We start from the raw sequence: 57,326 nt of genomic DNA, 5'->3' as shown, positions 1-57,326 counted from the left end.
AAAGTCCTAAAGCGCGGTTAACTGCGGCGGGCCAGTCTTGCCCCTGCCTTCGGGCATGGGTGGGAACGGGTGATGCTGGAATTCGTCAGGGTCGGGGTGGCCACGGGCGCGCGTTTCGCGCAGCCCGTCGCGCAGGCGCAACTGGTGGTGGAGGCGGGGGGCGGGCTGCGGCTGTTCAACCCCGCGCTGGACGAGGTGGTGCGTCTGGCGCTGGGGCCTGCGGGCGCGACCGTCACGTCCTTTGCCGTGCAGGGGGCGGCGGCGCGGGTGGCGGTGACGGTGGGGGGCGTCGCGGGCAGTCTACAACGCGAACTGGTGGCGGCGGCGCAGGTTGCGGGGGCGGGGTCGCTGACCGGCTTTCTGGCGACGGGGGTGGCCGGTCAGGCGCAGGCGGTGGAGATGGTGGCGCTGGGCCTTGGCGGGGTCAATTATCTGGCCTGCGCGCGCCCTGCGGGCAGCGGGGTGGAGCTGTTCCGGATCGGGGCGGATCAGGCGCTGGTGCGGGTGGCGGGGGTGGCGGATACGGCGGCGCTGCCGCTTGCCGCGGTGTCGGCGCTGGCCGTGGTCGAGACGGGCGGGCAGGTGTTCCTTTATGCCGGATCGGCGCGGGAGCACGGGATCACCATCCTGTCGGTGGGCGCAGGGGGCAGCCTGACGCCGGTGGGCAGCATCGGGGCGGCGCAGGGGCTGGGTCTGGCGGGGGTCTCGGCGCTGGAGGTCGTGGGGGCGCATGGGGCGACGTGGCTGGTCGCGGCGGCCTCGGGGACATCGGCGCTGACCGTGCTGCGGGTGGACGCGGGGGGCGCGCTGGTGCCGGTCGATCAGGTGATAGACGAGTTGGGGACGCGGTTTCAGGGGGTCACCGCGCTGGACGTGGTGGTGCACGAGGGCTGGGTCTTCGTTCTGGCGGCGGGCGCGGATGAGGGGATCACGCTATTCGCGCTGCTGCCCGGCGGGCGGCTGGTGCATCTGGCGACGGTGGCGGACAGGGTCGATCTGGGGATCGCCAATGTGTCGGAGCTGCGCGGGGTGGTGGTGGACGGGGCCTTGCAGGTGGTCGCGCTGTCGGGGGCCGAGGCGGGGGTGACGGTCCTGTCGGTGGCGCTGGCGGGGCTGGGGCCCGCGCCGGTGGCGGGCGGTCTGGCCGGAGGGGCGGGGCGGGACGTGCTGATGGATGGCGCGGGGGCCGAGACGCTGGTCGGGGGCGGGGGGGCGGACATCTTTGTCATGGCGGCAGACGGGCGGCGGGATGTGATCGCCGATCTGGACCCCGTGCTGGACCGGATCGACCTGACGGGCTGGTCGATGTTCCGCAATGCGGGGCAGTTGGCGGTGACGCTGACCGCGACGGGGGCGGTGCTGCGGTTCGGGGCCGAGGAGCTGGAACTGCGGACGGCGGCGGGGCGCGCGCTGACGTTGGCCGAGGTGGTGCGGCTGGTGACGCCGCTGCACGGGCGGCTGCCGGTGGCGGGCATCGTGCCGTCGACAGGCGGGGGGGAGGGCACGGGGGGGACTGGCGGGGGTGACACCGGGACTGGCGGGGGGCCTGACGGCACGGCGGGGGCGGATGTGCTGGTCGGGCTGGACAGTGCGGATACGCTGCGCGGCGCGGGGGGCAATGACACGCTGGACGGGCGGGGCGGGAATGACCTGCTGGACGGGGGCGAGGGGAATGACAGTCTGTGGGGGGGCGCGGGGGACGACCGTCTGGACGGGGGGGCGGGCAATGACCGGCTGGAGGGCGGGGACGTGGGTGATCTGCTGACCGATGCGGGGGGCAATGACGTGTTTCTGGGCGGGTCGGGGAACGACACGGTGCAGGCGGGGGGGGGCGAGGATTCCGTGCTGGGCGAGGCAGGGGCGGATGTGCTGGGCGGCGGGTCTGGCAATGACACCCTGTCGGGCGGGGCGGGCGAGGATGCGCTGTCGGGCGAGGAGGGGGCCGATCTGCTGGACGGGGGCGAGGGGAATGACAGCCTGTGGGGGGGGGCGGGGGACGATCTGCTGGACGGGGGCGCGGGGGAGGACCGGCTGGAGGGCGGGGACGGCAACGACCGCCTGTCGGGGGGGGCAGGCAATGACACGCTGGCGGGCGGGGCGGGTGGCGACCTTCTGGAGGGTTGGGCGGGGCATGACCGCCTGTCGGGGGGCGACGGTGCCGACACGCTGGACGGCGGGGCGGGGGATGACTGGCTGGAAGGCGGCGAGGGCACGGATGTCCTGCGCGACGGCGAGGGCAATGACACGATCCTTGCGGGCGGGGGGGACGAGGTCATCATGGCGGGGGCGGGGAATGACTCGATCCTTGGCGAGGGGGGCAATGACCGCCTGTCGGGCGGGGACGGGGCCGATCTGATCTTTGGCGGCGACGGGAATGACTGGCTGTCGGGCGATGCGGGGCAGGACCTGCTGGACGGGGGCGAGGGGGCGGACCGTTTGCAGGGGGGTACGGGGAACGACACGCTGGCAGGCGGGGCGGGGGAGGATGTGCTGTCCGGAGAGGAGGGGAACGACCGGCTGGCCGGAGGGGAGGGGCGTGACCTGCTGGAGGGCGGGACGGGCGATGACGTTCTGGACGGGGGCGAGGGGGATGACACGCTGGCGGGCGGAGATGGCAATGACAGGCTGGCAGGGGGCGGGGGCGCCGATGTGATGGATGGCGGCGCGGGGGACGATCTGCTGGAGGCGGGCGACGGGGCAGACCGGATCGCCGATATCTGGGGCGGCAATGACACGATCCTTGCCGGAGCGGGCAATGACATCGCCGATGCCGGGATCGGGGCGGATTCGCTGCTGGGCGAGGAGGGCAACGATACGCTGTCGGGCGGCGAGGGGAATGACAGCCTTTATGGCGGCAGCGGCGATGATGTCCTGTGGGGCGGGACGGGGAATGATCTGGTGCTTGGCGGGGTCGGGGCGGATCGGCTGGACGGGCTGACGGGGGATGACCGGCTGTCGGGCGAGGAGGGGGACGACACGCTGACGGGCGGGGCGGGGGCGGATCTGCTGTCGGGCGGGGCGGGGGGAGATTCGCTGTCCGGCGAGGCGGGAAATGACGTGGTCGAGGGTGGCGAGGATGACGACCGCATCTTCGGCGGGGACGGGGCGGATGTGCTGCGCGGGGATGGCGGAAACGACTGGATCTGGGGCGGCACCGGTGCGGACCGTCTGACCGGCGGGGGCGGTGACGACGTGCTGAACGGGGACGGCGGCAATGATCTGCTGGAAGGGTCGGAGGGGGCCGATGCGCTGTGGGGCGGGGCGGGAAATGACACGCTGCGCGGGGCCGAGGGCGATGACCGCGCCGGTGGCGGTGAGGGGCGCGATCTGCTGGACGGCGGGGCGGGGAATGACACGCTGGAGGGCGGGACGGACGAGGACACGCTCTATGGCGGCAGCGGGGCGGATCTGCTGCGCGGGCGGGCGGGGGCGGATGTCCTTTACGGGGGAGAGGGGGACGACATCCTGTGGGGGGATGCGGGGCGGGACGTGCTGTGGGGCGGGCTGGGGGCGGACCGGTTCGTGTTCGGCAGTTTCGTGCAGGGCGATGTGGATGTGGTGCGCGATTTCCAGAACGGGATCGACCGGATCGAGTTGCAGGGTGTGGGGGGGATGGGTGCCCTGTCGGTCCGCGCCTATGCGGGCGGGGCCGAGATCGTGGTGCGGGGTCAGGTGATCCGGCTGGAAGGGATCGGCCCCGCGCTGCTGGACGCGGGGGATTTCCTGTTCACCGCGGGGTGAGGCGGGCTGTCACCGCCCGACGCCGACATAGGTTTCGAAGCCTGCGGCAAGGGCATCGTCGCGGTTGTAGATGTTGCGAAGGTCCGCAAGGCGGGGGGTGGCCATCTTGCGCGCGAGTTTCGCAAGGTCGAGCGCGCGGAATTCGTTCCATTCGGTCAGGATCACCAGCACATCGGCGCCCTGCGCGGCGTGGTAGGCGTTTTCGACCCAGCGGACATGGGGCAGCAGCGCCTCGCCCTCGCGCCGCCCTTCGGGGTCCATCACGCGGACCTTGGCCCCGCCGCCCACCAGCGCGGGCACGATGGTGAGCGAGGGCGCGTCGCGCATGTCGTCGGTGTTGGGTTTGAAGGTGACGCCGAGGATGCCCACCGTCTTGCCGTTCATGGTGCCGTCGAGGAGGTCGACGATCTTGTCCAGCATCCGCTGTTTCACCTGATCGTTCACCTTGATGACGGTTTCCACGATCTGCATGGGCACGGCATGTTCCTGCCCGATGCGGGCGAGCGCCTTGGTGTCCTTGGGAAAGCACGACCCGCCATAGCCCGGGCCTGCGTGCAGGAACTTGTTGCCGATGCGGCCGTCCAGACCGATGCCCTTGGCCACGGATTTGATGTCGGCGCCGACGCGTTCGCACAGCGCCGCGATTTCGTTGATGAAGGTGATCTTCGTGGCGAGGAAGGCGTTGGCGGCGTATTTGATCATCTCGGCCGATTCGAGCCCCGTGAAGACGATGGGGAAATCGCGCAGGAAGAGCGGGCGGTAGATGTCGGAGAGGACCTTTCTGGCGCGGTCCGTCTCGATCCCCACGACGACGCGGTCGGGGCGCATGAAATCGTCGATGGCGGCCCCTTCGCGCAGGAATTCGGGGTTCGAGGCGATGTCGAATTCGGCTGCGGGGTTGGCGGCGCGCACCGCCTCGGCCACCTTGCGGTTGGTGCCGACGGGGACGGTGGATTTGGTGACGACGACGGCATAGCCGGTCAGGGCGCGGCCGATCTCCTCGGCGGCGGACATGACATAGCGCAGGTCGGCATGGCCGTCGCCGCGGCGGGTGGGGGTGCCCACGGCGATGAAGACGGCATCGGCGCCGTTGACGGCGGCGGCAAGGTCGAGCGAGAAGGTGAGGCGGCCGGCGGCGACGTTCTTGGCCATGAGGTCCTGAAGGCCGGGTTCGAAGATCGGGATTTCGCCGGCGCGGAGGCGGTCGATCTTGGCGGGGTCCTTGTCGACGCAGACGACGTCATGGCCGAAATCCGAGAAACACACCCCCGAGACGAGACCCACATAGCCCGTCCCGATCATCGCAATCTTCATCTCTGGTCACCCGTGCTGCACATCAATGCCCCTTGTGTAGCAGGGCGTCGGGTGGGGTCAAAGGGCGCTGCGCCCCGAAAGGCGGGGCACAGCGCGCAGGCGGGCGGGGCGGATCAGGACATCCGCAGCCACAGCGCGGGGGCGTTGGCGGCGTTGACCTCGGCCTGGGCGAAGTTCCAGATGGCGGGCGGGGCCGATGTCCAGGGGATCGTGCGGCGCACAACCTTGCGTAGCGTGATCGAGGGGGCGAAGCCGCCGTTGATGTCGGGGGTGGCCGTGGTGGGCCATGTCGAGATGCTGGCGCTGGAGGAATGCCGGAAGCCCACCCAGTAGATGCGCCCCTGCCGCAAGGCGGCACCGATTGCCGCGGTCTTCATGCCTGCGATGGACAGGTCGAGATCGCCACTTTCCGCGATAAGGGTGGCGGGGCGGCCCATGGCATCGGCGGCGTAGATGAGACCACGTCCGACGGCCAGGGAGACACCGGCGGTGCAATTGGCCGAGATGCGGTCGACGACCATGTCGGTGCGGGCAAGGAAGGGGTAGAGGTCGGTGCGGCCCGCCGCGCCCTGAAGCGTGCCCGTGGGGCCGCCGCCTGCGCCGCAGGTGGTGGGAAAGACCTCGCCGGGGTTGGGGATGATCCAGGCGATGCTGGCCTGCCCGTCAAGCCGGACGGTCTGGCCGCCCAGACGGGTGGAGAATTGTCCGGTGGTGCCGTTGTACCAGACCGTACCGTCCGCGGGGCTGTCGGGATCGGCGGGCTGGCCTTGCAGGACGAGGGGCTGGGCAAATGTGGTGCGGGCGGTGGCGGGATCGACCGAGAGCGCCGTCGCGAAGGTGGCGCCGTCGGGGCTGAGTTTCAGGGCAAGGGTGTCGCCCGCTTCCAGACCCAGTTGCGCGCGGGTGGAGTGGGCGGTCTTGAAGGCGATGCGTGCGGACTCGGCGGCGGCTGACTTGTTGAGCGCGGCTTCGATCCCCGCGCCGGCGTGGTTGAACAGCACCGCGGGGGTGTTGACGGCAAGGCGGTTCGTCGCGTCGCCCGTCGCCCCGCCGATGCCCATCGCCACGGCGCGGGCCGAGGCGCTGCCCATGTCGAAATCGGTCACGGTGGGGCCGAGGGTCACGGTGGTACCGTGCAGCAGCGTGGCACCCGTCGCGCCGGGCTGGGCGGGACCGAGGTTGAGCGTGGTGGTCGAGCCCGCCACGCCGCCCGTGGCGATGTTGACCGTCTTGCTGTTCCCGCCCGAGGTGGCGCCCGCGCCCAGACCGTAGGTGGCATTGCCGGTGGAGGTGCCCAGCGATGCCTCGGGCGCGGTGGCGGTGAGGGGGGCGGCAAAGGTTTTCGGACCGGTGAAGGTCTGGCTGCCGCCCAGTACGGCGAATTCCGACGAGATGTCGGGAAGGGTATAGCTGCGGGCCGTGCCGGCGGGCAGCGCGCCGAGGTCAAGGCTGGCGCTGCGGGCGGGATCGGCGGGGTCGCAGAGGGTGACGGGTGCGGCGATGCCTTGCGGGACGGAGAGCAGGCCGCTGGCCGGATCGGCGGCAAGGGCCGTGGCAAAGGCGGTGCCGTCCGCGCTGATGCGGAGGGCGAAGCTGTCCGATCCGGTCAGGCCAAGCTCGGCCCGGCCGGACCATGCGGTCTGGAAGAGGAGGCTGGCGGTATCGGCGGGGGCGTTCTTGTTCACCTTGATCTGGTGGCCCGCGCCGTCATGGGAAAACAGGCTGGCCGGAGCGGCGAGCGAAAGGCGGTTCACCGCATCGGGCGTGGCGGCGATGCCGAGACGCGGGACGGTTTCGGGATAATCGGCCGAGGCGGTCCATGTGCCGTCGGAATGGACGAGGGTGATGCTTTGCGACAGGAGCCGCGCGGTCCAGCCGTTGCGGGGCTGCACATAGGCCCATGCCCCGCCCCAGAAGGCCGCGATCTGGCCACCGCGCCCTGCCCAGTCGCCGGTGGCGGCGGGCGGGATGATGTGGCGGTCGCCTTCGGCCGGAAGGGCGGGGGGCGTGGTGCGGTCGTCGTCCAGCACGGCAAGATGCACCACGATGTCCAACAGGCGGAGCGCCTCGTTATGGGTGACGTGCTTCTGGGCCTGCGAGGGCTGGATCAGCGGCAGGTTCAGGAGGGGCGTTTCTTCGGACATCGCGGGTTCCTGCGTTGGGGAAGGGTTCGGCGCGGGAGTCTCCGGCGGCATGGTGAACGGTGCGTGAAGGGGGCGCGCGGGCCTTACAATGGGCGGCGGGCTTGGCTAGTGTCGGGGAAGGCTGCGGCGGGACGTGGAGGACGGGGTGGCGGAACATGTGCTGGTCGCGGGGGGCGCGGGCTATGTTGGCGCGCATGCCTGCAAGGCGCTGGCGCGGGCGGGCTATGTGCCGGTGACCTTTGACAATCTGGCGACGGGCTGGGAGGCGGCGGTGAAGTTCGGCCCCTTCGTGCGGGGCGATCTGATGGACCGCGCGGCGGTGGATGCGGCGATGGCCGCGTGGCGGCCCGTGGCGGTGATGCATTTCGCGGCGCGGTCGCTGGTGGGCGAATCCATGCGCGATCCGGGCGCCTATTGGCGCGAGAATGTGGGGGGCGCGCTGAACCTGATCGAGGCGAGCGTCGCGGCGGGGGTGGGGGAGTTCGTCTTTTCCTCCACCTGCGCGACCTATGGCGATCAGGACGGGGTGCTGCTGGACGAGGATACGCCGCAGCGGCCGATCAATGCCTATGGCGCGTCGAAGCTGGCGATCGAGCAGATGCTGGGCAATTTCGGGGAGAGCCACGGCCTGCGGTCGGTGATCTTCCGCTATTTCAACGTGGCGGGGGCGGATCCCGATGGGGAGGTGGGGGAGAAGCACGAGCCCGAGACGCATCTGATCCCGCTGATGCTGGAGGCGGTGGAGGGCAAGCGCGGGGCGCTGACGGTGTTCGGGTCGGATTACGGGACGGCGGATGGCACCTGTGTGCGCGATTACGTGCATGTCGCCGATCTGGCGGAGGCGCATGTGCGGGGGCTGCGCTGGCTGCGGGACGGGCGGGGGAGCCGTGTGTTCTGCCTGGGGACGGGGACAGGCTATTCGGTGCGCGAGGTGATCGAGCATGCGCGGGTGGTGACGAACCGCGCGGTGCCGGTGGTCGAGGGTGCGCGGCGCGCAGGCGATGCGGCGGCGCTGGTCTGCGGGTCGGCGCGGGCGCGCGACGAGCTGGGCTGGGAGCCGCAGCGGGGGCTGGGCGAGATGATCCGCGACGCGTGGCGCTGGTCGCAGTCGGGCGGGTATTGAGCGGGGGGCGCATGGGCCTTTGAGCCTGACCCTCTGCGAGAGGGGGGCGGCGCGGTCGGGTGGCGTTGCTTTTGTGGCTCCCCGCCGGGGCGCTGCCCCGGACCCCGGAGTATTTGGGCCGAGATGAAGGGGCGGGTCAGGCTGCTGCCTCGAGCGCGGCGCGCAGGTCTTGCGCGGTCAGTTGCACGGGGTTGCCCTTCATGGAGGAGGAGGCGAGGGCGGCTTGGGCCGTTTCGTCGTGGAGCGAGGCGGGGAGGCCTTGGGCGGTCAGGCCGGGCAGGCCCGCGTTGCGCGCCCATGTGGCGAGGGTTTCGGGGGCGTCTTCGGGGCGGCCGCCGAGGGTTTGCGCGATGTGGTGGAAAACGGTGTCGAGGCGGCGGGCGGTTTCGCCTGTGGCATGGGCGCGGTTCAGGCGCAGGACGGGGGCGAGGAGCGCGCCGCAGATCGCGCCGTGGGGGGCGGGGGTGAGGCCGCCGATGACGCCTGCAAGGCCATGGACCGCGCCGAGGCCCGCATTGGCCAGCGCGATGCCCCCCGTCAGGGAGACATGGGCGAGGGCATCGCGGGCGTCGGGGTCTTCGTTTTCCATCAGGCGGTGGAGGGCTTGCAGGCCTTGCGGGATGGCGGGGGCGGTGAGGGCGTCGGTGAAGGGGGTGGCCTTTGAGGAGACGTAGGGTTCGATCACCTGCGTGATGGCGTCGAGGCCGGAGGCGAGGGTGGTGGCGCGGGGGGTGTGGTCGGTCAGGGCGGGGTCGACGATGGCGAGGCGGGCGAGCATGCGGTCGTCGCGGAGGCTGACCTTGCGGCCGTGATCGGGCAGGCCGATGACGGCGTTCTTGGTGGCCTCGGCCCCCGTGCCTGCGGTGGTGGGCAGGGCGATGAAGGGCAGGGGCGGCGCGGCGAGGGGAAGGCCCTTGCCCACCACCTCCAGATGGTCGAGCGGGTGGGTGGGGGCGGGGATGAGGGCGGCCAGCGCCTTGCCCAGATCGAGCGCCGCGCCACCGCCGAGGCCTGCGACCCAGAGGGGCGCGAAGGGGCGGGCGGCGGTGAGGGCCGCTTCGAGCATTGGCAGGGTGGGTTCGGAGGCGCAGGCGAGGGCGAGGGTTTCGATGCCCGCGGCGTGGAGGGCGTCGCGGAGCCATTGGGCGCGGGCGGGGTTGGCGCCGTGGACGATCAGGCCGCGGGGGCCGAAGGGGGCGAGGAGGGCGGGGGCCTTCTTCGCCTCGCCGCGGCCGAAAAGGATGCGTTGGGGCATGGCGATGGCGAAGGGGGGCATGGGGCGGGCCTTTGGGGTTCGTGGCGGTGCGGGTTGCCCCCCGTCCCTCTCTGCGGGGGGACGGGGTGGCGGCGGTCTGTCGGTGTGACGGGGCGGGAGTGGTCAGACGGTCATGGTGGCGGCGACGGCGCGGCCCCAGCGGGCATATTTGGCGGCGCGGGTGCGGTCGTCCATCGCGGGGGTGAAGCGGCGTTCCAGCGCCCATGTCTTCTGGAAGTCGTCGGGCGGGGGGCAGATGCCTGCCTGCAGCCCCGCGAGATAGGCCGCCCCCAGCGCGGTGGTTTCGGTCACCACGGGGCGGTCGACCGGCGCGCCGAGGATGTCGGAGAGGAATTGCATCGCCCAGTCCGACGCAGTCATGCCACCATCGACGCGCAGGATGCCGTCGGCGGCGGCGCCCCAGTCGGAGCGCATCGCCTCGAGCAGGTCGCGGGTCTGGTAGCCGACGCTTTCGAGGGCGGCTTTCGCCAGTTCGGCGGGGCCGGAATTGCGGGTCAGGCCGTAGACCGCGCCGCGGCAGTCAGGCCGCCAGTAGGGCGCGCCGAGGCCGGTGAAGGCGGGGACGAGGACCACGTCCTGCGAGGGATCGGCGGCATCGGCCAGCGGTTGGGTCTCTTTCGCCTCGCGGATGATCTTGAGGCCGTCGCGGAGCCATTGGACGACGGCGCCCGCGATGAAGATGGAGCCTTCGAGCGCGTAGGTGGTCTGGCCGTTCAGGCGGTAGGCGATGGTGGTCAGGAGGCGGTTCTTGGAGGGCACCATGTCCGCGCCGGTGTTCAGCAGCGCGAAGCAGCCCGTGCCGTAGGTGGATTTCATCATGCCCGGCGCAAAGCAGGCCTGACCCACGGTCGCGGCCTGCTGGTCGCCCGCGACGCCGAGGATCGGGATGGCGCGACCGAAGAGGTCGGGGCGGGTGGTGCCGTAATCGGCGGCGCAGTCCTTCACTTCCGGTAGCAAGGACATGGGGATGTCGAGGAGGGCGCAGATTTCGGCGTCCCATTCGCCGCGCGCGATGTTGTAGATCAGCGTGCGGGCGGCGTTGGTGGCGTCGGTGGCGTGGACCTTTCCGCCGGTGAGTTTCCAGATGAGGAAGGTGTCGACGGTGCCGAAGGCAAGCTCGCCCCTTGCCGCGCGGGCGCGGGCGCCGGGGACGTGGTCAAGGAGCCATTTGATCTTGGTGCCCGAGAAATAGGGGTCGAGCAGGAGGCCCGTGCGGGCGGTGATCATGGGTTCGTGGCCTGCCGATTTCAGCGCGGCGCAGGTGTCGGCGGTGCGGCGGTCCTGCCAGACGATGGCGCGGTGGATCGGTTCGCCGGTAGTGCGGTCCCAGATCAGGGTGGTTTCACGCTGGTTGGTGATGCCGATGGCGGCGATGCTGTCGGCGCCGATGCCTGCCTTTTCGATGGCGGCGCGGGCGGTGCCTGCCACGGTGGACCACAGGTCCGACGGATCATGTTCCACCCAGCCGGAGGCGGGGTAGTGCTGGGGGAATTCCTCTTGCGCCACCGCGCGGACCTTCAGCGCGGCGTCGAAGATGATCGCGCGGGAGGAGGTGGTGCCCTGATCGATGGCGAGGATGTGGGTCATGTCTGCCCCTCTGGTCCCTGTCGTTTCTTCTTGCTGGTAGAGACACTCGCCCAGGCGCAGGGAGCGGCGCAAGCGGGGAATAGGCCCGCGGGTGAGTGGCTCGACAAGAAAGAAGGGGCGGGCGCCCCGTGGGACGCCCGCCCTTGTGGATTAGCCCTGCTGCCAGGACTTGATCAGCTCGTCATAGGAGATGGTTTCCCCCTGCGGCTTTTCGTTTTCCAGCTTGCCGACCGGCGCGCCGGGTTCGTCGATCCAGACCTGCGGGTCCTGCGGTTCGTTCATCTTCGGACCGATGTCGCCCTGAACGCCAGCGCGTTCCAGACGCTCCAGCACCTTTTCCTGCTCTTCGCAGAGGGCATCGAGCGCTTCCTGCGGGGTCTTGGCACCCGACATGGCGTCGCCGATGTTCTGCCACCACAGCTGCGCCAGCTTCGGATAGTCCGGAACGTTGGTGCCGGTGGGCGACCACTGGACGCGGGCGGGCGAGCGGTAGAATTCCACCAGACCGCCGAGTTGCGGCGCGCGGTCGGTGAAGGACTGGTGCTGGATGGTCGATTCACGCGCGAAGGTCAGGCCGACATGCGACTTCTTCACGTCGACCGTCTTGGAGGTGACGAACTGGGCATAGAGCCATGCAGCCTGTGCGCGGTCCGTCGGGGTGGACTTCATCAGCGTCCAGGAACCCACGTCCTGATAGCCGACCTTCATGCCGTCGACCCAGTAGGCGCCGTGCGGCGAGGGGGCCATGCGCCACTTGGGCGTGCCGTCCTCGTTCATCACGGGCAGACCTTCCTTGACCATGTCGGCGGTGAAGGCGGTGTACCAGAACATCTGCTGGGCGATGGCGCCCTGTGCGGGCACGGGGCCGGCTTCGCCGAAGGTCATGCCCTGCGCTTCCGGCGGGGTGAACTTCTGCAGCCATTCGATCGCCTTGGTCACGGCGTAGACGGCGGCCGCGTCGTTGGTCGCACCACCGCGCGCCACGCAGGAGCCGACGGGCTGCGAGTTCTCGTTCACGCGGATGCCCCATTCGTCGACCGGCAGGCCGTTGGGTTCACCCACGTCGCCCATGCCGGCCATGGACATCCACGCATCGGTGTAGCGCCAGCCGAGGGACGGGTCCTTCTTGCCGTAGTCCATGTTGCCATAGACGCCGGTGGCGGGGCCGCCCGCATAGGACATGTCGCGGCCGGTGAAGAATTCCGCGATGTCCTCATAAGCGGACCAGTTCAGCGGAACGCCGAGGTCGTAGCCATATTTGGCCTTGAAGTCGTCCTTGGTCTTCTGGTCGTTGAACCAGTCGTAGCGGAACCAGTAGAGGTTCGCGAACTGCTGGTCGGGAAGCTGGTAGAGCTTGCCGTCCGGCGCCGTGGTGAACTTCGTGCCGATGAAATCGGCCAGATCGAGGTTCGGGTTGGTGACGGAGGCGCCTTCGCCTGCCATCCAGTCGGTCAGGTTGCGGGCCTGCTGGTAGCGCCAGTGGGTGCCGATCAGGTCGCTGTCGTTGATGTAGGCGTCATAGATGTTCTCGCCCGACTGCATCTGCGTCTGCAGCTTTTCCACCACGTCGCCTTCGCCGATCAGGTCATGGGTGACCTTGATGCCGGTGATGGCGGTGAAGGCGGGTGCCAGCACCTTGGCTTCGTATTCGTGGGTGGTGATGGTTTCCGACACCACCTTGATTTCCATGCCTGCAAAGGGGGCGGCGGCATCGATGAACCACTGCATCTCTGCCTCTTGGTCGGCGCGGGAAAGGGTGGACTGATCACCGATTTCCGCGTCGAGGAAGGCCTTTGCGGCCTCCATGTCGGCCCAGGCCGGGGCCGAGCCGAAGGCGATGAGCGCAAGGGTCATCGCGGTTGCCGTCTGTCTGAGTCTCATTATGTTCCTCCCAGAATGTGAGACGTGACGTCTTCGTTCTGCCGCGGGGGCGGGGTCGCATCCTGCCCCCGCGGCGCTTTCATGCCTTGGATCACACCCAGCGGAAGACCGCGGCGGCATAGATCAGGCAACAGATCAGCGCGCCCCAGAGAGGTGCGCCGAAAAAGAAGAGCCAGCCCACGCAGATGAAGGCAGAGCCCAAGAGCGAGATGAAGAGCCGGTCGCCGCGCGTCGTCTCGATCCGCAGGACGCCGCGGCGCGGGGTTTCGGGGAAGCGGATCGCGAGCAGCGTGAACAGGATCAGCAGGCAGGCGATCACGTAGAAGAACAGCGCGACGGGGAAGGTCCAGGCCATCCAGCCGCCGGGGATCAGGGGGGCGAACCAGTCGATGCCGTCCTCGGTGCGCGGGACTGCGGCGACGAGGGCCGCGAGGATGGCGGCGAGGGCGCCTGCCGTGACAAGGTAAATGGTGGTCCAGCGGGAGGCGGTCATCACACCCTTCCCAGGGCGAAGCCCTTGGCGATGTAGTTGCGGACGAAGTAGATCACGAGCGCGCCGGGGATGATGGTCAGCACACCCGCGGCGGCGAGCACGCCCCAGTCCATGCCCGACGCGGATACCGTGCGGGTCATGGTGGCGGCGATGGGTTTGGCGTTCACGGATGTCAGCGTGCGCGAGAGCAGCAGTTCCACCCACGAGAACATGAAGCAGAAGAAGGCCGCGACGCCGATGCCCGATGCGATCAGGGGCATGAAGATGCGGATGAAGAAGCGCCCGAAGGAGTAGCCGTCGATATAGGCGGTCTCGTCGATCTCTTTCGGCACGCCGCGCATGAACCCTTCGAGGATCCAGACCGCGAGGGGCACGTTGAAGAGGCAGTGTGCCAGCGCCACGGCGATGTGGGTGTCGAAGAGGCCGACCGAGGAGTAGAGCTGGAAGAAGGGCAGCGCGAAGACGGCCGGAGGGGCCATGCGGTTGGTCAGGAGCCAGAAGAACAGGTGCTTGTCGCCCATGAAGTTGTAGCGCGAGAAGGCATAGGCCGCGGGCAGGGCGACGGTGATCGAGATCACCGTGTTCATCACCACGTAGATGATCGAGTTCACATAGCCCATGTACCATGACGGATCGGTCAGGATCACCGCGTAGTTGCGGAAGGTCAGGTCGTTGGGGAAGAGCGTGAAGGTCGAGGTGATCTCGGTATTGGTCTTCAGGCTCATGTTCACGAGCCAGTAGATCGGGATCAGCAGGAACAGCAGATAGAGGGTCATCACGACCGCAGAACCGCGCAGGCGCATGTTATTTGCCCTCCTCTTTGTCGAGATTTGTCATGACGGTGTAGAAGACCCATGACACCAGCAGGATCACGAGGAAGTACATGATCGAGAAGGCGGCGGCGGGGCCGAGGTCGAACTGGCCGACCGCCATCTTCACGAGGTCGATGGACAGGAAGGTGGTGGAGTTGCCCGGTCCGCCGCCCGTCACCACGAAGGGTTCGGTGTAGATCATGAAGCTGTCCATGAAGCGCAGGAGTACGGCGATCAGCAGCACGCCCGCCATCTTGGGCAGTTCGATGAAGCGGAAGACCGACCAGCGGCTGGCCTGATCGACGCGGGCGGCCTGATAATAGGCTTCGGGGATGGATTGCAGGCCCGCATAGCACAGGAGTGCGACGAGCGAGGTCCAGTGCCAGACATCCATGACGATGACGGTGACCCAGGCGTCGAGCGGGTCGTTGGTGTAGTTGTAGTCGATGCCCAGTTCGGCGAGGTAATGGCCCAGAAGCCCGATGTCGACGCGCCCGAAGATCTGCCAGATGGTGCCCACGACGTTGAAGGGAATGAGCAGCGGCAGCGCCATGAGGACGAGGCAGACCGAGGCCCAGACGCCCTTTTTCGGCATGTTGAGCGCGATGTAGATGCCCAGAGGCACTTCGATGGCAAGGATGATGGCGGAGAAGAGGATCTGGCGGCCCAAGGCTTCGTGCAGGCGGTCGGAGGTGACCATCTCTTCGAACCATTCCAGCCCCGCCCAGAAGAACTGGTTGTCGCCGAAGGTGTCGTTGACCGAGTAGTTCACGACCGTCATCAGCGGCAGGATGGCCGAGAAGGCCACGATCACGAGAACGGGCAGGACAAGGAACCAAGCCTTGTTGTTCTGGGTCTTTTCCATCAGGCGGCCCCCCCGAGCGGTGCGACGCGCCAGTCGTCGGCATAGACGTTGATGCGGTCGGGCGTGAAGCGGACATGGGTCAGCGACGCGCCCACGGGCATGCCTTCGGGCGCGATGACGTTGACGGTGGCCCCTGCGACATCGCCGCGGATGATGCGGTGGCGGCCCACATCCTCCACCCGGCGGATCTTGATGGGCAGGCCGTCGCCTTCGGTGAGGACGGCGTATTCGGGGCGGATTCCGATCTGGGTGCGACCCGTCATTGGCCCATAGGCCGCACCCAGCGGGATGGAGGCGCCTTGCAGGTGCGCGGTGCCACCCCGGATTTCGGCGTCGAGCAGGTTCATGCCCGGCGAGCCGATGAAATAGCCCACGAAGGTATGGGCGGGCGTTTCGAACAGGTCTTCGGGCGTGCCCATCTGGACGACGCGGCCGTCATACATGACGACGACCTTGTCGGCGAAGGTCAGAGCCTCGGTCTGGTCATGGGTGACGTAGATCATCGTGTGGCCGAATTCGCGGTGCAGCTGTTTGAGCTGCGTGCGAAGCTCCCACTTCATGTGGGGGTCGATCACGGTGAGCGGTTCGTCGAAGAGGATGGCGTTCACATCCTCGCGCACCATCCCGCGGCCGAGGGAGATCTTCTGCTTGGCATCCGCCGTCAGGCCGCGCGCCTTGCGGTCGAGCATCGACTCCATCCCGATCATGGCGGCGATCTGGTTGACGCGGGACTTGATGTAGCCTGCGTCCATGCCGCGGTTGCGGAGCGGGAAGGACAGGTTGTCGCGCACGGTCATCGTGTCGTAGACGACGGGAAACTGGAAGACCTGCGCGATGTTCCTTTCGGCCGTTTCGGCGTCGGTCACGTCGCGGTCGCCGAAGAGGACGCGGCCCTGCGAGGGTTTCAGGAGGCCCGAGATGATGTTCAGGAGCGTGGTCTTGCCACAGCCCGAGGAGCCCAGCAGCGCATAGGCGCCGCCGTCCTGCCAGACGTGGTCCATCTGTTTCAGGGCAAAGTCATGCTCGCCACGCGGGTTGGCGTAGTAGCTGTGGGCGAGGTTCTGGAGGGTGATCTGGGCCATGGTCAGGCTGCCGCCGCATAGGACGCAGGCGCGGCAAGGCGGCCTTCGGCGTCGAAAATGTAGACATGGGCCGGGTCGAGCCAGACGCTGACCTCGTTGCCCGCTTGCAGGTCGTGGACACCGTGGACGAGGCCGACCCAGCGGTCGGTGCCATGGGTGAGGTGGAGGAAGGTTTCCGAACCCGTGATCTCGGTCACGCCTAGGGTGCAGCGGAATTCGACGGCCTGCCCGGAATGGGTGTTCAGATGCAGGTGGTTGGCGCGGAAGCCTGCGGTGTAGCGCCCGTCGGGAAGGCCGGCGAAGGTGCCGTCTGCGGGGCCGTTGGCGTTGCCGCCGAAGTTGATGCGGTGGCCTTCCTTGAAGCAGGAGACGAAATTCATCGGTGGGTCGCTGAACACGCGCGCGGTGATGGCGTCGGCGGGCTGGCGGTAGACCTGCGGGGTGGGGCCGAACTGGGTGACGCGGCCTTCCCAGAGGGTGGCCGTGTTGCCGCCGAGGAGGAGCGCCTCTTCGGGTTCGGTGGTGGCGTAGACGAAGATGGCGCCGGATTCCTCGAAGATGCGGGGGATTTCGGCGCGGAGTTCCTCGCGCAGCTTGTAGTCGAGGTTGGCGAGGGGTTCGTCCAGCAGCACCAGACCCGCCCCCTTGACCAGCGCGCGGGCAAGGGCGCAGCGCTGCTGCTGGCCGCCGGACAGTTCGAGCGGCTTGCGCGTCAGCATCGGGGTGAGCTTCAGCATCTCGGCCGTGGATTTGACGGCGCGGTCGATCTCGGCCGCGGATTTGCCCATCAGGCGCAGGGGCGAGGCGATGTTTTCGTAGACGGTCAGCGCGGGGTAGTTGATGAATTGCTGGTAGACCATGGCGACCTTGCGGTCCTGCACGCGCACGCCGGTCACATCGGTGCCGTGCCACAGGATGCGGCCCGTCGAGGGCGCATCAAGCCCCGCCATCAGGCGCATGAGCGAGGTCTTGCCCGAGAGCGTGGGGCCAAGGAGCACGTTCATCGTGCCCTTCTCCAGCGTCAGGGTCGTGGGGGCGATATGGGTCTGCCCTTTCACGATCCGGCTCACTGATTGCAGTTCGAGCGCCATCCGTCCCCCTTCATTCTGCCGCGGGGCTGACCGCCCCGTGGCCTGCGGCGCCGGACATGTAAGCGTCAAGCGCAGCGATCTGTTCCCCGGTCATGCGAAGACCGAGCTTTGTGCGACGCCAGACCACATCGGCGGCGGCGCGGGCGAATTCATGGGCCATGAGCCAGCGGACCTCGGCCTCGGTGAGCGTCGCGCCGAAGTCGCGGCCAAGGTCGGCGGCGCTGCGGGCGGTGCCGAGGATGGTTTCCGCCTCGGTCCCGTAGGCGCGGATGAGGCGGGCGGCCCAGTAATCGGTGAGGAAGGGGAAGCGCGATTTCAGCGCGGCGGTCAGCGCGGGGACCGCGTCATGGGCGAAATCGCCGCCGGGCAGGGGGACGCGGGCGGTCCAGGGGCCGGTGGCCTGCGGGAAGAAGGGCTGGAGCTTTTCCAGCGCGGATTCGGCAAGGCGGCGGTAGGTGGTGATCTTGCCGCCGAAGACATTGAGGAGCGGCGCGCCGTTGCCGTCGAGCGAGAGGACATAGTCGCGCGTTGCCGCGGTCGCGGATTTCGCACCGTCATTGTAGAGCGGGCGGACGCCGGAATAGGTCCAGACCACATCCTTCACCGTGACGGGCTTGGCGAAGTATTGCGAGGCGAATTTCAGCAGGTAGTCGCGTTCCTCGTCCGTGCAGGCGGCGTCCTTGGGAGCGCCGGTGTGGTCCTTGTCTGTGGTGCCGATCAGGGTGAAGTCCTGCTCGTAGGGGATGGCGAAGATGATCCGCCCGTCGGTGCCCTGGAAGAAATAGCAGCGGTCGTGGTCGTAGAGTTTCTTCGTCACGATATGGCTGCCGCGCACGAGGCGGACGCCTTCGGAGGAATTGATGCGGGCGACGTTGCGGATCACATCCTCGACCCAAGGGCCGCCTGCGTTGACAAGGCCGCGGGCGCGGTGGGTGCGGCGCCCGTCGGGGCCGTCGGTGACGATTTCCCACAGATCGCCCTGACGCGTGGCCGAGGTGACGCGGGTGCGGGTCAGCACCAATGCGCCGTGTTCGGCGGCGTCGCGGGCGTTGAGGGAGACGAGTTTGGAATCTTCCACCCAGCAGTCGGAATATTCGTAGGCGTGGCGGAAGCGGGATTGCAGCGGCTTGCCCGCCGGATCGCGGGTCAGGTCCAGCGTGCGGGTGGCGGGCAGGATGCGGCGGCCGCCCAGCGTGTCATAGAGGAAGAGGCCCAGCCGGATCAGCCATGCGGGGCGGCGCCCCTTCATCCACGGCATCAGGCGGGCGAGCAGGCGGCCCGTGGGCGTGTCGCCCTCGAAGCGCATGTCGGGGTGGTAGGGCAGCACGAAACGCATGGGCCACGAGATGTGAGGCATGGCGACGAGGAGGGTTTCGCGTTCCTCCAGCGCCTCGCGCACGAGGCGGAATTCGAAATATTCAAGATACCGCAGCCCGCCGTGGAACAGCTTGGTCGAGGCCGACGAGGTGGCGGAGGCCAGGTCGTTCTGTTCGGCCAGCACGACAGACAGACCGCGACCAGTGGCGTCGCGGGCGATGCCGCAGCCATTGATGCCGCCCCCGATGATGAAGAGGTCGGCCACATCGGGCCTGTTCTTCGTGGTCACGCCGGTCTCCTCCCTAGCGGGCTGCAGGTTGAAACGAATCGCGCCTTTTGGTCAATCCGTTTTTTTCGTTTATGCGCGATTAATGAAAAAACGAACATTGGCGCGCAAGTGGCGTCGGGTAACCCGCTGATAATTCAGCGGTTCGGCTGCAAGCGCGCATTTTCGCGCTGCGCCGCGGCATGATGCGGGCCGCGGTTGCGGCGGATTTTCCGGCTTGATCGTCCGTATCGGTTTGCCGAAACTGCGCGATCAGGGGCGAAGTAAAAGGAACGTCCGGTGGCGCTGAGTTTCCGTCAGAGCGAGATACTGGAGATCGCCCGCGCCGAGGGGCGGGTGATGGTCGAAGACCTTGCCCAGCGGTTTGACGTGACCTTGCAGACGATCCGCCGTGACCTGACGGAACTGGCCGATCTGGGGCATCTGGACCGCGTGCATGGCGGGGCCGTGCCCAAGACGGGCGTGGCGAACCTTGGCTATGAACAGCGGCGGCGGATGAACGAGGGGGCGAAGGCCGCCATCGCGCGGGCCTGCGCGGCAGCGATTCCGGAGAATTGCTCGCTCATCATGAACCTAGGCACGACCACCGAGGCGGTGGCGCAGGAGTTGCTGGGGCATCGCAACATCACGGTGGTGACGAACAACATGAACGTCGCCAATACGCTGGCCGCCAATCCGGGCTGCGAGATCATGGTGGCGGGGGGGGCGTTGCGCCGGTCGGATGGTGGGCTGGTGGGGGAGCTGACGACGCAGTTCTTCGAGCAGTTTAAGGTGGATTACGCGGTGATCGGGGCGTCGGCGCTGGATCGGGACGGGGACCTGCTGGATTTCGATCTGGCCGAGGTGCGGGTGTCCAAGGCGATCATCCGGCAGGCGCGCAAGGTGTTTCTGGTCTGCGACCATTCCAAGCTGGACCGGAGTGCGCCTGCGCGGCTGGCGTCGCTGTCGGAGATCACGGTGGTCTTTACCGACCAGCCGCTGCCGCAGGAGCTGGCGCGGAAATGCGCGGAATGGGGGACCGAGGTGGTGGTGGCGACGGAGACCCCGCCCCGGACCTGATCCGGGGCCCGGTGGGGCGGAGGGAGGCCCCGGGTCAGGCCCGGGGCGCGGGGTTTGCCTCAGGCGACAGGCGTCACCCATGCGGCGAGGAGGTGGCGCGCGCGGGCCATGCCTTCGGGGCCGGGGGCGTGGCCGACGCGGTCTTCGAGGATCAGGTCGGGATGGGCGCCTGCGGCGGTGAGGCGCTGGTGGGCGGATTGCGCCTCGGTCGCTGGGATGACCGTGTCCTGTTGCCCGTGGGCGATGAGGATCGGCGCGGGGGAGGGGGTGAGGGGCGGCTGCGTGGCGAGGCGGCCGGAGAAGGCCACGAGCGCGCCGACGGGCCAGCGGCCGGACGCCACGGCGTCCAGCGCCATGATCGCGCCTTGGGAGAAGCCGATGAGGGCAACGCGGGCGGGCTGGCCGGAGAGGCCATGCGCCGCGATGGTGTCGGACAGGACGGCGTCGAAGGGCGCGCGGGCCGCCGTCACGCGGGCGGCGCGGTTGTCGGAGGTGACGCCTGTCACGCTGAACCATTGGCGGGCGGGGCCGCCGGGGGCCTGATCAAAGGCGAAGGGCGCGTCGGGGGCGGCGAAGGCAAGGCCCGGCAGGGCGAGGTGGTCGGCCATCCATGCGATGGAAGACCCATGCGCGCCGACGCCGTGGAGGAGGATGGCAAGGTGCGTCATGGAACCAGCCAGTCCAGTTTCGGACCAAGCGGCACGATCCCGTTCGGATTGAGCGCCTTGATCGAGTAGTAGCCGCGCTTGATGTGGTCGATGCTGACGGTTTCGGCGATCCCCGGCAGGCGGTAGACGCGGGCGCTGTAGGCGGTCAGAAGCGGGTAGTCCGACAGACGGCGCAGGTTGCACTTGAAGAGGCCGTGATAGGCCGCGTCGAAGCGGGCGAGCGTGACGAAGGCGCGGATGTCGGTTTCGGTGAAGCGGTCGCCGTGCAGCCATTGCCGCCCGTCCGACAGGCGGGTTTCCAGCGCGTCGAGGGTGGCGAAGACGTCGCGGAAGGCTTCCTCATAGGCGAGCTGGGTGGTGGCGAAGCCGGCGCGGTAGACGCCGTTGTTGAGCGCGGGGTAGATCGCGTCGTTCAGCGCGTCGATTTCGGCGGCGAGGTCGGCGGGGTAGAGGTCGGGGCCTTTCGCCAGCGCGCCGAAGCCTGTGTTGAGGATGCGGAGGATCTCGGCGCTTTCGTTGTTGACGATGGTGCCGGTCGCCTTGTCCCAGAGGACGGGGACGGTGGCGCGGCCGCTGACCTGCGGGTCGGCCTTGGTGTAGAGATCGTGCATGTAGGTGGCGCCGTTCACCGGATCGGCACCGGCGGCGAAGCGCCAGCCCTGATCGGTCAGTTCCGGTTCGACGATGGAGATGGTGATCGCGTCCTCCAGCCCCTTGAGCTTGCGGGCCATCAGGGTGCGGCAGGCCCATGGGCAGATGAGGGCGACATAGAGGTGGTAGCGCCCCGCTTCGGCCTTGAAGCCGCCGGTTCCGGTGGGGCCGGCGCTGCCGTCAGGGGTGACCCAGTTGCGGAAGGTGGATGTCTGGCGGACGAAGCCGCCCTTTTCATCCTTGGCCTGCACGGGGTCCCATTTGGCGACCCATTTGCCGTTGACGAGCATCAGGCTTTCTCCGTCACGATGATGCGGGTGCCCCACGGGTCCGTCAGGTCGGTGGTGCGGCCCGCCTTGGCGCGGATCGCGGCGGTGGAGGCAGCGTCGGCAAGGATTTCCACGGCGGTGAGGCCGGTGGAGGGTGTGCGGGGGCCTGCGCCGCGGCTGTTCCAGATGTTGGTGGCGAGGTGGTGGTGATAGCCGCCCGCGCCGTAGAAGGCCGCGCCGGGGTAATGGGCGGTGACGGGGAAACCGAGGGTGCCGTTGTAGAAGGCTTCGGCCTGTTTGACATCGCCCACCTGCAGATGGACGTGGCCCACGGTCGTGCCTGCGGGCGCGCCTTGCCACGGGGTGCGGGCGGCGGCGGCGAGGTCTTCGATATCCAGCGGGTCGGTGGTCATGTGGATCGTGCCGTCGGGTTTCGTCCACTGGTCGCGCGGGCGGTCGACGTAGATTTCGATGCCGTTGCCTTCGGGATCGGCGAAATAGATCGCCTCGCTGACCTTGTGGTCCGAGGCGCCCTGCACGGGAAGGCGGGTGTTGCTGGCATGGTGGACCCATGCGCCCAGCGAGGCGCGGTCGGGCATCAGGATCGCGGTGTGGAAGAGGCCCGCCTCGCGCGGGGAGCGTTCGCGCGCGGCGGGGTCGGCGATGAGCCGCACCAGCGCCCGGTTGCCCGCGCCCATCACCGCCTCGGCCTTGTCGGAGCGGAGTTTCTCCAGTCCGAGGGCGCGGGCGTAGAAGTCGGCGGTGCGGGAAAGGTCGTGCACGGTCAGGGTGACGGTGCCGATTTCCATGGGGGCTGATGCGGTGCTCATCGCGTTTCTCCGGCCAGGGTGTCAGCGCTTGCCGACAGCGTAGGCGCCGTCGCCCAGCAGGGCCAGAGCCCAGAGCGTCAGCGTCCAGAAGGCGGGGAATTCCCAGCCGCCGTTCGGGTTCGAGAAGAAGAAGCCCGCGGCGAAGTGGGGGGTGTAGATCGAGCCGATGAGGATGACGGAGAGCGCGAGCGAGACGATGCGCGTCTTGAAGCCCGCGATGAGGGCGAGGCCGCCCAGGAGTTCGGCCGCGATCACGACATAGGCGAGGATGGCGGGCAGGCCGATCGATTCGAAGAAGCCTGCGGTCCCGGCGGGAGTGAAGATGAAGATCTTGAGCCCTGCATGGAGCAGGAACCACACGCCCGAGGTGACGCGGAGCAGCGTGGCGGCGAGGTCGGCATTGCTGGCCGAGGCAGAGGAGGAGGTGATGGCGGTCATGGTCAGGTTCCCTTTGTGGTGGCCGTCCTTGGGGGCGGCGGTGAGGGGAAGATGGACCAATTCCGAAGGGATGATAATTCCGCTGTTTGGAACTTAATTCCTTCTGAAATGGAAGTTATTGCCCCTGTGGCACGGCCCAGTCCACCCCGCCGCGGAAGCGGGCGGCGAGGAAGTCGACAAGCACGCGCACCTTGGCGGCAAGGTGGCGGCCCGGGGGATACATGGCGTAGATGCCGCCCGGCGCCTCGCGGTAGCGGTCGAGGAGGGTGCGGGTGCGGCCTGCGGCAAGGCTGGGGGCGGCGACGAAATCGGGCACATGGGCGATGCCGAGGCCGGTTTCGGCGGCCTGAAGGCAGGCTTCGGCGTTGGAATAGCGCAGACGTCCCGTGAGGGGCACGGTCAGCGCCGCATCGCCGTCGCGGAAGCGCCACAGGAGCGGGTCGCGGAAGTTGGTGTCGATGATGCATCGGTGGCGCGGCAGGTCGGTGGGGTGGGCGGGCGCGCCATGGGTGAAGAGATAGGCGTCGGAGGCCACGACGACGGTGTGCATGTCGCAGAGTTTGCGGGCGATCAGGCTGGTATCGGTGACGCGGCCCGCGCGGATGGCGGCGTCGAAGCCTTCGTCTACGAGGCTGACCATGCGGTCGGTGAAGGAGACGTCGAGTTCGATTTCCGGATAGAGGCGCGCGAAGTCGTTGAGCGCGGGGACAAGGCGGAGAGTGCCGAAGGTGAGCGGCGCGGTGAGCCTGAGCCGCCCGCGCGGGGTGGCGGCGCGGTCCTTGACCTGTGCGTCCAGCGCGTCGAGGTCGTCGATGATGGCGCGGATGCGGTCGTGATAGGCCTGCCCCACTTCGGTCGGGGACAGGGCGCGGGTGGTTCGGTTGAGGAGCCGCACGCCGAGTTCGGATTCGAGCCGCGAGATCAGCTTGGACGCCTGACCTGAGGAGAGGCCCATGCGGCGGGCGGCGGCGGCAAAGCTGCCGGTTTCCATCACGGCAAGAAACAGGCGGTCGCAGTCGAGACGATCCATTCGGCACCATAGGGAAGGGGTGATGCGGATAAGGCGCCGTTTACTGCCGGATTGGAAGGAGAAATTGCGCCCGCCTGTGCGGGGCGGGCGCAGCGGTCAGGCGCGTATGCGCAGGCCGGCCGGGTCATGCAGCGGTTCGACCGCCAGCGTCGCGGGCAGGGTTTCGCCAGCCACGACAAGGGCATAGCGCCCGTCTGCCAGCCAACCGTCCGTCACGCCCGCCGCGTTGCGGACATAGCCGAAGCCGATGCTTTTTCCGATGGTATAGCCATAGCCGCCCGAGGTGAGATAGCCCACGGGTTCGCCGTCGCGCAGGATCGTTTCGCGCCCGACAAGGACGGCGTCGGGGTCGGAGAGGGTGAAGCCCGCGAAGCGTTTGGAGAGCGGTTTGCCCTGTGCGGCCAGCAGGGCGTCGCGGCCCATGAAGGGGATGGCAGATTTCAGTTTGACGGCCCAGCCCAGACCGGCCTCGAAGGGGGTGTCGTTGGGGGTGATGTCCGAGGACCATGCGCGGTAGCCCTTTTCCAGCCGCAGGGATTCCAGCGCGCGATAGCCGACGGGGCGGATGGCGGTGCCGCCTGCGGCCATAAGGGCGTCGAAGACCGCGCCGGTATGGGCGAGGGGGGTGTGGAGTTCCCAGCCAAGCTCGCCCACATAGGTCACGCGCAGGGCGCGGACGGTGGCGCCGGCGATGGTGATTTCGCGCGCGTGGCCGAAGGGGAAGGCGGTGTTGGACACGTCGGCGGTGGTGACTTTCGCCAGCACGTCGCGGGCGAGGGGGCCCATGAGCGAGAGGGTGCCCCAGTCTTCGGTGACGTCGGTCAGGGTGCAGCCCTGCGCGGGCAGGTGGTCGGCGATCCATGCGAGGTCGTGCGTGCGGAAGCCGGTGCCGGTGACGATGTAGAAGCGGTCATCCGACAGGCGGGCGACGGTGAGGTCGGCCTCGATCCCGCCGCGGGTGTTGAGGAGTTGGGTATAGGTCAGGCGGCCCGTGTCGCGGGCGACGCGGTTGGCGCAGATCCATTCCAGCGCCTCGGCAGCTTTCGGGCCGGTCAGTTCGTATTTGGCGAAGGAGGACTGGTCGAAGATGCCCACCTTTTCGCGGACATGGGCGTGTTCCTGTCCGACGGGGGCGAACCAGTTCTGACGGCCCATGGAATAGACGTCGCGCGGTTCCATTCCGGCAGGCGCGAACCAGTTGGGGCGTTCCCAGCCGAGTTTGGAGCCGAAGACGGCGCGGTGGTCCTTGAGCCGTTGGTAAATGGGCGAGGTGATGCGGGGGCGGCCGCTTTCGTATTCCTCGTGCGGGAATCCGATGGTGTAGTGTTTGCCGTAAGCCTCCATCGTGCGGTCGAAGACCCAACCGCGGTCGCGGTGCAGGCCGGAGAAGCGGCGGATGTCCACGACCCAGAGGTCGAGGGGCGCTTCGTCCCGCATGACCCATTCGGCCAGAACCCAGCCCGCGCCGCCCCCCGATGCGATGCCGAAGGCGTTGAAGCCTGCGCCGACATACATGTTGGCGCATTCCGGCGCGGGGCCGAGGATGAAGTTGCCGTCGGGGGTGAAGCTTTCGGCGCCGTTGATCATCTGTTTCACGCCGGTCTTTTCAAGCGCGGGGACGCGGGCGATGGCCTGTTCGAGGTGTTGGGCGAAATGGTCGTAATCATCGTCGAAGAGGCGGAATTCCCAGTTCTTGGGGATATCGCCCTGCACCCAGCCCTGCGGGTTGGGTTCATAGCCGCCCATGACCAGCCCGCCCACCTCTTCCTTGAAATAGGTCCGGCGGTCGGGGTCGCGCAGGGTGGGGGCGTCGGGGGAGAGGCCGTCGATCTTCTCGGTGACGATGTACTGGTGTTTCACGGGTTGCAGGGGGACGTTGATGCCTGCCATCGCGCCGATCTCGCGCGCCCACATGCCGCCGCAGTTGACGACCTTTTCGCAATGGATCGTGCCTTGGTCGGTATGGACGGCGGTGATGCGGAGGCCGTCCATGGCAAAGCCGGTGACGGTGACGCCTTCGTGCAGGCGCGCGCCATGCATCCGCGCGCCCTTGGCGAGCGACTGGGTGATGTCGGAGGGGCTGGCCTGACCGTCGGTCGGCAGCCAGCTTGCGCCCACGAGGTCGGAGGTGTCCATCAGCGGCCACATGCGCTTGACCTCGTCCGGCGGGATCAGGTGCATTTCCATCCCGAAGGAGCGGGCGGTGGTGGCGAGGCGGCGGTATTCGGTCCAGCGGTCGGGATTGGTGGCAAGGCGCAGGCAGCCGGTCATCTTCCAGCCGGTATCAAGGCCGGTCTCTGCCGCGAGGCCCTTGTAGAGGTCGACCGAGTATTTGAGGACGCGGGTGATCGAGGCCGAGGCGCGGAGTTGGCCCACCAGCCCTGCGGCATGCCATGTGCTGCCCGAGGTGATCTTGCCCTGTTCCAGCAGCACCACGTCGGCCTTGTGGTCGCGCGCCAGATGGTAGGCGGTGGAGCAGCCGATGATGCCGCCGCCGATGACGACGATCTGCGCGTGGGTGGGAAGGGTCATGTCTGCTTTCCGTGCTGGGAGCGGTAGAGGTCGAGCGCGGCGGCAAGCCGGTCGAGGTTTTCGCGGGCATAGGCGGTGTAATCCGCGCCGGGGGCCGAGAGGTGGAGGGCCGAGACCATGGCCCACATCGCCTCGCGCAGGAGGCTTGTGCAGTGCATGGCGTCGAAGGCGCGGCGGAGGGGTGCGGCGGGCGCTTCGCCGAAATAGGCGCGAAGGAGGGCTTCGGTTTCGTCGGGGGCCATGCCTGCGTTGGAGGCGGCGCCCGCAAGGTCGAAAAGCGCGGTGCCGAAGCCTGCATATTCGTAGTCGATCAGCCAGAGGCGCTGGCCATCGTCGAGGACATTGGCGGGCAGGAGGTCGTGGTGGCCGAAGATCAGGGGCAGCGGCACCTGCGCGGATTCCAGTTCCTCCGAGAGTGACAGGAGCGCGGGGAGGTCGGGCAGGAAGGGGCTGTCGCCCGCGCGCAGGGTGCGGGCATAGTCGCGGATCACGTGGAAGGGCCAGAAGAGGAAGGCCGCGCCCGAGACATGGGCGGGCATTTCGGCGTGGAAGCGGCGGAGGAGGTCGCCCACGCGGTCGGGATTGGCGCGCAGGTCGCCCTGGCCCCATGTGCGGGCGTTCAGGAATTCCACGACCGACAGACCGGGTTCGGCATGGCGCAGGGCGGGGCCGAATCCCGCGGCATGGGCGGCGCGGGCCACCATCACCTCGCGCCCGCGGTCGACATGATGGAAGGGGAAGTCGCGGCCGAGGCGGACGACATGGGTTCCCGCATCGTCGGTGACCTTCCAGCTTTCGTTGGAGAGGCCGCCCAGCAGGGGTTCGGCGGTGATCTGTCCCTGCCACGGCAGGGCGCGGATGACGTCGGGGATCATGGGCGCTTCCATGGGGCGGGCAGGGCCAAGGTTCGGCGGGCAAGGCAGGGACTGTCAACGGCCTTTGCAGGCTGTATCGACGTCGGCCGACCGGATCGGCGCGGGATGATGCCGCGACAGCCGGAATGCAGGGGGGTGGAGGGTGCGGCGGGACCGGCCGAGGCTGTGGTTGCCCCGCGTACCAGTCGTGCGCGGGCAGCGCCCTAGCTGGCCAAGGCGAGCGGGGCGGCAAGCTGGTAGCCCCAGCCGCGCACGGCGCCAAGCGGGTTGCCGTCCGCGCCTGCCGTGGCCAGTTTGCGCCGCAGCCGGGTGAGGCGCACCTCGATCGCGCCGCGCGTTCCCGCACTGCCACTGATCCGTTCGATCTCGGCCGAGGAAAGCCGACCTTCGGGGGCGGACAGGAACGCGCGCAGGAGGTCCACCTCGCTGGAGGAGAGGGGAACGGTGGCGGCGGGACCGGCAAGGACCATGCGCTGCGGGTCGAACCTGAGGACGGGGTCGGCGGCGGCGGGCAGCCTGCGTTCCAGCGCGCGGATGGCGGCCACCAGCTCGCCCGGGGAGTAGGGTTTGGGAAGGTAGATGTCGGCCCCGCTTTCATACCCGTGCTGGCGTTCGGCCGGATCGATCCGCGCGGTGAGCATGATGATGCCGACGGCCCCGTAATCGCGGCGCAGGCGGCGGGCGAAGGAGATGCCGTCCTCGCCCGGCAGGTTGAGGTCGAGGATGAAGACCCCCGCGACCGCCTGGGCCGAGGGTGTGCCGAGGGCTTCGACATTGGCATAGGCCGTCACGGCGAAACCTTCGTCCGAAAGCACTTCGGCGAGCGTTTCGCGCAGGTGGAGATTGTCCTCGACGATGGTGACGGTCAGCATGGCAATGTCAGATGGAAGCGGATTGTCGTCCCCTCGGGCGTATAGCGGACCGATCCGCCGAGCAAGCGCGCCAGCGTATGGACAAGATAGAGGCCCAGACCAGAGCCGATGCGGGAATGGGCGAGGGTGCTGCGGTAGTATTTGCGGAACACCTTGTCGGGGTCGGGCAGGCCTGCGGGGCCTGCCTCGTTCTCGACCGTCAGGGTGAGGACGTCGCGCAGCCGGATGTAGCGGATGCGGATGTCGGTGTCGGGGGCGGAATACTTGACCGCGTTGTCCACCAGATTGCCCAGCGCGACCTTGAGCAATACGGGATCGGTGGTGATCTGTGCGTTCTCCGGCACGTCATGGTGGATGCGCGCCGTGCCGTAGGGGCGCAGCACCTCGGCCAGCAGGTCAGCCAGCGACAGGGGCGCGGCGACGACCTTCTTGTCCCCGATTTCCAGTCGGGCCACGTCGATGCTGCGGTCGATGATCCCGTTCAACCCGTCGATCGTCTCTTCGACCCTGAGGCGTTTGTGGTCGGGAAGCGCCTTGCCGCCGAGCGACATGCGGATCACCGCCATCGCGTTGCGGGTTTCGTGGCCGAGCATGTCGATGAAACCCAGAAGGAAACGGCTGTGTTCCCGTTCGGCGGCGCGGCGGGCCTCGGCCGAGAGCAGGGCGGTTTCTGCGTCGCGCAGCGCGGTGACGAGGGTTTGTCCATGGCGATGGAGGATAAGGAACATCAGGATGCCGGTGACGGTGCCGTGGAGCATCGTGTTGAACTGGCTGGGCAGGCGGCTTTTTGCGAAGCCGAGAAAGGAGAAGACCCACAGGAAGATCGAGAATGCCAGCGCGACATAGACCACCCGCAGGGTGGTGCGTCCGGGCGAGGCGTCCTGTTTGCCAAGAAAGATATTCGCCAGAACGACGAAGGGCAGGCCAAGGATGCACAGCGCATTCACGGTGAGTGCCATGGCAATGAACCCCGCGGCAAAGAGGGTCAGCGCCACGAGGGAGAGGGCCTGCAGCACGTCGAACAGGCGCATGGTCAGCGGTGGCGGCGCGAGGCGGCCAATGACCTGCCGGTGAAAGGCGATGGAAACGACGACCACGATGATGACGAGCAGACGGTAGGTCGTGCCCGATGTTCCGGCCGCCAGTCCCGGCAGAAGGACCGGGCCATAGCCGAAGCCCAGCAGGTTCTGCGCCGACCAGACGGTTTGCAGCAAGGCGAAGTTGCGGAAGAGCGGCTCGCCGGTCGACCGCGCCATGAGGGCGGACCAGACCAGCAGCGCCAGCATGAGCGTCAGGTAGAATGTCTGGAGAAGATTGAGGCGGAGGTTGGACTCGACCGAATCGTTGATCGGTAGCGCCCATACATGTGGCGAGACCGAGCCGACCGAGCGGATACGCAGGTAGATGGTCAGGGGCGTGTCCATGGCAGGCAGGACATAGCCGCTCAGCCCATAGGCGGGGCGGGCGTGCATGTCGACCGTGACCCAGTCCCCCGACTTGTCAGGCGCGGGGGTGAAAAGGGTGATCTGGTCGAGGACCGGCGGAAAGACCCGCAGGCGGACGGGCGATCCATCAGGGGCCGGGGCGATGTCGACCTTCAGCCAGAAGGCCGCCGAGGAATAGCCTTGGCTGGTCGGCAGGGGGACGGGTTCGAAATCGCGCTGCCGGACCGCGTCAAAGTCGAGGCTGGCGGAGGGGTCGGTATAGAGAGCCGCGCCGATGACAAGATCGTCGGCCCGCGCCGGTGCGGAAAGGCCGATGAGGGTCACGAGGCAGAAGAGCAGGAATGCGACCAGTGCGCAGCCGCCGTCACAAGGGCGGCGGGACATCGCGGGGAAGGGACCTGTTGCTAACATGCGGCGCGCCATGGCCGTTTGTGCCATGAGTGTCCAGTCGACACACGTTGACTTTCGGATGGGTGTGTATGGGTTAAAATTTACCTATGGTTGAAAATTACATACCTAGGGTAGACCCAATTTACTTACAAAAGCTTACAATATACGCAGCAGAAGCGAGGTCGAGGGAGGGTTGCTCATGACTGGTGAAGATGTCGCCGATTACTTCATCGGGCTGGCGGCGCAGCTGCATGACGAATGCATCGTCGAGGACGAGGATGATCTGGCGCGGCTTGCGCTTTTGCTGCCGTCGTTGTGCGACGCTCTTCGCCAGGCCGATCCGGTGAGCGCAGTTGCCGCATCCGCGCTGGCGCGGGCCGAGCAGGTGATGGCCGAGATCGCGGCGGTTTGAACCATCCCGGGGTGATTGTGCCGCCCGGACGGACCGGGCGGCGGTCGGGTCACAGACCGTATTGTTCGCGTGCGTAACCGCCCAGCCCCACCGCATCGAGCCGTGCGAGCGGGGCGAGGAAGGTGACCTGGATCACGCCGGGGGCGCGGCCGATCTCGATCGCGCCGTTGACGGTGGCGCGGTTTCGCACCTCTGCGACGGTCATGCCCAAGAGCTTTGCCGCCCGCGCCAGCCCGTTCTCGATGGCGGCGTTCAGGTTGGCGGCGGTGCCGATCACAGAAACCGGCGCGACCGGTTCGATCTGGGTGACGCCCCATTGACGGGCGAGGCGTTCGGCCTTGGCGCGTTCGGCAGCCGAGAAGGGACGCGCCATCGGGGGGAGGTCCTCCTCGAGCGGGAAGAGGACCGGCCCGTCGATCGGGTAGTTCTTGACCACCTCGACCTGCAGGGTCACGCTGCCGGCCACATCCATGGTGTGGCCCGCGATTTCGCCGTCGCCCTGTCCTGCGTGCATGTCGCCGAGATAGACGCCCGCCCCCGGAACCTTGACCGGCGCGACGAGGATGGCCCCTGCCCGCACGGCGTCGATGTCCATGTGGCCGTCGGTCTTGTGCTGGGCGAGTTGTTCGGCGGTGATGCCATAGTCATGCGGCGCGCCGACGAGGAAGGCGCCGAAGTCGCCCGCGTTGTGGCTGTCGGGCATGGCCATGGACGGGCAGGTGCCAAGCTGGCCGAGGAAGGGCCGCATCCGCACGATGGTGCCCGGCATGTCGGAGGGCGCGAAGACGAGGATGGAATGCTGGCGGCTGCCATCGGGCAGGGCGGCGTAATGTTCGGCATTCCTTGCGATCGTGTCGACGGCGGGTTGCGGCAGGGTCAGGCCCACGGCGCGGGTTTCGTCGAAGGTGACGGTATAGCCGTGCACAATCTCGAACGGTTTGACGGCATTGCCGCAGGCGTTGCAGCGGACCGAGTCCTGACCGATGCCTTCGACATGGGTTTCCGGCCAGACGGTATCGCAAACAGGGCAGCGGGCGGCGACATAGGGATCGCCAAGGCAGAAGCCTTCGGGCGAGCTGTCATGGCCCGAGGCGGTGGCGATGGAGGTTACGGTGATGTCGCGGATGCGGATTGCCACGGCATCCCCCGGTTCGGCCCCTTTGACATGGACGGGGCGCGTCACCTCGTGCCCGCCGCGCAGGCTGGGGGTGATCATGGGGCCCCAACATCCCGGCGCGGTATTGGCGATGATGGTGCCGCCGTTTTCGACCGGTCCCAGCATGGGTGCGGCCGGATCGAGCACGCTGTTGGTGAATTCCGAGACGACGACGCTGCGCCGTGCCGCGGACAGGTCCTGATTGCCGTCTGCCATTGCGATCCTCCCGTTTGTTCTGTGGCGGGCCTGTCGGCCCTGCGCCAGAGGTAGGCACAAGACGCAGCGCGACAAGGCGCGGCCTGCGGATCAGTCGCGGAGCGAGGACAGGGTGGCGATGAAGCGCGAGAAGAGTTCGCCCTGCGAACCGATGCCGAGTTTGGTGTAGATGTTGCGCTTGTGGATCCGGACCGTGCCGGGCGAGATGCCCAGCGCCTGACCTGTAGCCTCGGCCGAGTGACCCCTGAGGGTGTATTCCACCACCTCGGTCTCGCGCGCGGTGAGGAGGTTGCGCCCGACGCTGCGGAAGGCGCGGTCGATCAGCGAGGTGAGGGCAGGCGCGTTGCCGCCCGACGGGCCGTCACCGAAGCGGCGGGCCAGATCGGACCAGTTGTGCCGGATCGCGGCCGCCACGAAGGGCAGCACCGCGGCAAGGTCGCGGAATTCGCGGGCCGAGAAGGCGCGGCTGCTTCGCATTGCGGAGAGGACGACGCTGACGCCCTGACCGGCATCGACCATGAAACCGATCTCTTCGGCCAGTTCGGTGCGGATGTAGTAGTTCCGGAAATATTCGCCCTGATAGAAGCGGTCGGGAGCAAGATCGCGCAGGCGGACGAGGCGGGGCAGCGGGCCGGTGGTGGCGTTCAGATAGAACGGATCGAGCAGGTAGGGTCCGGCCTGATAGTCTGCCACCATCACCTTGCGTTTCCATTCGGGAAATTCGTCATGCAGCGCGAGCGGGCGCTGGTCGCCGCGATAGGCGAAGGTGACGCTGTGTTCGAAGGGTGCGACGGTGCGGAGTGCGCTGACCAGTGCGGGGGCGAAGTCCGCCCCGTGCAGCGCGTCGATCACGCGCGCGGATGCCTCGTGCCAGTCCATCTGCCTTGGTCCGCCCTTTCCGGTCCCGACTATGCCTTTTGGGATATATACAGGCTTTGACGCCGTTCATACGCTTGTCACCGGAAAAACGGATAGGCGCGACGCGCCGGATCAACGGGAAAGCGGCAGGAGATGACCGTTCCGGAGGAAGGCCAGCAGAGCGACGGGCGGCCGGTGATCGCCGAATTCGTCGGAACCACCAAGCGGTTCGGCGAGGTGCTGGCGGCGGACAGGCTGGATCTTCGGATCCGGCGGGGCGAGTTCCTGTCTTTTCTGGGCCCTTCGGGATGCGGCAAGACGACGGCGCTGCGGATGCTGGCAGGGCTGGAGGCGCCCAGCGAGGGGCGCATCCTGATCGACGGGCAGGACATGGGCGGGGCGCCTGCCCATGCGCGGCCCGTGAACATGGTGTTCCAGCAATATGCGCTGTTTCCGCATATGACCGTGGCCGAGAATGTGGGCTATGGCCTGCGCCAGCGTCGCCCGCGGATGGAGCGGGCCGAGATCGCGCGTCGGGTGGAGCGTGCGCTGGAGACGGTGCGGCTGTCGGGTTTCGGGCCGCGGCGCATCTGGCAGATGTCGGGCGGCCAGCAGCAGCGCGTCGCGCTGGCGCGGGCCATCGTGAACGAGCCGAAGATGCTGTTGCTGGACGAGCCGATGGCGGCGCTGGATGCCAAGCTGCGCGGCGAGATGCAGATGGAGTTGCTGTCGCTGCAGCGGTCGCTGGGGATCACCTTCGTTCTGGTCACCCATGACCAGCAGGAGGCGCTGTCGATGTCGGACCGCATCGTCATCATGGGGCAGGGGCGGATCGTGCAGACCGGTACGCCGCGCGATCTGTATGACCGGCCCGCCAACCGCTATGTCGCGGGGTTCGTGGGGCAGGCCAATATCCATGAGGGGCGGGTCGAGGCTTTGGCCGGTGACGGGCTGGCGCGGGTGGCTCTGGGCGGCGGTCTGTCCGTCACGGTGGCCGCGCCCTTTGCCGTGACGGTTGGCATGGCGGTCGAGGTTGCCGTGCGCCCCGAGGCGCTGCGCCTGTCGTCGGGGGCTGCGGACGGGGCCGATGCCATGGTGGCCGAGGTGCTGCACAAGACGTTCCTTGGCGAGCATATCGAATGTCTCTTGCGCCACGAGGTGCTGGGACAGGTTCAGGTGAATGTTCCCAGACAGGCAGAAAGAAGCCTGCAGGGTGCCGACGTGGGCGCGCGCGTCCACGTGCTGTGGGATCATGGCTGCGGCCTGATCCTTGGACGAGACTGACATATCCAACAAGGGAATGGACCCATGCAAGACGACAAGGCTCCGATCACTCGGCAGAAGTTCATCGAAGAGTTGCTGCGATACCGGAAAGGTTCGGTCACGCGACGCCATTTCCTTGGCGTGACGGGGCTGGGGACGGCGATGGCGGTTATGGGCGGGGGCCTGCCCCTGCTGTCGCCCCGCCGCGCCTTTGCACAGGGGATCGGCGATCAGGTCGTGCTGGCGACATGGCCCAACTACCACGATCCGGCGAATTTCGACGCCTTTGCCGCCGAGACGGGAGCGGCGGTGCAGGTCAATGTCTTCGGGTCGAACGAGGAGATGCTGGCCAAGCTGCAGGCGGGCGGGTCGGGTTGGGACGTGTTCGTTCCGACGAACTACACCATCACGACCTATGTCGAGGCCGATCTGATCGAGCCCTTGGACCTGTCCAAGCTGCCCAATTACGATGCGGCCTCGTTCGAGGCGCGCTTTGCCGATGCGGGCACGGTGGATGGCAAGCTTTACGCCGTGCCGAAGAACTGGGGCACCACGGGGATGGCGTGGGACAGCAGCAAGGCCAAGGCGCCCTTCACCAGCTGGAAGGAATTCTTCGATGTCACGCGGACCGATTTCTCGGGCCGGACGATGGTCCATGACTATCAGCTGACCACGATCGGCAATGCCCTGAAATACTTTGGCTATTCCTTCAATTCTGTCGATCCGGCGGAACTGGCGGATGCCGAGAAGCTGCTGATCGAGATCAAGCCGCATCTTTTTGCCATCTCGTCCGACTATCAGCCGGCAATGCGGAACGGGGATGCGTGGCTGACCATGTGCTGGACCGGCGAAGGCAAGCAGATGAACCGCGACATTCCCGAAATCCTGTTCGCGGTGGGCAAGGATGGCGGGGAAATCTGGTCGGATTACTACGCCATTCCGAAGAACGCGCCCCATCGCGATGCGGCCTATGCGCTGATCAACTATCTGATCGATCCGGCGGTGAACGCAAGGGAGGCGGCCGCGCATGGCTTCCCCGTGGCGGATGCGCGCGTCAATGCGCTGTTGCCGCCCGAGGTGCTGTCGGATCCGATCCTCTATCCGGCGGCAGAGCTGCTGAACGCGCAGGAATTCGGGGCTGCGGTGACGCTGACCGATCCCAACCGTGCCGAGGTGATGGCGCGGTTCAAGTCGGCCTGAGGAGATCGGCGGGATGGCCATGTCGCGGCAAGGTGCGCGTTATCTGCTGCTGGGCCCTGCGGGGCTGTGGTATGCGGCGCTGCTCGTGCTGCCGCTGGCTGTTGTGCTGGTCTATTCCTTTGGCGAGCGTGCGGCGGCGGGGGGCTATGCCCCCGCCTTCACGCTGGCGCAATATGCCAATCTGGGAAGCCGCTGGACGGCTTTCCAGAACACGCTGGTCCTTGCGCCTGCGGGCACGCTGGCGGCCCTGCTGATCGCCTATCCGCTGGCCTATTACCTTGCGGTGCGGGTCGATCCGAAATGGCGCACGGTGCTGCTGGTGCTGGTGATCGTGCCGTTCTGGACGTCGATCCTGATCCGGTCCTATGCGTGGATCTATCTGCTGGGCGGGCGGGGCATCCCGCAGTTGCTGGCCGATCTGGGGCTTGGGGACTGGCGGTTGATCAACACGCCCTTTGCGGTGCTGGTGGGGATCATCTACGGCTATCTGCCGCTGATGGTCTTTCCGATCTATGTGAGCCTTGAAAAGCTGGACAAGCGGCTGCTGGAGGCGGCATCGGACCTTGGCGCGCCCCCGTGGCGGCGGTTCGTGCAGGTGACGCTGCCGCTGTCGTTGCCCGGGGTGGCGACGGGGTCGATGCTGGTCTTCATCCTGCTGATGGGCGAGTATCTGATCCCGCAGATGCTGGGCGGTGGAAAGGTCTTCTTCGTCGGCAACGCGCTGGTGGACCTGTTCCTGCAATCGCGCAACTGGGCCTTCGGATCGGCGATGGCCGTGACGCTGGTGGCGACGATGCTGGTGGTGGTTACGGTCTATATGCGGTTTCTCAAACGCATCGGCGCGGCGCGCGACGATGTCGGGCTGATGTGAGGGGGCGATGCGGATCTACGCCCTTTCCGTCTACCTGTTCCTGTACCTGCCCATCGGGATCATCGCCCTGTTCAGCTTTTCGGCCGGACGGTCGGCCAGCCAGATGCAGGGCTTTTCGCTGCAATGGTACGGCAAGGCGCTGTCGAACCCGTTTGTCATCGACGCGCTCAAGACCTCGGCCACGGTTGCCTTCACTTCGGCGGTGCTGGCGTCGGTTTTCGGGACGATGGCGGCACTGGCGCTGGCGGGGATGAAGGGGCGGTTGCGGGCGCTGTTCGACGCGATGGTCTATGTCGCCATCATGATCCCCGGGATCGTGATCGGGATTGCCACGCTGATCGCGCTGGTGACGGTGTTCGACGGCGTCAATCCGTGGCTGGAGCCGTTGACGGGATACCGGCTGTCGATGGGATTTGGCAGTCTGACGGCGGCGCATGTGCTGTTCACCATGTCGCTGGTGATCGTGATCGTGCGGGCGCGGATCGAGGCGCTGGACCGCACGCTGATCGAGGCGTCGGGCGATCTGGGGGCCGGGCCGGTCGCGACCTTCTGGCAAGTCACGCTGCCATTGCTGTCGCCTGCGATCCTTGCGGGGTTCCTGCTGTCCTTCACCTTCAGCTTCGACGATTTCATCATCGCGTTTTTCGTGGCGGGGTCGGAGACGACGCTGCCCATCTACATCTTCTCGTCCATACGGCGCGGCGTGACGCCGGAGATCAACGCCATAGGGACGATGGTGATGGGGGCATCGCTGCTGCTGCTGGTGGTGGCGCAGGTGATGTTGCGGCGGGCCGGCGGGAACAACAGGACATGAAGGGGGAGGGCAGGGCGATGAACGGCTGCCTTGAAGGACGCGTCGTCCTTGTGACCGGCGCAGGGTCGGGGATCGGGCGGGCGGGTGCGATTGCCATGGCGGGCGAGGGGGCGCTGGTGGTCGTGACCGATCTTGACGCGGGGCTGGCCGAAGCGACGGCCGGCGCCATCACGGATCAGGGCGGGCGGGCAGAGCACCGCCCGCTGGATGTGCGTGACGATGCCGCGGCCCGCACGCTTGTCGACGAGGTGCGCGCGCGTCATGGCCGGATCGACGTGCTGCATTCCCATGCGGGTGTGCAGATCGCGGGGCGGCTGGAGGAGGTGACGGCCGCGCAGATGGATCTGTCATGGCAACTGAATGTGCGATCGCATTTCGTGCTGGCGCAGGCCGTCTTGCCCGCGATGCGGTCACAGGGCGGGGGGTCCGTCATCGTCACGGCGTCCAATTCCGGCTGCCAGTATGATCGCGGCATGATCAGCTATGCGACGACCAAACACGCCGCCGTGGCGATGGTGCGGCAGATGGCTGCGGATTACGCGCGCGAGAACATCCGGTTCAACGCGCTGTGTCCCGGATTTGTCGACACGCCCTTCAACGCGGGGTTCGAGCGGCAGATGGGCGGGCGCGAGCGGCTGGAGTCCTATGTGCGCGACACGATCCCCATGGGGCGCTGGGCCAGTCCCGAAGAGATCGCCGACGGGATCGTGTTTCTGGCATCGGACCGGTCGTCCTTTGTCACCGGTCTGGCCTTGGTGATCGACGGGGGCGAGGTGCTGTGACGGGGTGCACCGCAGGGGGACGGTCAGCCAGCCTTTGACTCGGAATCGCGGGGAGACGTCCCCGCAGGCGGCTGCCGGAGCCACCGCTTCGGCCCGTGACGCGGTCGTGCGTGGCGCCGCGTGACAAGAAGGTGGCGCGGTGGCGCCCAAATTTCCGCGCAATTAAGAAAGATTAATACGGACTTGAAACAGGTCCGGACCCGCCGCAGCGCGAAACGGGCCGAGAGGCAGGTTTTGTGCAGGCGGGTGCGTCCGAATGGCGACGATGATCTCAGGGCTTGGCGGAAGCGCGGGCTATGGGGAGCAATCCTTCAAGACCGCGACCGTTTCGGGCAATCTTGATGACGGGTTCGTCAACGTCAACGTGACCTCGATCTTCGGGTCGGGCGGCATGACGGTCGGCGGGACCGGATATACCAGCCTTTTCATCAGCTCCAACGGTCTGATCACCTTTGGTTCGGGTGTCACGACCTATACGCCGTCATCGCTGACCTCGCTGGGACAGCCGTCGCTGGCCCCGTTCTGGACCGATATCGACATCAGCAAGGGGGGCGACATCTACTGGGATCTCGATCCCGTCAATGGCAGGATCACGATCACATGGCTGAACGTGGCGCCCTATACGGGGACGGGGCAGAACAGCTTTCAGGTTGTTCTGACCTCGACCGGCAGTGGCGACTTCACGGTCGAATACATCTATGAAAACATAGGTTTCACCAATGGCTATGCCGGCCATGCCACGACCGGTTTCTATGACGGCACGACCCAGACCCTGCTGGAAGGGTCGGGCGATCCGGCCATGCTGTCGACCTATGCGACCAACGATTTCGACACCAACGATCCCGCAGGTGTCTACGGGCTGGGCTTCGAGGGAGGCAGCAGTTTTGTCGGAGACGGGATCGTCGACGGCACGTCGGGCAATGACGTCATCGGTGCCGCGTTCACGGGCGATCCGGACGGGGACAGGGTGGATGGCGAGGATGCCACGGGCCTTGCCGGAACGACGGGACATGACGATTACATCCGCGCCGGTTCGGGGGATGACACGGTCAATGCGGGTCTGGGCAATGACATCGTCTTTGGCGACGCCGGCCGTGATGCGGTTTTCGGCGGATACGGGGCTGACACGCTGTCGGGCGGGGCGGGGAACGACTCGGTCGATGGCGGATCGGGAAATGACAGCCTGTCGGGCGGCGATGGCGACGACACGCTGGTCGGCGGGGCCGGAGCGGCGGGGGCCACCTATGCGCCGGTCTATACGGAAGTCACCCTTGCCACGCAGGAGATAGCCGGAACCTCGGGCCGACCGGAATTCACGGTTCGGACGTGGTCGAACGAGAGCAACCTGACCACCGGCAGCAACAGCGGCGTGAGCGGGTTCCGGATCGGCAACGGGGATTCGAACGAACTGCACACGCACATGGCCTCATCGCGGCTGGCGGGGGGACAGGTGCGGTTCAACGGGCTGGATTCGAACGAGGCGGCGACGATCCAGATCGACGGTGTCACGGTCAATCTGGCGACGGCGGTGGCCGACGGCAGGGTCAGTTTCAACGGTGGCGGCGTCTACGGGATCAACGGATCGGGTCAGATCGTCCGCATCGCAGGCACGGGATCCAACCCGTCGACCATCGGGACGCTGACGATCAATGTCCCCTATACCTCGGTGGGGATCCTTGCCTCGGGGTCGAACAACACGTCGAGTGCCGGATTTTTCTACGAGTATTTCGTCAACACCCAGCCTTTGCCAGTTGCTGCCGAAGCGGGGGGCGACGACCTGCTGTCGGGCGGGGCGGGCAATGACCTGCTGGAGGGCGGGGACGGAAACGACACGCTGGCGGGTGGAGAGGGCAGTGACCAGCTGACCGGTGGAGCAGGGGTCGATGTCGCCGATTATTCGGGGTCTGCCTCGGGTGTGACGGTTGATCTTGCGGCGGGGTCCGGATCGGCGGGCGATGCGGCGGGCGACAGTCTTGCCGGGATCGAGGCGCTTGCGGGGTCCGCGCAGGATGACCGGCTGTTCGGGGATGGAGCGGGAAATACGCTGTCGGGCGGGGCCGGTGATGATTCACTGGACGGGCGCGGCGGGGATGACCGGCTTTATGGCGGGGCGGGGCAGGACAGCCTTGTCGGCGGGGCAGGCGATGACCTTTTGTCCGGGGACGAGGGTAATGACCGTCTGGAGGGCGGCGAAGGCGCCGATACGATCATCGGCGGCGCGGGGGCGGATACGCTGGTCGGTGGCAACGATGGCGACGTGGTCGACGGGGGCGACGGCAACGATACGCTGGACCTGTCGGCCTGGGGCTGGCGCAATACCAATGTGGTCTATGACGCGGTCGATCGGCGCAACGGCTTGGTGCAGTTCCTGAACCAGACCGGCGCGGTGATCGGGACGATGCAGTTCCAGAATGTCGAGACCGTGGTGCCCTGTTTTACGCCGGGGACGCGGATCACGACGCGGCGGGGTGAGGTGGCGGTCGAGGATCTGCGGGCGGGGGATGCGGTTCTGACGCGCGACAACGGGTTCTGCCGGCTGCTCTGGACGGGGCGGCGCAGGCTGGAGCGGGCGGCGCTCCTTTCCGCGCGGGACGGGCTTTGTCCGGTTCGCATCAGGGCCGGTGCGCTGGGCAACGGGGTGCCTGCGCGGGATATGACGGTGTCGCCGCAACACCGGATGCTGCTGCAGGGGCTGCGGGCGGAGCTGCTTTTCGGAGAGCCCGAGGTGCTGGTTGCCGCAACGCATCTGACGGGGCTGGACGGGGTCGACAGGGTCTGTCCGGATGGTGTCACCTATGTCCATATCCTGTTCGACGGGCACGAGATCGTCTGCGCCGATGGCGCGTGGAGCGAAAGTTTCCAGCCGGCACGGCCGATGGTCGACGCGATGGACCGGACGCAGGCCGAAGAGATCCTGCAGATCTTTCCCGCGCTTGCCACGTCGCGGACGGCCTTCGATGCGGCGCGGTTGACGCTGAAGTCGCACGAGGCGCGGGCACTGCTGGCGGCCTGAGCGCGGTTCCGGACTGGAAGCGCGGGGTGCTTCGCGTCAAGGTGCGGGGCGGGTCGCGGCAGCAGGTCGCGCGCAGGAGGACAGGAGAGGCGGATGGCGAAGAAGGTCTGTGTGGTTACGGGTGCCGGGCGCGGGATCGGCGCCGCCGTGGCGCGCGAGATGGCGGGGCGGGGCTATGCGGTCGCGCTGATGTCGCCTTCGGAGAATTGCGAAAGGCTGGCGGCGGACCTTGGCGGCGTGGCGTGGCGCGGGGTGGCGCAGAGTGGGGACGATCTGAAGGGGATCGTCGATCTGGCCATGGCGACATGGGGACGGATAGACGCGGTGTTGAACCACACGGGCCATCCGCCCAAGGGCGAGTTGCTGGAGATCACGGACGAGAACTGGGATCTTGCCAATGACATGATCGTCAAGTCGGTGGTCCGTATGGCGCGCCTTGTCACCCCGATCATGGAGGCGCAGGGCGGCGGGTCGATCGTCAATGTCACCACCTATGCCGCCTTCGAGCCGTCGCCGTGGTTCCCGGCCTCGTGCGTGTATCGCGCGGGGGTGTCGTCCTTCACCAAGCTTTATGCCGACCGCTATGGGCCAAGGAATATCAGGATGAACTGCCTGATGCCGGGGTTCACCGACAGTCTGGATGTCGGCAAGTTCGCCGATCTGCCCGCGCTGAAACGCATCGCGCGGGTGGAAGAGCAGGCCAAGGCGGCGGCTTTCCTGCTGACAGACGATTCCTCCTATGTCACGGGGCAGAGCCTGCGGGTGGATGGCGGGATCACGCGTCACGTCTGAGCGCCTGCCAGAGGCCGCGCGCTGCTAATACACCCATTGGCGGAACAAATTTCTGCGCCCATCGGGCGGTCGCTAACATCTTCGGCGGACGGCGATTTCCGGCGGGGAGGCAGGGCATGACCGACGACATGCTGCACGTTATGGAATGGCATAACGGCGACAAGGTCTTTTCCCCGTTCTCGGGTGCCGAGATGGATCGCAGGCATCGCGCGATGCGCGAATGGATGGCCGCGCAGGGGGTGGATGCGGTCCTCTTCACCTCGTATCACGGGATTGCCCATCTGTCGGGCTGGCTTTTCTGCCAGTTCGGACGGCGCTACGGGATGGTGCTGACGCAGGACAACGTCACGACGATCTCGGCCGGCATAGATGGCGGTCAGCCTTGGCGGCGGGGCGTCGGCGGGAATGTCACCTATACCGACTGGCGGCGGGACAATTTCTATCGCGCGGTGCGGCAGTTGACGGCGGGCGTGCGGCGGCTTGGGATCGAGTTCGACACGGTGTCGATGGATTTCCGCCGCAAGCTGGAACACGCGCTGCCCGGTGTGGAGTTTGTCGATGCGGCGCTGCCCTCGATGTGGCTGAGGACGGTGAAATCGGCGGAGGAGCAGGCCCTGATCCGCGAGGGCGCGCGGATTGCGGATACCGGCGCCTTGGCGGGCGTGGCCGCCATCCGCGCGGGCGTGGGCGAGCACGAGGTCGCGATTGCCGCGACCAATGCCATGATCCGCGAGATCGCGGCGAGTTTCCCGCAGGTCGAGCTGATGGACAGTTGGACGTGGTTCCAGTCAGGGATCAATACGGACGGCGCGCATAATCCGGTGACAAACCGCGTGGTGCAGGCGGGGGATATCCTGTCGCTGAACTGCTTTCCGATGATCTTCGGCTATTTCTCGGCCCTTGCGCGGACCCTGTTCTGCGGGCGGGTCGATGCGGCCAGTCTGGACATATGGGAAAGGAACATCGCCGTGCACCGGCGCGGGCTGCAGCTGATCCGTCCCGGTGTGAAATGCTGTGACATCGCGGCGGAGTTGAACGGGATGTACCGCGAGTGGGGGATGCTGAAGTACCGCTCGTTCGGCTATGGCCATTCCTTCGGTGTGCTGTCGCATTACTACGGCCGCGAGGCGGGGGTCGAACTGCGCGAGGATGTGCAGACTGTGCTGGAGCCGGGCATGGTGGTGTCGATGGAGCCGATGGTGATGATCCCCGAGGGGATGCCGGGGGCGGGGGGATATCGCGAATGCGATGTCGTCATCGTCACCGAGGACGGCGGCGAGGTTCTGGGACAGTTTCCCAGAGGGCCGGAACAAAACGTCATCGGCGCATAAAAAAAGGGGCCGCCACGGCGGCCCCGAGTCGGGGAGCTATCTCTTTGAATCAGGCGAATTCCGTCTGCAGGGCCGAGAGGATGCCGCGGGTGCAGACCTCGAGCAGGATATGTCCCTTTTCGACCGAGGCTTCCTTGGGCGAGGAGAGCGTGCCGGAAATGGGGGTGAGCTCGGGGCGGACGGGATAGACGTCATAGGGCGGGAAGCTGGCAGGGGCCACATCCAGCGCGCGGTCGAGTTGGACGAGGTCGGGATAGAGCGCCAGCATGAGCGAGGTTTCCAGCACCCCGCCATGTTCCAGATCCCAGCCGGGGAAGCCGTCGGGATAGAGCTTGGTGATCGCCTCGGGGTCGACGAAATCCCAGTAGGACAGGACCACGATCTTCATGTCCGTGATGCCGTCCCAGCGCAATTCGCGCAGGGCGAGGTCGATGGCTTCGATGATGAACCACGAGTTTTCGAAATGGCCGTTCACCATGCAGATCTTGCGCGCGCCGTGGCGGGCGAATTCCTTGATCACGTCCTTGAGTGCGGCGACCAGGGTCGCGCCATCAAGGCTGGTGGTGCCGGGCATGTGGTTGCCGCCGCCGCATTTCTGCTGCGACTTGTAGCCATAGGTGAAAGGCGGCGCGACCAGCGCGCCCATGTCCACCGCGACGCGGCGTGCGAATTCGGTGGGAAGCAGCACATCGACATGCAGCGGCATGTGATGTCCGTGCTGTTCCATTGAACCCAGCGGGATCAGGATGGGCGTGCGCCCGTCCTTCATCGCCTCGTGGTAGTCGGGCCATGTGAGTTCGGAGGCGAAAGCGGAGGTGTGCTTCAAGCCGGGAGTGTGTTTCATCGCAGGCCTCGTGGATTTGGCGGTTGCGAGGAAAGTACTTGGCGGAAGGTGCATAAGGAAAATATATAGTCCCAATCACTGGATCAGGGGCGCAAATCCATGCCGGCTTTCACCAACCTGCCGACCGATCTGTTGCGGACCTTCATCGCGGTGGTGGAACTGGGCGGGCATTCCAAGGCAGGCGCCCTGCTGGGGCGCAGCCAGCCTGCGGTCAGTCTGCAGATACAGCGGCTGGAGGAGCTGGTGCGCGCGCCGCTGCTGTCGCAGGAGGGGCGGTCCATCCAGCCCACGCAGGCGGGCGAGGCGCTGCTGTCCTACGCGCGCGAGATGGTGCGGATCAATGACGAGGCGGTGGCCTATTTCCACCGCGCCACAATTGCCGGTGTGCTGCGGATCGGCTTGCCCACGGATTATGCCGTGAGCTTCCTGCAGGACACGCTGACCGCCTTTCTGAGTTCCCATCCCGAAGTGGAACTGGAAATCTACTGCGATCTGAGCCGCGAGTTGCACCGGCTGCTGCGGGCCGAGGAGCTGGACGTCATCATCGCCACCATGCCACAACCGCGCATGCCGTATCTGTCGCGGGCCTGGGTGGAGCAGCCGATCTGGGCGGCGTCCGAATCGTTCCGTCCGGTCGAGAACATGCCGGTGCCGCTGGGCGCGCATCTGGAGGGCTGCGATTACCGCGCGCGCATGATCGGGGCGCTGGAACAGCAGGGACGGCGCTGGCGGATCGTCTATACCAGTCCCGGGATTTCGGGCCTTCAGAACGCTGTCGCGAGCGGCCTTTGCGTGACCGCCCTGACGCAGGCGACGCTGTTGCCGGGGATGCGGCAACTGACCGAGGCAGAGGGTTTTCCCGTTCTGGATCCGCTGCGTATCGGCCTTTTCTACAAGCATCCGCGTCTGACGGCGTCCGGGCTGCAACTGGTGAGCGATCTGGTCGCCAGCATCGAAAGCGTGGGGGCCGGTATCCGCGTGCTGCCAAATTGAACCGCGCCAACGATAAGGTTGGCAAATGGATCAATTTCAATAACCGATTATGTCCTTGAGCGGTCCCCGCCTAACGTGAAGGCAATAAGAACCGCACTCACCAACAGGACAAACAGATATGACCAAGACCCACCTTTCCGGTGTGTCCGGTGCCGTCACGCGCCGGTCCCTTCTTGCCACCGGCGCCGCCGCACTGGCGATGCCCATGCTGTCGCGCCGCGCCTTTGCCGCGCCGACCGAGCTGACGATGCTGGCATGGTACGGCCATGCCGAGCCGGACATGGTTGCCGAGTTCGAGGCCGAGAACAACGTCAAGTTCGTTCCGAAATACTATACCGGCGGCGACAACATGCTGGGCCTGATCTCGCAATCGCCGGCGGGCACCTTTGACGTCATCCTGTCGGATGCGGAATATGTGCAGGCGCTGAACGCGGCGGGTTATGTCGAGGAGCTGGACCCGAACGATTACGCGCTGGCCGACTATTTCCCCGAATTCCAGAATTTCCCCGGCAACTGGCAGGACGGCAAGCTGTTCTCGCTCGTGGCGCGGTTCGGCTTCCTTGGCGTGGCCTACAACACCGACGCCCTGACCGAGGCGGAAGCGGCAAACTACAACATCTTCTGGGATCCGAAGCTGACGGGCAAGGTGGGCCATTTCGACTGGCATCTGCCGAACCTTGGCCAGATGAGCCTGCTGGCCGGCAATGCCTCGGCCTATGACATCGACGAGGCGGGCTGGGAGGCGGTCAAGGAAAAGACGCTGTCGCTGCGTCCGCAGGTCGGCGGGTTCTTCGACTATGGCGGCACCTTCTCGTCGCTGAATGACGGGCAGATGCTGGCCTTTGCGGGCATCGGCGACTGGATCACCGGCACGCTGGAAAAGAACGGCGCCAAGGTGCGCTCGGTCATTCCGGAGCAGGGCGGTCTGCAGTGGTCGGAATGCTTCTCGATCGGGAAAGGGTCGCAGAAGGCGGAGCTGGCCAAGAAGTGGATCCAGTACGTCACCTCGGCCAAGGGTCAGGCGAAATCGGCCCAGATGGCGGCCTATCCCGCGCTGATCCCGAACGCCAAGGGCTGGGAGGTGCTGCAGGCCGAAAATCCGGCCGAGGCCAAGCGTCAGGGTATGACCAAGGATGCGGGCAACGCGATGGACATGATCCGTGCGGGCCGCATCCAGTACCGCCAGTGGCCGATCCAGCAGGATCTGGAGACGTGGAACGACTTCTGGTCCGAGTACAAGGGCGCCTGACATGCGCGTCGGAGCTGCCATCGCAACAGCAGGGGGGCGGCGCAAAGCCGCCCCCCGTCTTGCAACACCAAAGACAGAGAAGCGCGCCATGCGATCCCGGCTGTCCCTATACGGTCTGACATTCTCGCTGCCGCTTCTTGTCTGGCAGCTTCTGTTCTTTGTGTTCCCGCTGGTCTTTCTTGTCGCGCTGAGCTTCTGGACGGTGAAGAACTTCACCATGACGCCGGACTTCGACACGGTGAACTGGGTGACCATGTTCTCGCGCGGGGTGTTCTGGCAGGCCTATGGCACGACCTTTGCGCTTGCCACCGTAGCAGCCGCGCTGACCAGTGCGCTGGCCTTTCCCTGCGCCTATGCCATCGCCTTCAAACTGTCGGATACGGCGCGGCGCTGGGCGGTGTTCCTGATGGTGATCCCGTTCTTCACCAGCTATCTGGTGCGGGTCTATTCCTGGCAGATCTTCCTGTCCGATGCGGGGATCGTGAACGTCATGCTCGGCTATGTCGGGCTTGGGCCTTATGGAATGCTGAACACCAAGGGCGCGACGCTGGTGGGCTATCTGACGCTGGCCTTTCCGCTGGTCGTGCTGCTGCAACTTTTCAGCCTTGCCTTCATCGACCGCAACCTGATCGAGGCGGCGCACAACATGCGCTGCGGGCGGATGCGGACCGTGTTCGAGGTGGTGATCCCCTCGGCCCGCGTCGGGCTGGTGATCGCGGCGCTGTTTGCCTTCATCCTGAGCTTTGGCGACTTCGTCAGCCCGATCTATCTGGGGGGTGGTGATCCGACCACACTGTCCATCCTGATCACTGACACCACGAAATCCGGCCAGCAATGGCCCCGCGCGGCGGTGATCGCGCTGACCATGATCGCGACGCTTCTAGTCGTGGCCTTTGTCGCCGTCCGCTTTGCCTATGCGGGTCGCGCATCGAAAGAGGTGGGGAAATGAGCGGATCGGAACATATCAACCGCAACCGCGCCGTGGACTGGGGGCTGAAGCTCTATGTCCTGCTGGCCTATGCCTTTGTCTTTGCACCGATCGCGGCGAGCTTCGTCTTCTCGTTCAACTCGGACCGGTTCCCGTCGATCCCGCTGGGCGATTTCACGCTGGACTGGTACCACGCCGTGGCATCCGACCCGCTGGTCTGGGAAGGGCTGCGTAACACGTTGACCGTCGGGGTGATCGTGGGCGTGATCTCGACCGCGCTGGGCTTCGGTGCGGCCTATACCGACTATCGCTACAAGTTCTTTGGCAAGCAGGTCTATCTGGCGCTGGCGCTGCTGCCGCCGACGATCCCGGTCATCATTCTGGGTCTGGCAATGCTGGCCTATCTGTCGCGGATCGATCTGTCGGGCAATGCGCTGTCGGTCATCATCAGCCATGTCGTGGTCTGCGCGCCCTTTGCCATGGCGGTGATCCGGCTGCGGCTGAACCAGATGGACCCCGCGCTGGAACCCGCCGCCTGGAACCTTGGCGCGTCGGAATGGCAGACGATGCGGCATGTGATCCTGCCCTTCTGCAAGCCCGCCGTGTTCGGCGCGCTGTTCATCACGATGGCCGTGTCCTTCGACGAATTCGCCGTGGCGTGGTTCGTGTCGGGCCTGAACGAGACGCTGCCCGTCAAGGTGCTGGGCTTCCTTCAGGGGCAGGTCAGCCCGCGCATCAACGCCATCGGCACCTTTGTCTTTGTCACATCCATGACGCTTGTGATCCTTGCCCAGCTTCTGCTGACGGGTCGCGGCGCGAAAGCCCGCCTTGCTGCGGCCGGACAGGAGTAAATCGGATGGAACGCGATACGCTGGTTTCCTTTGAGGGAGTGGTCAAGCGGTTCGGCAACTTCACGGCCGTGCAGCGGATGGATTTCGAGATCAAGAAGGGCGAGTTCCTTGCGATCATGGGATCGTCCGGCTGCGGCAAGACGACGACGCTGCGGATGCTGGCGGGTCTGGAGGCACCGACCGAAGGGACGATCCGCCTGTCGGGCAAGCCCATCAACCATCTGCCCACCTGGCAGCGCGACACGCCGATGGTGTGGCAGAGCCTTGCGCTGTTCCCGTTCCTGAACGTGCGCGAGAATGTCGAGTTCGCGCTGAAGATGCGCGGCGTGGGCAAGGCCGAGCGGCGGCGGCGCGCCGAGCAGTGGCTGGACCGGATGCAGATCTCGGAATTTGCCGAGCGCAACATCGCGCAGCTTTCGGGCGGGCAGCGGCAGCGCGTGGCGCTGGCGCGGTCGCTGGTGGTGGAGCCGGAAATCCTGCTGCTGGACGAGCCGCTTTCGGCGCTGGATGCCGCGCTGAAGGTGCGGATGCAGGCGGTGCTCAAGACGCTGCAGCGCGAGACGGGGATCACCTTCGTCTACGTCACGCACAGCCAGTCCGAGGCGTTCTCGATGGCCGACCGCGTGGTCATCATGTCGCGCGGCGTGATCGAGCAGATCGGCACCCCGCAGGAGATCTATCGCACGCCACGCACGAAGTTCGTGGCGGATTTCCTTGGATCGTCCAACATCTTCAGCGGCAAGGTCGCCTCGGTCAGCGAGGGGGCGATGGAGATCGACGCGCCGTCGGGCCGGATGCGGCTGGCCCTGCCCGATACCGCCCGCCGGTCGCGTCCCGTGCCGGGATCGACGGCGACGGTGACGGTGCTGGACACGCGGATGGGCCTGTCGGTCGCGCGTCCCGCCGATGCGGTGAACGTGGTTCCGGCCAAGGTGATCGGCGAGGAATTCGTGGGCGCGACCGCGACGCTGTATCTGGAGACCGACCACGGTCAGGAAATCCGTGTCCAGATGGGTCACGAGGCGCTGGAGAACCTGCCGGTCGGGATCGGCCAGCGGCTTTACGCGCACTGGTCGCCCGCCGACGGCCACCTTGTCGCCGAGGTCTGAGATGCGCCCGCCCCTTGGCATGCTGCCGCTTGGAAGCATCGCCGGGGGGCGGTTCGCCCCGCTGATGACGGACACCAGCGCAGGAGGGTCTGCCATGTCGCATATCTTCATCGATGCCGCCGGAATGCGGCGGGTCCGCACGCCCGTTGCCCCCGCGCGCCGGGCGTCCCCGTCGCGGTTCGCGGCGTGGGTTCGGGCGGTGCTGGGTCTGCGTGTGACGGGCTAGGCGGTCTACGACCATTCTCCACTTGAGCGGTGGCCCGCAACGGGGCAGCATTCCCCGTGGCGCGGGGTGTTGCAAGTCCGTGCCTGAGGCCTGCGTGAACCGGGGGAGGACGGGATGCGCGACCGCGACCATGTGCACGAGATCGACAGGGTGCTGAACGGGTCGCCGTCCGGCAGGGACGAGGTCGTGGCGCAAAGCTGGCGGCGCTGTGTCGAGGAATACGGGCTGGACCCCGCGCGCCCCAGCCCCGCCCATATCGTGACCGAAACCCAGTTGCGCGAACACCGCGAGCAGTCCGAGCGACTGATCGCCATCGCGCGCAGCGGGCTGGAGGCGCTGTTCCGCCAGATCGCGGGGCAGAAATACGTGCTGTTGCTGGCCGATGCCAAGGGCGTGACGGTCGACTATTTCGGCGATCCGAAATTCGAGGACGAGTTGCGCCGCGCGGGGCTGTATCTGGGATCGGACTGGTCCGAGACGCTGGCGGGCACCTGCGGGGTGGGGTCGTGCATCGTGACCAAGGAGGCAATCACGATCCACCAGAGCGACCATTTCGACCTGACCCATACGCCGCTGTCCTGCACCGCCGCGCCGATCTTCGACACGGGCGGCAATCTGGCGGCGGTGCTGGACATCTCGCTCTTGCGGTCGCCCCAGCCGAAGATCAGCCAGAGCCTTGCGCTGAACCTTGTGAAGGCGAGTGTGCGGCGGGTGGAGATGGCGAACCTGATGGCGATGAACCGCGGCGACTGGGTGTTCCGCTTTTCCACCAGCCCCGAGTTTCTGGATGTGGACCCGGATGCGGCGGTGGCGCTGGACGGATCGGGGCGGATCATCGGCATGACGCATGGGGCCGAGACGGTGCTGCGGCGACAGGCAGCGGGTCCGGTTCTGGGCGAAAGGATCGACCGCTTTTTCGACCTGTCGGTGGACAGCCTGCCCGACCTGATGCGGGGGCGGCCGACCGAAGAGCGGCTGATCCAGTTGCGCGACGGGCAGGGGATGTTCGGCCATGCCATCGCCCCGCAGTCCGAGAGGATGCCCGCCGTGGCGCGATCCGGCATGGCTGCGGCCTTCCAGAGCATCGGCGGGGCCGATCCGGTGATCCAGCGCCTTCTGGCCGAGGCGGCACGATTGGCACCGACGACAATTCCCTTGCTGGTCGCGGGCGAGGTCGGGACGGGCAAGGACCGGCTGGTGCGGGCGATCCATACCGCACAGGGCGGCAGCCGTCCCTTCGTCACCTTGCCCTGCGCGGGGCCTGCCGCAGGCTGGGAAGTGCTGGCTGAGGCTGCGGCGGGTGGCACGTTGTTTCTGGACGCGCCCGAAGATCTGGGCGTCGAGGGGCAGGGGCGGCTGCTTCAGATCATCGCGGGCTTCGATGCACTGCCACTGCGCCGCCGCCCGCGCCTGATCACCGCCAGTGCGGCTGACCTTGCGGGCATGGTGCGGGGCGGGGCGTTCCGCGCCGATCTGTTCTTCCGGTTGGCGGCAGTCACGCTGACCCTGCCGCCCTTGCGGCTGCGGCAGGATTTCGACTGGCTTGCCGATCGCATGATGCGCCAGTTCGGCCATCTCCGCCCCGATACGCTGCGCCTGTCTCCGGCTGCGCGGGCCGAGTTGAAGGCACGGCACTGGCCGGGCAACCTGCGGGAACTGGCCAATACGCTGGAGGTCGCGGTGGCGCTGGCCGAGGGATCGGTGATCGACCTTCCCGACCTGCCGTCTGCCCCGCTGGCCGCCGAGGCCGGAGCCCCGGAATCGCTGGCGGCCATCCTTTCCGCTTGCGGGGGGAACATGTCGCTGGCGGCGCGGCGGATGGGCGTGAACCGGTCGACGATCCTGCGCCGTGCGCGGCGCGAGGGGCTGTTGCCGCATTGAACGGCTGCGCGTTGCAGCCTGTGTTGCGGGCGATGTTGCGCGTGCAACAGGATGGGCCGGAAAGTGTGTTGCGCGGCTGCGGCAGGCCATTCGGTCCGTGACAGCGCGGCCCGCTGCCGCACCCTTGCACCAGCAAGAGCGAAAAAACGGGAGGAACAAATGCTCGACACCACCGCGAATGCCGAGGTGCAGGGAGTGCTCGACACGTTCGGGGCGGCGCTGGAGCGGGGCGACATCGCCGCCGCCCTGGCCTGCTTTCAGGACGACTGCTATTGGCGCGACCTTGTCACCTTCACCTGGAACATCCACACGAGCGAGGGGAAGGATGCAATTTCGGGGATGCTGAAGTCGCAGCTTGCCACGACCAAACCCACGGGATGGAAGATCGCCGAGGGAGAGACGGCGGCAGAGGATGGCGGCGTGACGACCGCATGGATCGAGTTCGAGACGGGCGTCGCGCGGGGCTATGGTCTGGTGCGCCTGATCGGCGGGAAAATCTGGACGCTGCTTACCACGATGGTGGAGCTGAAGGGGCATGAGGAGCACAAGGGCTTCAACCGGCCGCTGGGGGCCAAGCACGGCGCGGGCAAGCACCGGCCAAGCTGGAAGGAAGAGCGCGAGGCCGAGGCGCGCGAACTGGGCTATACTAGGCAGCCTTACGTCCTGATCATCGGCGGCGGGCAGGGCGGCATCGCGCTGGGCGCGCGGCTGCGGCAACTGGGCGTTCCGGCCATCATCATCGAGAAGAACGAAAAGCCCGGCGACAGCTGGCGCAACCGGTACAAGTCGCTGTGTCTGCATGACCCCGTCTGGTACGACCACCTGCCCTATATCAAGTTCCCCGAGAACTGGCCCGTCTTTGCGCCGAAGGACAAAATCGGCGACTGGCTGGAGATGTACACCAAGGTCATGGAGCTGAACTACTGGGCCAAGACCACCTGCAAGTCGGCCAAGTATGACGAGAAGACCAAGGAATGGACGGTCGTCGTCGAGCGCGACGGGCAGGAGGTGACGCTGCGCCCCAAGCAGCTGGTGCTGGCCACCGGCATGTCGGGCAAGGCGAATGTGCCGACCTACAAGGGGATGGAGACATTCAAGGGCGACCAGCACCATTCGTCGCGCCATCCGGGGCCGGATGCCTACAAGGGCAAGAAGGCGGTGGTGATCGGGTCCAACAACTCGGCCCATGACATCTGCGCGGCGCTTTGGGAAAATGATGTCGATGTCACCATGGTGCAGCGGTCGTCGACGCACATCGTGCGGTCGGATACGCTGATGGATATCGGGCTGGGCGGGCTTTATTCCGAACAGGCGGTGCGGTCGGGCATGACGACCGAGAAGGCGGACCTGATCTTCGCCTCGCTGCCCTACAAGATCCTGCACACCTTCCAGATCCCGCTTTACGAGAAGATGAAGGAGGTGGATGCCGACTTCTATGCCGGACTTGAAAAAGCAGGGTTCTGGCTGGACTGGGGCGCCGACGGGTCGGGGCTGTTCATGAAATACCTGCGCCGCGGGTCGGGCTATTACATCGATGTGGGCGCCAGCCAGTTGATCATCGACGGCAAGATCAAGCTGGCGCATGGCAACGTGAAGGAGATCGTGCCGGATGGCGTGGTGCTGGAGGATGGCACCAAGCTGGAGGCGGATGTGATCGTCTATGCCACGGGCTACGGGTCGATGAACGGCTGGGCGGCGGACCTGATCGGCAAGGATGTGGCCGACAAGGTGGGCAAGTGCTGGGGGCTGGGGTCGGACACGCCCAAGGACCCGGGGCCGTGGGTTGGCGAGCAGCGCAACATGTGGAAACCCACGCAGCAAGAGGCGCTGTGGTTCCACGGCGGCAACCTGCACCAGTCGCGCCATTATAGCCAGTTCCTGTCGCTGCAACTGAAGGCGCGGATGGAGGGGATCGACACGCCGGTCTATGGCGTGCCCGAGACCTATCATCTGGGCTAGCGCAAATCCGGCCTGCCGTGGCGACGCGGCAGGCCGGGCCTGTCCGGTCAGGCGCGCAGCGTCTGGATAAGGGTGCTGTCCGGCACGCGGGCCAGCGCGGCGCGGATCGTGGCTTCGTCGGGCATGAGGCAGGCCGCGGTGGATAGCGCATCGGCAATGGCGGCAGAGGGGGCTGCCACCGAGACGGAGCGCCAGACCGGAGGCGCGCTGTCGCCCGTGCGCGGGTCGAGGATGTGGCCGACCTGTCCCCTCGGGTCCAAGACCGTGCCGCGCGGCGCGGATGTGGCCAGCGCCTGCGCCGCCAGAGGATGCAGCGTCCCGTCCGGCAGATGGACGGGCCAGCGGCGGGGGCCGAGAGCCTGCATCTCGCCGGTGTCGATCAGGACGTCGGTCAGACCTTCGCCCTGCAACAGGCGCGCGATGCGGTCGGCAACATAGCCTTGGGCGATGCCGTTCAGCGTCAGCGCCATGCCCCGCGGCAGTGTCACGCGGTCGGCATCACGGGCCACGCGGTGCCAGCCGGTAATGGCCAGCGCGGCGCGGCGTTCGGCTGCGGTCGGGGGGCGGCCGGCGGTGGCGGCTTCGGCCTGCATCTGCCAGAGCCGCTGCACCGTGGGATCGAAAAGGCCCTCCGTCGCGTCATGGATGCCCGCCGCGATGGACAGGCATTCCAGCAGTTCGAAGGGCGGCGCGTCGATGTGGCCCGTGGCGTTCAGCCGCGACAGGGTCGAGTTGGCGCGGTAGAGGCTGAAGATATCCTCCAGCCGGTCGATTTCCCCTGCGGCGCGGGCGGTCAGGGAGGCGGCCTCGGGGTGGGTCAGCCGGATCGTCGCGGCAGAACCCATGGCGGTGCCGGTCCAGACGAAGGGCCGGGCTGCGTGGGCCGGTCCGGACAGGGCCAGCGCGGCGGTGATCAGCAGAAAGCGGCGGCGGGTGGTCATGTCAGCCCCCTTCGTGGGAATGGGACAGCGCGCGCAGGCGGGCGTCGAAGTCGGGGTCGTCACCGGCGACGATGGTGTCCCCTTGGGGTGCGATGACGGCGTCGTCGGGGACCTGATCCAGTGTCACCACCGTGCCGCCATAGTCTGCGGCAAAGGCCAAGGCGCGGCTGCGGTCGGCAAATGGCACCAGTTCCGCCGCCCCCATGCCGCCCGTCCGCGACGATCCGATGACATAGAGGGCCGTTTCCGCGCCGGTCCAGTTCATGCGCCCCGGCTCTTCCCATGTGGCCGCCGGAGCGCCCATGTCATTGACCCAGATGGCAAGGATCTTGTGGTCGCGTTCGGGCAGGCGCGCATAGGCGATGGCGTCGCTGACCTGACTGAAGAACAGCGGCGCGCCGGGCAGGCCTTCGAGATGCACCTGCGCCTTGGGGCCGGGGTGTTCGGTCAGGTTCATCTGGCAGTAATGGCCGATGGTTTCAGCGGTCAGCGCGACCGGATCGGTGGATTGCGCCATCTCCTCCTTGCAGGCAGATAGCAGAAGCAGGGAAAGGATGAAAAGCTTTTTCATGGGGTCACCCGACGGAAGGCGGTCACTGCAAGGGCCAATGCGGCAACAGGCCAGAGGAAGATCGACAGCGCCGATTGCCAGAGGGGAAGCGTAGCGGCGGCACCGCCCACGCCGGCCGCAGCGGCGGTGGCCTGCGCGGAGGCAAGGTTGAACAGCCGGAAGGCATCGGCGGGATTGGCCAGCAGGAGGCGCGGAAAGACATGTTCGGTGAAACTGCCGCCCTTGTCTGCGACGACCGCTGCCAGAAGGCCAAGATCGTAAAGCACGATCAGCCCCAGCCACAGGCCCACAGCCAGCCCGGCCGCGCCCGACGGTCGCCGCGAGAGCGCCGAGAGTGCATAGCCCGCCCCGAGGAAAGTCGCGCCGAGCAGGACCGACGTCCATGTCAGCCGCCAGAGCGCGGGCAGCCCCTCCGCCGCCCCGGGGTCGGTCCAGAATGCCGCTACCGCCGCCGCGCCATAGCCTGCCACGACCGCGAGCGACAGCACGGACAGATGCGCCAACCCCTTGCCCGCCAGCAGTTCCGCCCGTCCTGCGGGATAGGTCAGCAGTAGCGGAAGGGTGCCGCGTTCCACCTCTCCCGCCACGGCGTCGAAGGACATCAGGAGCGCCACGAGCGGCACCAGATAGACCGACAGCGAGGTGAGGGATGCCACCGTGACCGACAGCGCATCCACGCCCAGCTGACCCGTGGGGGCCGAGCCTGCGGCAGAGAGGACGAGCGAGAAGACGACCATCAGGGCGATGGCGATGGCGACCCAGCGGTTTCGCAGGGCGATGCGGAATTCGACATGGGCGGTGGCGAGGATGCGGCGGATCATTGGCCGTCCCTTTTGCTGTAATGGGTGTAGATGTCCTCGAGGCTGGGCGGCACGATCTCGACATCCGCAAGCTTGGGGCGCAGGTCTGTGATGCGTGCCAGCAGGTCCAGCTTTTCGCCTTGGGTGCAGGTCAGGCGCAGGTCCGCGCCCGTGCGGATCGCTGCGGGCAGGGCGGCGGCGATGTCGGTTGCATAGCCGTTGATCGCGGTCAGGTGCATCTGGACGGGAAGGTCGGCGGCGCGGCGCAGGTCGGCCATGCTGCCTGTCGCCATCAGACGGCCCTTTGACAGGATCAGGATGCGGTCGGTGCGGGCCTCGACCTCTGTCAGGGCGTGGGACGAGAGGAGGATCGCGGTACCGTCCGCCGCCATGCCGTCGAGCAGCGTATAGAAGTCGCGCCGCGACACGGGGTCGAGGCCGGAGGTCGGTTCATCAAGCACCATCAGGCGGGGCCGCCCGATCAGCGCCTGTGCCAGACCCACACGCTGGCGCATCCCCTTGGAATAGGTCCCGATCCGCCGCCGCGCGGCATGGCCGAGCCCCACGCGGTCCAGCAGTCCGGTCGCAACTGCGGGGTCCTGCCCGCGCAGGCGCAGGTAGTGGGTGATCTGTTCCAGTCCCGTCAGCGCTGGGTGGAAGGCCGCGTTCTCGGGCAGATAGGCCACCTGATCGCGCGCCTCGGCCGATCCGGGGGCGGCGCCGCAGACCGTGACGCTGCCTTCGGTTGCGGGGATCAGGCCGAGGATGATCTTCATCAGCGTCGACTTGCCCGCGCCGTTATGGCCCAGAAGCGCCACACGCTCGCCCGCTGCCACGCTGACCGACAGGTCGGTCAGCGCCGCCACCCCGTCGAAGCGTTTAGTGAGATGCGAGATCGTCAGTATCGGTGTCATCTTCGGTTCCTTGCGCCCAGCGACCGCGGGTTCCGGCTTCCATCGCGGCGATGTCAGCGGGGACGGGCAGGTCGGTCGGAGCCATCAGCGGTGCACTGTCGACCACGCCGCCGGGAAGGGTTGCGGGAAAGCTGGACTGGCTCCAGCGGATCAGTTGCACGGCAGGTGCGCCGGTCAGCAGGGCGGCGGCGGGTTGGGACCACAGGATGTGATCCATCAGGTCGTTGGGGCGGAAGACGCCATCGGCGATGCCGTCGCCGTTCAGGTCATAGGCGGGATGGTCGGACCAGTAGTTGCCGCGTCCCTCATGGCTCCACTCCATATGGCGGGTGCCGACGTATTTGACCTGTTCGCGGTTGCCGACGAAGGCGTTGCCGGTCAGCACGTTGCGTTCCGACCCGGCGGTGAAGTGGATGCCGATGCCGCAGCCTTCGAAGCGGTTGCCCCAGATCAGGTTCTTGTTGGCGTTGTAGATGAAGAGGCATTTCTTCTGCCCGCCGCGCACCAGATTGCCGGTGACATCGGCGCTGTTGGCGAAGTTCAGCATCAGCCCGTGTTCGCGGTCGTTCAGAGAGCGGTTGTCGCGGATCACCACCCGGTCCGAGAACATGATGGCAAAGCCCAGATGGTTGCCGATGGAGATGTTGCCCGACACTTCGGAGTCGTGGGTGTACATGTAGTGGACGGCAAAGCGCAGGTCGCGCATGAGGTTGTCGCGGTAGGTCCCCTTGCGCGAGGCGTTGGAGAAGATGCCGTCGCGGCCCCAGCGGATATCGTTGCCTTCGACCACGGTGCCGGGGGCGTTCCAGATGTAGATGCCGTTGCCGCGCTGGTTCATGCGGGCGTCGCGGCGGCCTTCGATCGTGTTGCCGCGCACCTGCGCGTCGTGGCCGCCATGCACGTCGATGCCGTGCATGTTGCCGGTCAGGCGGTTGCCTTCGATCCGCGCGCGGTCGGCGCCCTTGACGATCTTGATGCCCGCGTCGAGGTTCTGGTTCGCGCCCCCCGATCCGGTGACGGTGACGCCCGTTACGGTGACGTCATCGGCGGTGATGGTGACGACCGTGCCCTGTCCCTGACCGTCGATGACGGTGGCGGGGCTGCCTTGCAGCGTCAGGGGGCGGTCGATGGTGACGGGGCCCAGATAGGCCCCGTCGGAAAGGCGCAGCACATCGCCGGGGGACGATCCGGCGATGGCTGCGGCCAAGGTGCCTGCCCCCGGCGGCACGTCGATCTGTCCGGCCCAGAGGGGCTGGGCCAGAAGGGCGGTCACGAGGGGCA

At 67.0% G+C, this 57,326-nt stretch carries 48 protein-coding genes (1 of these 48 only partly in view); 20 read left to right on the top strand and 28 right to left on the bottom strand.

What is annotated here, in order from left to right; all coding sequences use genetic code 11:
* The first annotated feature begins 72 nt into the window (after window positions 1-72).
* Window positions 73-3,741: a hypothetical protein gene (locus tag GU927_RS20670; protein ID WP_161761754.1), complete on the top strand. Its 3,669-nt coding sequence runs from the start codon at window positions 73-75 to the stop codon at window positions 3,739-3,741.
* A gap of 9 nt (window positions 3,742-3,750) precedes the next feature.
* Here the strand turns inward: GU927_RS20670 and GU927_RS07620 are convergent, their stop codons facing one another.
* Together GU927_RS07620 and GU927_RS07615 are read right to left on the bottom strand one after the other, a co-directional pair.
* A complete protein-coding gene (locus GU927_RS07620; RefSeq protein ID WP_161761753.1) occupies window positions 3,751-5,055 on the bottom strand; it encodes a UDP-glucose dehydrogenase family protein in 1,305 nt (434 codons plus the stop codon).
* A 113-nt stretch (window positions 5,056-5,168) separates the two neighbouring features.
* Window positions 5,169-7,199: a DUF2793 domain-containing protein gene (locus tag GU927_RS07615; protein WP_161761752.1), complete on the bottom strand. Its 2,031-nt coding sequence runs from the start codon at window positions 7,197-7,199 to the stop codon at window positions 5,169-5,171.
* 145 nt (window positions 7,200-7,344) lie between these two features.
* Here GU927_RS07615 and galE point away from each other — a divergent pair, with 145 nt between their 5' ends.
* On the top strand, window positions 7,345-8,322 hold the full coding sequence (gene galE / locus GU927_RS07610) for a UDP-glucose 4-epimerase GalE (RefSeq protein ID WP_161761751.1): 978 nt from the start codon (window positions 7,345-7,347) through the stop codon (window positions 8,320-8,322).
* A 136-nt stretch (window positions 8,323-8,458) separates the two neighbouring features.
* On the opposite strand, the gene GU927_RS07605 is transcribed toward galE, so the two are convergent.
* The 9 genes from GU927_RS07605 to glpD all read right to left on the bottom strand — a co-directional run bounded on the left by GU927_RS07605 (window position 8,459) and on the right by glpD (window position 19,015).
* On the bottom strand, window positions 8,459-9,598 hold the full coding sequence (locus tag GU927_RS07605) for an iron-containing alcohol dehydrogenase (RefSeq protein ID WP_161761750.1): 1,140 nt from the start codon (window positions 9,596-9,598) through the stop codon (window positions 8,459-8,461).
* 102 nt (window positions 9,599-9,700) lie between these two features.
* On the bottom strand, window positions 9,701-11,185 hold the full coding sequence (glpK, locus tag GU927_RS07600) for a glycerol kinase GlpK (RefSeq protein WP_161761749.1): 1,485 nt from the start codon (window positions 11,183-11,185) through the stop codon (window positions 9,701-9,703).
* A 150-nt stretch (window positions 11,186-11,335) separates the two neighbouring features.
* Window positions 11,336-13,066, bottom strand: coding sequence for an ABC transporter substrate-binding protein (locus GU927_RS07595; protein ID WP_161761748.1), 1,731 nt, complete (start codon window positions 13,064-13,066; stop codon window positions 11,336-11,338).
* A 91-nt stretch (window positions 13,067-13,157) separates the two neighbouring features.
* Window positions 13,158-13,421 carry a DUF2160 domain-containing protein gene (locus GU927_RS07590; RefSeq protein WP_161761781.1) on the bottom strand — a complete coding sequence of 88 codons (264 nt, stop codon included), beginning with the start codon at window positions 13,419-13,421 and terminating at the stop codon, window positions 13,158-13,160.
* A gap of 137 nt (window positions 13,422-13,558) precedes the next feature.
* On the bottom strand, window positions 13,559-14,362 hold the full coding sequence (locus tag GU927_RS07585; RefSeq protein WP_161761747.1) for a carbohydrate ABC transporter permease: 804 nt from the start codon (window positions 14,360-14,362) through the stop codon (window positions 13,559-13,561).
* Between the two features lies 1 nt (window position 14,363).
* Window positions 14,364-15,236: a carbohydrate ABC transporter permease gene (locus tag GU927_RS07580; RefSeq protein ID WP_161761746.1), complete on the bottom strand. Its 873-nt coding sequence runs from the start codon at window positions 15,234-15,236 to the stop codon at window positions 14,364-14,366.
* The gene (locus GU927_RS07575; protein ID WP_161761745.1) at window positions 15,236-16,318 is read right to left on the bottom strand and encodes an ABC transporter ATP-binding protein; all 1,083 of its coding nucleotides are present in this window, start codon (window positions 16,316-16,318) and stop codon (window positions 15,236-15,238) included. The genes GU927_RS07580 and GU927_RS07575 overlap by 1 nt, the downstream gene beginning before the upstream one ends.
* Before the next feature lie 2 nt (window positions 16,319-16,320).
* Entirely contained in the window at window positions 16,321-17,409 is a 1,089-nt protein-coding gene (locus GU927_RS07570) for an ABC transporter ATP-binding protein (protein WP_161761744.1), read from the bottom strand.
* A gap of 10 nt (window positions 17,410-17,419) precedes the next feature.
* The gene (gene glpD / locus GU927_RS07565) at window positions 17,420-19,015 is read right to left on the bottom strand and encodes a glycerol-3-phosphate dehydrogenase (protein ID WP_161761743.1); all 1,596 of its coding nucleotides are present in this window, start codon (window positions 19,013-19,015) and stop codon (window positions 17,420-17,422) included.
* Window positions 19,016-19,291: 276 nt separating this feature from the next.
* On the opposite strand from glpD, the gene GU927_RS07560 reads away from it, so the two are divergent.
* Window positions 19,292-20,071, top strand: coding sequence for a DeoR/GlpR family DNA-binding transcription regulator (locus GU927_RS07560; RefSeq protein ID WP_161761742.1), 780 nt, complete (start codon window positions 19,292-19,294; stop codon window positions 20,069-20,071).
* Window positions 20,072-20,130: 59 nt separating this feature from the next.
* Here GU927_RS07560 and GU927_RS07555 read toward each other — a convergent pair whose 3' ends face one another.
* From GU927_RS07555 to GU927_RS07515, 9 genes are all read right to left on the bottom strand, one after another.
* Window positions 20,131-20,739, bottom strand: a complete 609-nt coding sequence (locus GU927_RS07555; RefSeq protein ID WP_161761741.1) for an alpha/beta hydrolase — start codon at window positions 20,737-20,739, stop codon at window positions 20,131-20,133.
* Window positions 20,736-21,680 carry a glutathione S-transferase family protein gene (locus GU927_RS07550; protein ID WP_161761740.1) on the bottom strand — a complete coding sequence of 315 codons (945 nt, stop codon included), beginning with the start codon at window positions 21,678-21,680 and terminating at the stop codon, window positions 20,736-20,738. Before GU927_RS07550 ends, GU927_RS07555 begins: the two co-directional genes overlap by 4 nt.
* Complete coding sequence (locus GU927_RS07545) at window positions 21,680-22,489, bottom strand: VOC family protein (RefSeq protein ID WP_161761739.1); 810 nt, start codon at window positions 22,487-22,489, stop codon at window positions 21,680-21,682. Before GU927_RS07545 ends, GU927_RS07550 begins: the two co-directional genes overlap by 1 nt.
* Window positions 22,490-22,510: 21 nt before the next feature.
* On the bottom strand, window positions 22,511-22,987 hold the full coding sequence (locus GU927_RS07540) for a DoxX family protein (protein WP_232489148.1): 477 nt from the start codon (window positions 22,985-22,987) through the stop codon (window positions 22,511-22,513).
* A gap of 55 nt (window positions 22,988-23,042) precedes the next feature.
* The gene (locus GU927_RS07535) at window positions 23,043-23,957 is read right to left on the bottom strand and encodes a LysR family transcriptional regulator (protein ID WP_161761737.1); all 915 of its coding nucleotides are present in this window, start codon (window positions 23,955-23,957) and stop codon (window positions 23,043-23,045) included.
* Between the two features lie 96 nt (window positions 23,958-24,053).
* A complete protein-coding gene (locus GU927_RS07530; RefSeq protein WP_161761736.1) occupies window positions 24,054-26,489 on the bottom strand; it encodes a GcvT family protein in 2,436 nt (811 codons plus the stop codon).
* Entirely contained in the window at window positions 26,486-27,376 is an 891-nt protein-coding gene (locus GU927_RS07525; protein ID WP_217765556.1) for a choline/ethanolamine kinase family protein, read from the bottom strand. The genes GU927_RS07530 and GU927_RS07525 overlap by 4 nt, the downstream gene beginning before the upstream one ends.
* Before the next feature lie 191 nt (window positions 27,377-27,567).
* The gene (locus tag GU927_RS07520; RefSeq protein WP_161761734.1) at window positions 27,568-28,236 is read right to left on the bottom strand and encodes a response regulator transcription factor; all 669 of its coding nucleotides are present in this window, start codon (window positions 28,234-28,236) and stop codon (window positions 27,568-27,570) included.
* On the bottom strand, window positions 28,230-30,092 hold the full coding sequence (locus GU927_RS07515) for a sensor histidine kinase (RefSeq protein ID WP_161761733.1): 1,863 nt from the start codon (window positions 30,090-30,092) through the stop codon (window positions 28,230-28,232). Before GU927_RS07515 ends, GU927_RS07520 begins: the two co-directional genes overlap by 7 nt.
* A gap of 178 nt (window positions 30,093-30,270) precedes the next feature.
* On the opposite strand from GU927_RS07515, the gene GU927_RS07510 reads away from it, so the two are divergent.
* The gene (locus tag GU927_RS07510) at window positions 30,271-30,483 is read left to right on the top strand and encodes a hypothetical protein (protein WP_161761732.1); all 213 of its coding nucleotides are present in this window, start codon (window positions 30,271-30,273) and stop codon (window positions 30,481-30,483) included.
* Window positions 30,484-30,532: 49 nt separating this feature from the next.
* Here GU927_RS07510 and GU927_RS07505 read toward each other — a convergent pair whose 3' ends face one another.
* A complete protein-coding gene (locus GU927_RS07505; RefSeq protein ID WP_161761731.1) occupies window positions 30,533-31,855 on the bottom strand; it encodes an acetamidase/formamidase family protein in 1,323 nt (440 codons plus the stop codon).
* Between the two features lie 90 nt (window positions 31,856-31,945).
* A complete protein-coding gene (locus GU927_RS07500) occupies window positions 31,946-32,734 on the bottom strand; it encodes a helix-turn-helix transcriptional regulator (RefSeq protein WP_161761730.1) in 789 nt (262 codons plus the stop codon).
* Window positions 32,735-32,866: 132 nt separating this feature from the next.
* On the opposite strand from GU927_RS07500, the gene GU927_RS07495 reads away from it, so the two are divergent.
* The 8 genes from GU927_RS07495 (at window position 32,867) to GU927_RS07460 (ending at window position 42,779) form a co-directional block, all read left to right on the top strand.
* On the top strand, window positions 32,867-33,997 hold the full coding sequence (locus GU927_RS07495) for an ABC transporter ATP-binding protein (RefSeq protein WP_161761729.1): 1,131 nt from the start codon (window positions 32,867-32,869) through the stop codon (window positions 33,995-33,997).
* A gap of 24 nt (window positions 33,998-34,021) precedes the next feature.
* A complete protein-coding gene (locus GU927_RS07490; RefSeq protein ID WP_161761728.1) occupies window positions 34,022-35,176 on the top strand; it encodes an ABC transporter substrate-binding protein in 1,155 nt (384 codons plus the stop codon).
* A 13-nt stretch (window positions 35,177-35,189) separates the two neighbouring features.
* Complete coding sequence (locus tag GU927_RS07485; RefSeq protein WP_161761727.1) at window positions 35,190-36,047, top strand: ABC transporter permease; 858 nt, start codon at window positions 35,190-35,192, stop codon at window positions 36,045-36,047.
* Window positions 36,048-36,054: 7 nt separating this feature from the next.
* Complete coding sequence (locus GU927_RS07480; protein WP_161761726.1) at window positions 36,055-36,861, top strand: ABC transporter permease; 807 nt, start codon at window positions 36,055-36,057, stop codon at window positions 36,859-36,861.
* The gene (locus tag GU927_RS07475; RefSeq protein ID WP_232489147.1) at window positions 36,858-37,643 is read left to right on the top strand and encodes an SDR family NAD(P)-dependent oxidoreductase; all 786 of its coding nucleotides are present in this window, start codon (window positions 36,858-36,860) and stop codon (window positions 37,641-37,643) included. The genes GU927_RS07480 and GU927_RS07475 overlap by 4 nt, the downstream gene beginning before the upstream one ends.
* A gap of 256 nt (window positions 37,644-37,899) precedes the next feature.
* Window positions 37,900-40,656 (top strand): Hint domain-containing protein, encoded by a 2,757-nt coding sequence (locus tag GU927_RS07470; RefSeq protein ID WP_161761725.1) that lies wholly within the window; start codon window positions 37,900-37,902, stop codon window positions 40,654-40,656.
* Window positions 40,657-40,749: 93 nt separating this feature from the next.
* Window positions 40,750-41,448 (top strand): SDR family oxidoreductase, encoded by a 699-nt coding sequence (locus tag GU927_RS07465; protein WP_161761724.1) that lies wholly within the window; start codon window positions 40,750-40,752, stop codon window positions 41,446-41,448.
* A gap of 116 nt (window positions 41,449-41,564) precedes the next feature.
* The gene (locus GU927_RS07460) at window positions 41,565-42,779 is read left to right on the top strand and encodes an aminopeptidase P family protein (RefSeq protein WP_161761723.1); all 1,215 of its coding nucleotides are present in this window, start codon (window positions 41,565-41,567) and stop codon (window positions 42,777-42,779) included.
* A 49-nt stretch (window positions 42,780-42,828) separates the two neighbouring features.
* Here the strand turns inward: GU927_RS07460 and GU927_RS07455 are convergent, their stop codons facing one another.
* Complete coding sequence (locus tag GU927_RS07455; RefSeq protein ID WP_232489146.1) at window positions 42,829-43,623, bottom strand: creatininase; 795 nt, start codon at window positions 43,621-43,623, stop codon at window positions 42,829-42,831.
* 99 nt (window positions 43,624-43,722) lie between these two features.
* Here GU927_RS07455 and GU927_RS07450 point away from each other — a divergent pair, with 99 nt between their 5' ends.
* From GU927_RS07450 to GU927_RS07420, 8 genes are all read left to right on the top strand, one after another.
* Window positions 43,723-44,616, top strand: coding sequence for a LysR substrate-binding domain-containing protein (locus GU927_RS07450; protein WP_161761722.1), 894 nt, complete (start codon window positions 43,723-43,725; stop codon window positions 44,614-44,616).
* Window positions 44,617-44,734: 118 nt separating this feature from the next.
* Window positions 44,735-45,865: a polyamine ABC transporter substrate-binding protein gene (locus GU927_RS07445; protein ID WP_161761721.1), complete on the top strand. Its 1,131-nt coding sequence runs from the start codon at window positions 44,735-44,737 to the stop codon at window positions 45,863-45,865.
* A gap of 88 nt (window positions 45,866-45,953) precedes the next feature.
* Entirely contained in the window at window positions 45,954-46,814 is an 861-nt protein-coding gene (locus tag GU927_RS07440; protein ID WP_161761720.1) for an ABC transporter permease, read from the top strand.
* Entirely contained in the window at window positions 46,811-47,644 is an 834-nt protein-coding gene (locus GU927_RS07435) for an ABC transporter permease (RefSeq protein WP_161761719.1), read from the top strand. The genes GU927_RS07440 and GU927_RS07435 overlap by 4 nt, the downstream gene beginning before the upstream one ends.
* Window positions 47,645-47,649: 5 nt before the next feature.
* Entirely contained in the window at window positions 47,650-48,753 is a 1,104-nt protein-coding gene (locus tag GU927_RS07430; RefSeq protein ID WP_161761718.1) for an ABC transporter ATP-binding protein, read from the top strand.
* Window positions 48,754-48,847: 94 nt separating this feature from the next.
* Window positions 48,848-48,979 carry a hypothetical protein gene (locus tag GU927_RS20460; RefSeq protein ID WP_269770109.1) on the top strand — a complete coding sequence of 44 codons (132 nt, stop codon included), beginning with the start codon at window positions 48,848-48,850 and terminating at the stop codon, window positions 48,977-48,979.
* 114 nt (window positions 48,980-49,093) lie between these two features.
* On the top strand, window positions 49,094-50,860 hold the full coding sequence (locus tag GU927_RS07425) for a sigma-54-dependent Fis family transcriptional regulator (protein ID WP_161761717.1): 1,767 nt from the start codon (window positions 49,094-49,096) through the stop codon (window positions 50,858-50,860).
* A gap of 159 nt (window positions 50,861-51,019) precedes the next feature.
* Window positions 51,020-52,819 carry an NAD(P)/FAD-dependent oxidoreductase gene (locus GU927_RS07420; RefSeq protein ID WP_161761716.1) on the top strand — a complete coding sequence of 600 codons (1,800 nt, stop codon included), beginning with the start codon at window positions 51,020-51,022 and terminating at the stop codon, window positions 52,817-52,819.
* A gap of 47 nt (window positions 52,820-52,866) precedes the next feature.
* On the opposite strand, the gene GU927_RS07415 is transcribed toward GU927_RS07420, so the two are convergent.
* The 5 genes in view from GU927_RS07415 to GU927_RS07395 are tightly spaced (at most 1 nt apart) and all read right to left on the bottom strand, a layout consistent with a single transcriptional unit that may run on beyond the window.
* Window positions 52,867-53,760 (bottom strand): FAD:protein FMN transferase, encoded by an 894-nt coding sequence (locus tag GU927_RS07415; protein WP_161761715.1) that lies wholly within the window; start codon window positions 53,758-53,760, stop codon window positions 52,867-52,869.
* Between the two features lies 1 nt (window position 53,761).
* Window positions 53,762-54,331 (bottom strand): nitrous oxide reductase accessory protein NosL, encoded by a 570-nt coding sequence (locus GU927_RS07410; protein ID WP_161761714.1) that lies wholly within the window; start codon window positions 54,329-54,331, stop codon window positions 53,762-53,764.
* Window positions 54,328-55,152, bottom strand: a complete 825-nt coding sequence (locus GU927_RS07405; RefSeq protein WP_161761713.1) for an ABC transporter permease — start codon at window positions 55,150-55,152, stop codon at window positions 54,328-54,330. The genes GU927_RS07410 and GU927_RS07405 overlap by 4 nt, the downstream gene beginning before the upstream one ends.
* Window positions 55,149-56,045: an ABC transporter ATP-binding protein gene (locus tag GU927_RS07400; RefSeq protein ID WP_217765555.1), complete on the bottom strand. Its 897-nt coding sequence runs from the start codon at window positions 56,043-56,045 to the stop codon at window positions 55,149-55,151. The genes GU927_RS07405 and GU927_RS07400 overlap by 4 nt, the downstream gene beginning before the upstream one ends.
* On the bottom strand, window positions 56,011-57,326 hold the 3' portion of the coding sequence (locus GU927_RS07395; protein WP_161761712.1) for a nitrous oxide reductase family maturation protein NosD. It continues 13 nt past the right edge of the window; the window shows 1,316 of its 1,329 coding nt (coding positions 14-1,329); its start codon lies beyond the right edge, outside the window — the gene reads right to left on this strand; it ends in the stop codon at window positions 56,011-56,013. The genes GU927_RS07400 and GU927_RS07395 overlap by 35 nt, the downstream gene beginning before the upstream one ends.

The organism is Paragemmobacter amnigenus (assembly GCF_009908265.2).
GTDB lineage: Bacteria > Pseudomonadota > Alphaproteobacteria > Rhodobacterales > Rhodobacteraceae > Paragemmobacter > Paragemmobacter amnigenus.
This window is presented reverse-complemented; position numbering and strand designations above follow the sequence as displayed.

Bases quoted from the DNA above. Each gene is read 5' to 3' on its own strand.
- GU927_RS20670 (WP_161761754.1), top strand. From the start codon at position 73: ATGCTGGAATTCGTCAGGGTCGGGGTGGCCACGGGCGCGCGTTTCGCG.
- GU927_RS07620 (WP_161761753.1), bottom strand. From the start codon at position 5,055: ATGAAGATTGCGATGATCGGGACGGGCTATGTGGGTCTCGTCTCGGGG.
- GU927_RS07615 (WP_161761752.1), bottom strand. From the start codon at position 7,199: ATGTCCGAAGAAACGCCCCTCCTGAACCTGCCGCTGATCCAGCCCTCG.
- GU927_RS07605 (WP_161761750.1), bottom strand. From the start codon at position 9,598: ATGCCCCCCTTCGCCATCGCCATGCCCCAACGCATCCTTTTCGGCCGC.
- glpK (WP_161761749.1), bottom strand. From the start codon at position 11,185: ATGACCCACATCCTCGCCATCGATCAGGGCACCACCTCCTCCCGCGCG.
- GU927_RS07595 (WP_161761748.1), bottom strand. From the start codon at position 13,066: ATGAGACTCAGACAGACGGCAACCGCGATGACCCTTGCGCTCATCGCC.
- GU927_RS07590 (WP_161761781.1), bottom strand. From the start codon at position 13,421: ATGGCCTGGACCTTCCCCGTCGCGCTGTTCTTCTACGTGATCGCCTGC.
- GU927_RS07585 (WP_161761747.1), bottom strand. From the start codon at position 14,362: ATGCGCCTGCGCGGTTCTGCGGTCGTGATGACCCTCTATCTGCTGTTC.
- GU927_RS07580 (WP_161761746.1), bottom strand. From the start codon at position 15,236: ATGGAAAAGACCCAGAACAACAAGGCTTGGTTCCTTGTCCTGCCCGTT.
- GU927_RS07575 (WP_161761745.1), bottom strand. From the start codon at position 16,318: ATGGCCCAGATCACCCTCCAGAACCTCGCCCACAGCTACTACGCCAAC.
- GU927_RS07570 (WP_161761744.1), bottom strand. From the start codon at position 17,409: ATGGCGCTCGAACTGCAATCAGTGAGCCGGATCGTGAAAGGGCAGACC.
- GU927_RS07555 (WP_161761741.1), bottom strand. From the start codon at position 20,739: ATGACGCACCTTGCCATCCTCCTCCACGGCGTCGGCGCGCATGGGTCT.
- GU927_RS07550 (WP_161761740.1), bottom strand. From the start codon at position 21,680: ATGCTCGTCAACGGCAAATGGGTCGCCAAATGGGACCCCGTGCAGGCC.
- GU927_RS07545 (WP_161761739.1), bottom strand. From the start codon at position 22,489: ATGAGCACCGCATCAGCCCCCATGGAAATCGGCACCGTCACCCTGACC.
- GU927_RS07535 (WP_161761737.1), bottom strand. From the start codon at position 23,957: ATGGATCGTCTCGACTGCGACCGCCTGTTTCTTGCCGTGATGGAAACC.
- GU927_RS07530 (WP_161761736.1), bottom strand. From the start codon at position 26,489: ATGACCCTTCCCACCCACGCGCAGATCGTCGTCATCGGCGGCGGCATC.
- GU927_RS07525 (WP_217765556.1), bottom strand. From the start codon at position 27,376: ATGGAAGCGCCCATGATCCCCGACGTCATCCGCGCCCTGCCGTGGCAG.
- GU927_RS07520 (WP_161761734.1), bottom strand. From the start codon at position 28,236: ATGCTGACCGTCACCATCGTCGAGGACAATCTCCACCTGCGCGAAACG.
- GU927_RS07515 (WP_161761733.1), bottom strand. From the start codon at position 30,092: ATGTTAGCAACAGGTCCCTTCCCCGCGATGTCCCGCCGCCCTTGTGAC.
- GU927_RS07510 (WP_161761732.1), top strand. From the start codon at position 30,271: ATGACTGGTGAAGATGTCGCCGATTACTTCATCGGGCTGGCGGCGCAG.
- GU927_RS07505 (WP_161761731.1), bottom strand. From the start codon at position 31,855: ATGGCAGACGGCAATCAGGACCTGTCCGCGGCACGGCGCAGCGTCGTC.
- GU927_RS07500 (WP_161761730.1), bottom strand. From the start codon at position 32,734: ATGGACTGGCACGAGGCATCCGCGCGCGTGATCGACGCGCTGCACGGG.
- GU927_RS07495 (WP_161761729.1), top strand. From the start codon at position 32,867: ATGACCGTTCCGGAGGAAGGCCAGCAGAGCGACGGGCGGCCGGTGATC.
- GU927_RS07490 (WP_161761728.1), top strand. From the start codon at position 34,022: ATGCAAGACGACAAGGCTCCGATCACTCGGCAGAAGTTCATCGAAGAG.
- GU927_RS07485 (WP_161761727.1), top strand. From the start codon at position 35,190: ATGGCCATGTCGCGGCAAGGTGCGCGTTATCTGCTGCTGGGCCCTGCG.
- GU927_RS07480 (WP_161761726.1), top strand. From the start codon at position 36,055: ATGCGGATCTACGCCCTTTCCGTCTACCTGTTCCTGTACCTGCCCATC.
- GU927_RS07475 (WP_232489147.1), top strand. From the start codon at position 36,858: ATGAAGGGGGAGGGCAGGGCGATGAACGGCTGCCTTGAAGGACGCGTC.
- GU927_RS07470 (WP_161761725.1), top strand. From the start codon at position 37,900: ATGGCGACGATGATCTCAGGGCTTGGCGGAAGCGCGGGCTATGGGGAG.
- GU927_RS07465 (WP_161761724.1), top strand. From the start codon at position 40,750: ATGGCGAAGAAGGTCTGTGTGGTTACGGGTGCCGGGCGCGGGATCGGC.
- GU927_RS07460 (WP_161761723.1), top strand. From the start codon at position 41,565: ATGACCGACGACATGCTGCACGTTATGGAATGGCATAACGGCGACAAG.
- GU927_RS07455 (WP_232489146.1), bottom strand. From the start codon at position 43,623: ATGAAACACACTCCCGGCTTGAAGCACACCTCCGCTTTCGCCTCCGAA.
- GU927_RS07450 (WP_161761722.1), top strand. From the start codon at position 43,723: ATGCCGGCTTTCACCAACCTGCCGACCGATCTGTTGCGGACCTTCATC.
- GU927_RS07445 (WP_161761721.1), top strand. From the start codon at position 44,735: ATGACCAAGACCCACCTTTCCGGTGTGTCCGGTGCCGTCACGCGCCGG.
- GU927_RS07440 (WP_161761720.1), top strand. From the start codon at position 45,954: ATGCGATCCCGGCTGTCCCTATACGGTCTGACATTCTCGCTGCCGCTT.
- GU927_RS07435 (WP_161761719.1), top strand. From the start codon at position 46,811: ATGAGCGGATCGGAACATATCAACCGCAACCGCGCCGTGGACTGGGGG.
- GU927_RS07430 (WP_161761718.1), top strand. From the start codon at position 47,650: ATGGAACGCGATACGCTGGTTTCCTTTGAGGGAGTGGTCAAGCGGTTC.
- GU927_RS20460 (WP_269770109.1), top strand. From the start codon at position 48,848: ATGTCGCATATCTTCATCGATGCCGCCGGAATGCGGCGGGTCCGCACG.
- GU927_RS07425 (WP_161761717.1), top strand. From the start codon at position 49,094: ATGCGCGACCGCGACCATGTGCACGAGATCGACAGGGTGCTGAACGGG.
- GU927_RS07420 (WP_161761716.1), top strand. From the start codon at position 51,020: ATGCTCGACACCACCGCGAATGCCGAGGTGCAGGGAGTGCTCGACACG.
- GU927_RS07415 (WP_161761715.1), bottom strand. From the start codon at position 53,760: ATGACCACCCGCCGCCGCTTTCTGCTGATCACCGCCGCGCTGGCCCTG.
- GU927_RS07410 (WP_161761714.1), bottom strand. From the start codon at position 54,331: ATGAAAAAGCTTTTCATCCTTTCCCTGCTTCTGCTATCTGCCTGCAAG.
- GU927_RS07405 (WP_161761713.1), bottom strand. From the start codon at position 55,152: ATGATCCGCCGCATCCTCGCCACCGCCCATGTCGAATTCCGCATCGCC.
- GU927_RS07400 (WP_217765555.1), bottom strand. From the start codon at position 56,045: ATGACACCGATACTGACGATCTCGCATCTCACTAAACGCTTCGACGGG.